General features: G+C 70.8%; 56 protein-coding genes, 1 tRNA gene, 7 pseudogenes and 1 riboswitch (2 of these 65 running past the window's edge). Of the genes and pseudogenes, 22 read left to right on the top strand and 42 right to left on the bottom strand.

Going from position 1 to position 54531, the window contains the following annotated elements:
- Window positions 1-98 carry the final stretch of a hypothetical protein gene (locus tag ACIQU4_RS19480; RefSeq protein WP_403731899.1) on the top strand. Its footprint begins 517 nt before the window's first position, so 98 of the gene's 615 nt are visible here — the last part of the coding sequence; the start codon falls outside the window, past its left edge; the stop codon is at window positions 96-98.
- Window positions 99-164: 66 nt separating this feature from the next.
- Here ACIQU4_RS19480 and pip read toward each other — a convergent pair whose 3' ends face one another.
- Together pip and ACIQU4_RS19470 are read right to left on the bottom strand one after the other, a co-directional pair.
- Window positions 165-1127, bottom strand: a complete 963-nt coding sequence (gene pip / locus ACIQU4_RS19475; protein WP_403731896.1) for a prolyl aminopeptidase — start codon at window positions 1125-1127, stop codon at window positions 165-167.
- A 104-nt stretch (window positions 1128-1231) separates the two neighbouring features.
- Window positions 1232-1858 (bottom strand): DJ-1/PfpI family protein, encoded by a 627-nt coding sequence (locus ACIQU4_RS19470; RefSeq protein WP_403731893.1) that lies wholly within the window; start codon window positions 1856-1858, stop codon window positions 1232-1234.
- Window positions 1859-1928: 70 nt separating this feature from the next.
- Between ACIQU4_RS19470 and ACIQU4_RS19465 the strand changes: the two genes are divergently transcribed.
- Window positions 1929-2927 carry a DJ-1/PfpI family protein gene (locus ACIQU4_RS19465; protein ID WP_403731890.1) on the top strand — a complete coding sequence of 333 codons (999 nt, stop codon included), beginning with the start codon at window positions 1929-1931 and terminating at the stop codon, window positions 2925-2927.
- A 16-nt stretch (window positions 2928-2943) separates the two neighbouring features.
- Here the strand turns inward: ACIQU4_RS19465 and ACIQU4_RS19460 are convergent, their stop codons facing one another.
- The 8 genes and pseudogenes from ACIQU4_RS19460 to ACIQU4_RS19425 all read right to left on the bottom strand — a co-directional run bounded on the left by ACIQU4_RS19460 (window position 2944) and on the right by ACIQU4_RS19425 (window position 8114).
- Complete coding sequence (locus tag ACIQU4_RS19460) at window positions 2944-3228, bottom strand: hypothetical protein (RefSeq protein WP_403731888.1); 285 nt, start codon at window positions 3226-3228, stop codon at window positions 2944-2946.
- Window positions 3229-3356: 128 nt separating this feature from the next.
- Complete coding sequence (locus ACIQU4_RS19455; RefSeq protein ID WP_403731885.1) at window positions 3357-4469, bottom strand: DUF5954 family protein; 1113 nt, start codon at window positions 4467-4469, stop codon at window positions 3357-3359.
- A gap of 142 nt (window positions 4470-4611) precedes the next feature.
- A complete protein-coding gene (locus ACIQU4_RS19450) occupies window positions 4612-5004 on the bottom strand; it encodes a universal stress protein (protein ID WP_403732124.1) in 393 nt (130 codons plus the stop codon).
- A gap of 373 nt (window positions 5005-5377) precedes the next feature.
- Window positions 5378-5581, bottom strand: a pseudogene (locus ACIQU4_RS19445) (helix-turn-helix domain-containing protein); the annotation flags it as partial.
- A 102-nt stretch (window positions 5582-5683) separates the two neighbouring features.
- Window positions 5684-6250 carry a GNAT family N-acetyltransferase gene (locus tag ACIQU4_RS19440; RefSeq protein WP_403731883.1) on the bottom strand — a complete coding sequence of 189 codons (567 nt, stop codon included), beginning with the start codon at window positions 6248-6250 and terminating at the stop codon, window positions 5684-5686.
- Between the two features lie 196 nt (window positions 6251-6446).
- On the bottom strand, window positions 6447-6896 hold the full coding sequence (locus ACIQU4_RS19435; RefSeq protein WP_403731880.1) for a hypothetical protein: 450 nt from the start codon (window positions 6894-6896) through the stop codon (window positions 6447-6449).
- A complete protein-coding gene (locus tag ACIQU4_RS19430; RefSeq protein ID WP_403731877.1) occupies window positions 6883-7335 on the bottom strand; it encodes an Ohr family peroxiredoxin in 453 nt (150 codons plus the stop codon). The genes ACIQU4_RS19435 and ACIQU4_RS19430 overlap by 14 nt, the downstream gene beginning before the upstream one ends.
- 75 nt (window positions 7336-7410) lie before the next feature.
- Window positions 7411-7474: riboswitch (guanidine-III (ykkC-III) riboswitch) on the bottom strand.
- Between the two features lie 97 nt (window positions 7475-7571).
- Entirely contained in the window at window positions 7572-8114 is a 543-nt protein-coding gene (locus ACIQU4_RS19425) for a TetR/AcrR family transcriptional regulator (RefSeq protein WP_403732121.1), read from the bottom strand.
- Between the two features lie 271 nt (window positions 8115-8385).
- Between ACIQU4_RS19425 and ACIQU4_RS19420 the strand changes: the two genes are divergently transcribed.
- Together ACIQU4_RS19420 and ACIQU4_RS19415 are read left to right on the top strand one after the other, a co-directional pair.
- Window positions 8386-9396, top strand: a complete 1011-nt coding sequence (locus ACIQU4_RS19420) for a zinc-binding dehydrogenase (protein ID WP_403731874.1) — start codon at window positions 8386-8388, stop codon at window positions 9394-9396.
- 174 nt (window positions 9397-9570) lie between these two features.
- Window positions 9571-10506, top strand: a complete 936-nt coding sequence (locus ACIQU4_RS19415) for an alpha/beta hydrolase (RefSeq protein WP_403731871.1) — start codon at window positions 9571-9573, stop codon at window positions 10504-10506.
- A gap of 26 nt (window positions 10507-10532) precedes the next feature.
- On the opposite strand, the gene ACIQU4_RS19410 is transcribed toward ACIQU4_RS19415, so the two are convergent.
- The 4 genes from ACIQU4_RS19410 to ACIQU4_RS19395 form a co-directional block, all read right to left on the bottom strand.
- Window positions 10533-11738: a cytochrome P450 gene (locus ACIQU4_RS19410; protein WP_403731870.1), complete on the bottom strand. Its 1206-nt coding sequence runs from the start codon at window positions 11736-11738 to the stop codon at window positions 10533-10535.
- Window positions 11738-12304 (bottom strand): cupin domain-containing protein, encoded by a 567-nt coding sequence (locus tag ACIQU4_RS19405; RefSeq protein WP_403731867.1) that lies wholly within the window; start codon window positions 12302-12304, stop codon window positions 11738-11740. The genes ACIQU4_RS19410 and ACIQU4_RS19405 overlap by 1 nt, the downstream gene beginning before the upstream one ends.
- 20 nt (window positions 12305-12324) lie before the next feature.
- Window positions 12325-13377, bottom strand: a complete 1053-nt coding sequence (locus tag ACIQU4_RS19400) for a type III polyketide synthase (protein ID WP_403731864.1) — start codon at window positions 13375-13377, stop codon at window positions 12325-12327.
- A 164-nt stretch (window positions 13378-13541) separates the two neighbouring features.
- The gene (locus ACIQU4_RS19395) at window positions 13542-14144 is read right to left on the bottom strand and encodes a CGNR zinc finger domain-containing protein (RefSeq protein WP_403731861.1); all 603 of its coding nucleotides are present in this window, start codon (window positions 14142-14144) and stop codon (window positions 13542-13544) included.
- 112 nt (window positions 14145-14256) lie between these two features.
- Between ACIQU4_RS19395 and ACIQU4_RS19390 the strand changes: the two genes are divergently transcribed.
- Window positions 14257-15048 carry an MBL fold metallo-hydrolase gene (locus ACIQU4_RS19390; RefSeq protein ID WP_403731859.1) on the top strand — a complete coding sequence of 264 codons (792 nt, stop codon included), beginning with the start codon at window positions 14257-14259 and terminating at the stop codon, window positions 15046-15048.
- 72 nt (window positions 15049-15120) lie between these two features.
- On the opposite strand, the gene ACIQU4_RS19385 is transcribed toward ACIQU4_RS19390, so the two are convergent.
- The 5 genes from ACIQU4_RS19385 to ACIQU4_RS19365 all read right to left on the bottom strand — a co-directional run bounded on the left by ACIQU4_RS19385 (window position 15121) and on the right by ACIQU4_RS19365 (window position 20861).
- Window positions 15121-16719, bottom strand: coding sequence for an NAD(P)/FAD-dependent oxidoreductase (locus tag ACIQU4_RS19385; protein ID WP_403731856.1), 1599 nt, complete (start codon window positions 16717-16719; stop codon window positions 15121-15123).
- Between the two features lie 138 nt (window positions 16720-16857).
- Window positions 16858-17397 carry an EF-hand domain-containing protein gene (locus tag ACIQU4_RS19380; protein ID WP_403731854.1) on the bottom strand — a complete coding sequence of 180 codons (540 nt, stop codon included), beginning with the start codon at window positions 17395-17397 and terminating at the stop codon, window positions 16858-16860.
- 229 nt (window positions 17398-17626) lie between these two features.
- Complete coding sequence (gene pntB / locus ACIQU4_RS19375) at window positions 17627-19084, bottom strand: Re/Si-specific NAD(P)(+) transhydrogenase subunit beta (protein WP_403731850.1); 1458 nt, start codon at window positions 19082-19084, stop codon at window positions 17627-17629.
- A gap of 6 nt (window positions 19085-19090) precedes the next feature.
- Window positions 19091-20632 (bottom strand): Re/Si-specific NAD(P)(+) transhydrogenase subunit alpha, encoded by a 1542-nt coding sequence (locus ACIQU4_RS19370; RefSeq protein ID WP_403731847.1) that lies wholly within the window; start codon window positions 20630-20632, stop codon window positions 19091-19093.
- A gap of 4 nt (window positions 20633-20636) precedes the next feature.
- A complete protein-coding gene (locus tag ACIQU4_RS19365; protein ID WP_403731845.1) occupies window positions 20637-20861 on the bottom strand; it encodes an acyl-CoA dehydrogenase family protein in 225 nt (74 codons plus the stop codon).
- A gap of 85 nt (window positions 20862-20946) precedes the next feature.
- Here ACIQU4_RS19365 and ACIQU4_RS19360 point away from each other — a divergent pair, with 85 nt between their 5' ends.
- The 3 genes from ACIQU4_RS19360 (at window position 20947) to ACIQU4_RS19350 (ending at window position 22983) form a co-directional block, all read left to right on the top strand.
- Window positions 20947-21276 carry a PadR family transcriptional regulator gene (locus ACIQU4_RS19360; protein WP_403731842.1) on the top strand — a complete coding sequence of 110 codons (330 nt, stop codon included), beginning with the start codon at window positions 20947-20949 and terminating at the stop codon, window positions 21274-21276.
- 2 nt (window positions 21277-21278) lie between these two features.
- Entirely contained in the window at window positions 21279-21668 is a 390-nt protein-coding gene (locus ACIQU4_RS19355; RefSeq protein WP_403731839.1) for a DUF1048 domain-containing protein, read from the top strand.
- Window positions 21669-21747: 79 nt separating this feature from the next.
- Complete coding sequence (locus tag ACIQU4_RS19350) at window positions 21748-22983, top strand: serine hydrolase domain-containing protein (protein ID WP_403731836.1); 1236 nt, start codon at window positions 21748-21750, stop codon at window positions 22981-22983.
- A 56-nt stretch (window positions 22984-23039) separates the two neighbouring features.
- On the opposite strand, the gene ACIQU4_RS19345 is transcribed toward ACIQU4_RS19350, so the two are convergent.
- Entirely contained in the window at window positions 23040-23645 is a 606-nt protein-coding gene (locus ACIQU4_RS19345) for a TIGR03086 family metal-binding protein (protein WP_403731833.1), read from the bottom strand.
- Between the two features lie 290 nt (window positions 23646-23935).
- On the opposite strand from ACIQU4_RS19345, the gene ACIQU4_RS19340 reads away from it, so the two are divergent.
- Window positions 23936-24493, top strand: a complete 558-nt coding sequence (locus tag ACIQU4_RS19340) for a hypothetical protein (protein ID WP_403731830.1) — start codon at window positions 23936-23938, stop codon at window positions 24491-24493.
- Window positions 24494-24628: 135 nt separating this feature from the next.
- Here ACIQU4_RS19340 and ACIQU4_RS19335 read toward each other — a convergent pair whose 3' ends face one another.
- Window positions 24629-27079: a SpoIIE family protein phosphatase gene (locus ACIQU4_RS19335; RefSeq protein ID WP_403731827.1), complete on the bottom strand. Its 2451-nt coding sequence runs from the start codon at window positions 27077-27079 to the stop codon at window positions 24629-24631.
- A gap of 315 nt (window positions 27080-27394) precedes the next feature.
- Here ACIQU4_RS19335 and ACIQU4_RS19330 point away from each other — a divergent pair, with 315 nt between their 5' ends.
- Window positions 27395-27799: a hypothetical protein gene (locus tag ACIQU4_RS19330; protein WP_403731824.1), complete on the top strand. Its 405-nt coding sequence runs from the start codon at window positions 27395-27397 to the stop codon at window positions 27797-27799.
- A 46-nt stretch (window positions 27800-27845) separates the two neighbouring features.
- On the opposite strand, the gene ACIQU4_RS19325 is transcribed toward ACIQU4_RS19330, so the two are convergent.
- Window positions 27846-28190: a hypothetical protein gene (locus ACIQU4_RS19325; protein WP_403731821.1), complete on the bottom strand. Its 345-nt coding sequence runs from the start codon at window positions 28188-28190 to the stop codon at window positions 27846-27848.
- Window positions 28191-28208: 18 nt separating this feature from the next.
- A complete protein-coding gene (locus tag ACIQU4_RS19320) occupies window positions 28209-28385 on the bottom strand; it encodes a hypothetical protein (RefSeq protein ID WP_403731818.1) in 177 nt (58 codons plus the stop codon).
- 652 nt (window positions 28386-29037) lie between these two features.
- Between ACIQU4_RS19320 and ACIQU4_RS19315 the strand changes: the two genes are divergently transcribed.
- Window positions 29038-29172 (top strand): hypothetical protein, encoded by a 135-nt coding sequence (locus tag ACIQU4_RS19315; RefSeq protein ID WP_403731816.1) that lies wholly within the window; start codon window positions 29038-29040, stop codon window positions 29170-29172.
- Window positions 29157-29483, top strand: coding sequence for a hypothetical protein (locus tag ACIQU4_RS19310; protein ID WP_403731813.1), 327 nt, complete (start codon window positions 29157-29159; stop codon window positions 29481-29483). The genes ACIQU4_RS19315 and ACIQU4_RS19310 overlap by 16 nt, the downstream gene beginning before the upstream one ends.
- Here ACIQU4_RS19310 and ACIQU4_RS19305 read toward each other — a convergent pair.
- Together ACIQU4_RS19305 and ACIQU4_RS19300 are read right to left on the bottom strand one after the other, a co-directional pair.
- Complete coding sequence (locus ACIQU4_RS19305; RefSeq protein WP_403731810.1) at window positions 29447-30901, bottom strand: serine hydrolase domain-containing protein; 1455 nt, start codon at window positions 30899-30901, stop codon at window positions 29447-29449. The two genes, ACIQU4_RS19310 and ACIQU4_RS19305, sit on opposite strands and share 37 nt — an antisense overlap.
- Window positions 30902-31037: 136 nt before the next feature.
- Entirely contained in the window at window positions 31038-31748 is a 711-nt protein-coding gene (locus ACIQU4_RS19300; protein WP_403731807.1) for a hypothetical protein, read from the bottom strand.
- Window positions 31749-31851: 103 nt separating this feature from the next.
- Between ACIQU4_RS19300 and ACIQU4_RS19295 the strand changes: the two genes are divergently transcribed.
- Together ACIQU4_RS19295 and ACIQU4_RS19290 are read left to right on the top strand one after the other, a co-directional pair.
- Window positions 31852-32487, top strand: coding sequence for a TetR/AcrR family transcriptional regulator (locus ACIQU4_RS19295; protein ID WP_403731804.1), 636 nt, complete (start codon window positions 31852-31854; stop codon window positions 32485-32487).
- Window positions 32488-32745: 258 nt separating this feature from the next.
- Complete coding sequence (locus ACIQU4_RS19290) at window positions 32746-33471, top strand: SDR family NAD(P)-dependent oxidoreductase (protein ID WP_403731801.1); 726 nt, start codon at window positions 32746-32748, stop codon at window positions 33469-33471.
- 46 nt (window positions 33472-33517) lie between these two features.
- Here ACIQU4_RS19290 and thpD read toward each other — a convergent pair.
- The 3 pseudogenes from thpD to ACIQU4_RS19275 all read right to left on the bottom strand — a co-directional run.
- Window positions 33518-34372: pseudogene (gene thpD, locus ACIQU4_RS19285) on the bottom strand (ectoine hydroxylase); the annotation flags it as partial.
- Window positions 34366-34527 (bottom strand): annotated as a pseudogene (locus tag ACIQU4_RS19280) (ectoine synthase); the annotation flags it as partial. The pseudogenes thpD and ACIQU4_RS19280, both read right to left, overlap by 7 nt.
- Window positions 34528-34715: 188 nt before the next feature.
- Window positions 34716-36801: pseudogene (locus ACIQU4_RS19275) on the bottom strand (Orn/Lys/Arg decarboxylase N-terminal domain-containing protein); the annotation flags it as partial.
- A 391-nt stretch (window positions 36802-37192) separates the two neighbouring features.
- Here ACIQU4_RS19275 and ACIQU4_RS19270 point away from each other — a divergent pair.
- Window positions 37193-37765: a hypothetical protein gene (locus tag ACIQU4_RS19270; RefSeq protein WP_403731798.1), complete on the top strand. Its 573-nt coding sequence runs from the start codon at window positions 37193-37195 to the stop codon at window positions 37763-37765.
- 6 nt (window positions 37766-37771) lie between these two features.
- Here ACIQU4_RS19270 and ACIQU4_RS19265 read toward each other — a convergent pair whose 3' ends face one another.
- The 7 genes and pseudogenes from ACIQU4_RS19265 to ACIQU4_RS19235 all read right to left on the bottom strand — a co-directional run bounded on the left by ACIQU4_RS19265 (window position 37772) and on the right by ACIQU4_RS19235 (window position 44055).
- The gene (locus tag ACIQU4_RS19265) at window positions 37772-38473 is read right to left on the bottom strand and encodes a hypothetical protein (RefSeq protein ID WP_403731795.1); all 702 of its coding nucleotides are present in this window, start codon (window positions 38471-38473) and stop codon (window positions 37772-37774) included.
- A 62-nt stretch (window positions 38474-38535) separates the two neighbouring features.
- Window positions 38536-39618: a PP2C family protein-serine/threonine phosphatase gene (locus tag ACIQU4_RS19260; protein WP_403732119.1), complete on the bottom strand. Its 1083-nt coding sequence runs from the start codon at window positions 39616-39618 to the stop codon at window positions 38536-38538.
- Window positions 39619-39839: 221 nt separating this feature from the next.
- The gene (locus tag ACIQU4_RS19255; protein WP_403731792.1) at window positions 39840-40514 is read right to left on the bottom strand and encodes a hypothetical protein; all 675 of its coding nucleotides are present in this window, start codon (window positions 40512-40514) and stop codon (window positions 39840-39842) included.
- A complete protein-coding gene (locus ACIQU4_RS19250) occupies window positions 40511-41806 on the bottom strand; it encodes an IPT/TIG domain-containing protein (protein ID WP_403731790.1) in 1296 nt (431 codons plus the stop codon). The genes ACIQU4_RS19255 and ACIQU4_RS19250 overlap by 4 nt, the downstream gene beginning before the upstream one ends.
- Before the next feature lie 183 nt (window positions 41807-41989).
- Window positions 41990-42217: pseudogene (locus ACIQU4_RS19245) on the bottom strand (transposase family protein); the annotation flags it as partial.
- 399 nt (window positions 42218-42616) lie between these two features.
- Entirely contained in the window at window positions 42617-43447 is an 831-nt protein-coding gene (locus tag ACIQU4_RS19240; protein ID WP_403731787.1) for a DUF5995 family protein, read from the bottom strand.
- Window positions 43448-43470: 23 nt separating this feature from the next.
- A complete protein-coding gene (locus ACIQU4_RS19235) occupies window positions 43471-44055 on the bottom strand; it encodes a hypothetical protein (protein ID WP_403731785.1) in 585 nt (194 codons plus the stop codon).
- A gap of 76 nt (window positions 44056-44131) precedes the next feature.
- On the opposite strand from ACIQU4_RS19235, the gene ACIQU4_RS19230 reads away from it, so the two are divergent.
- Complete coding sequence (locus tag ACIQU4_RS19230; protein ID WP_403731783.1) at window positions 44132-44410, top strand: hypothetical protein; 279 nt, start codon at window positions 44132-44134, stop codon at window positions 44408-44410.
- 46 nt (window positions 44411-44456) lie between these two features.
- Here the strand turns inward: ACIQU4_RS19230 and ACIQU4_RS19225 are convergent.
- Window positions 44457-46289: pseudogene (locus ACIQU4_RS19225) on the bottom strand (glycoside hydrolase family 15 protein).
- Window positions 46290-46528: 239 nt separating this feature from the next.
- Between ACIQU4_RS19225 and ACIQU4_RS19220 the strand changes: the two are divergent.
- Window positions 46529-47086, top strand: coding sequence for a TetR family transcriptional regulator C-terminal domain-containing protein (locus ACIQU4_RS19220; protein ID WP_403731780.1), 558 nt, complete (start codon window positions 46529-46531; stop codon window positions 47084-47086).
- A gap of 10 nt (window positions 47087-47096) precedes the next feature.
- On the opposite strand, the gene ACIQU4_RS19215 is transcribed toward ACIQU4_RS19220, so the two are convergent.
- Window positions 47097-48119, bottom strand: coding sequence for an alcohol dehydrogenase (locus ACIQU4_RS19215; protein WP_403731777.1), 1023 nt, complete (start codon window positions 48117-48119; stop codon window positions 47097-47099).
- Between the two features lie 267 nt (window positions 48120-48386).
- On the opposite strand from ACIQU4_RS19215, the gene ACIQU4_RS19210 reads away from it, so the two are divergent.
- A complete protein-coding gene (locus ACIQU4_RS19210) occupies window positions 48387-49082 on the top strand; it encodes a ribosome-inactivating family protein (RefSeq protein WP_403731774.1) in 696 nt (231 codons plus the stop codon).
- 480 nt (window positions 49083-49562) lie between these two features.
- Here the strand turns inward: ACIQU4_RS19210 and ACIQU4_RS19205 are convergent, their stop codons facing one another.
- Window positions 49563-49910 carry a hypothetical protein gene (locus ACIQU4_RS19205; RefSeq protein ID WP_403731771.1) on the bottom strand — a complete coding sequence of 116 codons (348 nt, stop codon included), beginning with the start codon at window positions 49908-49910 and terminating at the stop codon, window positions 49563-49565.
- A gap of 113 nt (window positions 49911-50023) precedes the next feature.
- Window positions 50024-51160: a hypothetical protein gene (locus tag ACIQU4_RS19200; RefSeq protein WP_403731768.1), complete on the bottom strand. Its 1137-nt coding sequence runs from the start codon at window positions 51158-51160 to the stop codon at window positions 50024-50026.
- 408 nt (window positions 51161-51568) lie between these two features.
- Here ACIQU4_RS19200 and ACIQU4_RS19195 point away from each other — a divergent pair, with 408 nt between their 5' ends.
- Window positions 51569-51853: a hypothetical protein gene (locus ACIQU4_RS19195; RefSeq protein ID WP_403731765.1), complete on the top strand. Its 285-nt coding sequence runs from the start codon at window positions 51569-51571 to the stop codon at window positions 51851-51853.
- A gap of 84 nt (window positions 51854-51937) precedes the next feature.
- Here the strand turns inward: ACIQU4_RS19195 and ACIQU4_RS19190 are convergent, their stop codons facing one another.
- Window positions 51938-52351: a hypothetical protein gene (locus ACIQU4_RS19190; protein ID WP_403731762.1), complete on the bottom strand. Its 414-nt coding sequence runs from the start codon at window positions 52349-52351 to the stop codon at window positions 51938-51940.
- Window positions 52352-52556: 205 nt separating this feature from the next.
- Between ACIQU4_RS19190 and ACIQU4_RS19185 the strand changes: the two genes are divergently transcribed.
- Together ACIQU4_RS19185 and ACIQU4_RS19180 are read left to right on the top strand one after the other, a co-directional pair.
- Window positions 52557-52862, top strand: coding sequence for a hypothetical protein (locus ACIQU4_RS19185; RefSeq protein ID WP_403731759.1), 306 nt, complete (start codon window positions 52557-52559; stop codon window positions 52860-52862).
- 167 nt (window positions 52863-53029) lie between these two features.
- Window positions 53030-53103: transfer RNA gene (locus ACIQU4_RS19180), tRNA-Met, on the top strand.
- Between the two features lie 142 nt (window positions 53104-53245).
- On the opposite strand, the gene ACIQU4_RS19175 is transcribed toward ACIQU4_RS19180, so the two are convergent.
- On the bottom strand, window positions 53246-53719 hold the full coding sequence (locus ACIQU4_RS19175) for a helix-turn-helix domain-containing protein (protein ID WP_403732116.1): 474 nt from the start codon (window positions 53717-53719) through the stop codon (window positions 53246-53248).
- Window positions 53702-53842: pseudogene (locus tag ACIQU4_RS19170) on the bottom strand (AraC family transcriptional regulator ligand-binding domain-containing protein); the annotation flags it as partial. The gene ACIQU4_RS19175 and the pseudogene ACIQU4_RS19170, both read right to left, overlap by 18 nt.
- 495 nt (window positions 53843-54337) lie before the next feature.
- Between ACIQU4_RS19170 and ACIQU4_RS19165 the strand changes: the two are divergent.
- On the top strand, window positions 54338-54531 hold the 5' end (the start) of the coding sequence (locus tag ACIQU4_RS19165; protein WP_403731756.1) for a sialidase family protein. 1279 nt of this gene lie beyond the right edge of the window; 194 of the gene's 1473 nt are visible here — the first part of the coding sequence; it begins with the start codon at window positions 54338-54340; its stop codon lies beyond the right edge, outside the window.

The raw sequence follows: 54531 nt of genomic DNA, 5'->3' as shown, positions 1-54531 counted from the left end.
ACTGGAAGGTGTGCACGCAGGAGCCGAAGGCCGGCGTGGCGCTAACCGGCCAGCCCGTCGCCTTCACTGTCGCCAAGACCGAGGAGACATGCCCCTGATTTCCGGAACCTCGGGCCGGCAGGCCGCTGCGCTCGCCGCCTCAGGCTGAGACGGACCACCTGGTCTCATCTCTGGTGGGCGAATCGGTCGAGGGCCTGGAGTACGTGGGCGCGTGTCGTGTTGCTGCCCAGGTGACCGGCATTGGCGACGACAGTCAGTTCCGCGTCGGGCCAGGCCCGGGCGAGTTCCCACGCGGTGTCGAGCGGTCCGCCCATGTCGAGCCTGCCGTGGACCAGCACCCCCGGGATACCGGCCAGGCGATGTGCATCGCGCAGCAGGGCGCCCTCCTCCAGCCATGCGCCGTGGGAGAAGTAGTGCGAGCAGATGCGGACCAGGGCCAGTTGCGCGGATGCGGGGCGGTCGCCGTACGGGTTGGAGGCGCCGTTCGTTTCCCCGGACAGGACCGCGTCCTCCCAGCGACACCAGTCTGCGGTCGCCTTCTCCCGTACCGCGGCGTCCGGGTGTTCCGTGAGGCGCGCGTAGGCCGCGACGACGTCACCGTCTCGCGGTGTGCCCGGGGCTCCGGCGAGGAAGCGTTCCCACTGCTCGGGGAAGTACCGGCCGACCCCGCGGTAGAGCCAGTCGATCTCGGAGCGTCGCGTGGTGGTCACGGCGGCGATGACGATCTCCGACACCTGCTGGGGGTGTGCCTGGGCGTAGGCCAGGATCAGTGTGGAGCCCCACGAGCCGCCGTACAGCAGCCAGCGGTCCACACCCAGGTGCTCACGTAGCCGCTCCATGTCGGCGATCAGGTGCTGGGTGGTGTTGTGCCGCATGTCGGTCGTGGGGTCGCTCGCGTGCGGTGAGCTGCGGCCGCAGCCGCGCTGGTCGAACAGGACCACCCGGTACCGGTCCGGGTCGAAGTACCGGCGCGCCTCGGTCCCGCATCCGGATCCCGGACCGCCGTGAACGACGAGTGCCGGCTTGCCGTCGGGGTTGCCGCAGGCCTCCCAGTACACGAGGTTGCCGTCGCCGACGTCGAGCATCCCCGTCTCGTACGGCTCGATCGGCGGGTACAGCTCATCCATTTCCAGACCTCCTGAGAACCGGATGCAACAGGGACAAGGCCTTGTAGTAGACAACACGGCGGGCTGACCCCGGCTCGCTGCCTGCCGATTGGGTCCGGGCCGCCTCACTGGCTCCAGACGTATTCCATCTGGCGGGCCGTGCTGTGGGCGAGTTCGGCACCGTAGAGGCGCCCGACGATGTAGAGGCTGGCATCGATGCCCGCGCTGATTCCTGCGGAGGTGACGATGTCACCGTCGTCGACCCACCGCACGTCACGGCGCACCCGGATGTCCGGCCAGCGCGCGGCCAGTTCGTCCTGGTCCTCCCAGTGGGTCGTGGCCGGGCGGCCGTTCAGAGCGCCGGTGGCGGCGAGCAGGAAGGCACCGGTGCAGATGCTGAAGGTCAGCGCGGAGGTCTTGTGGCGCCGGGCCAGCCAGTCGATGACCTGCGCGTCCTCCTCGACGGCCGTGGTGACCCCGCCCGGGATCACCAGGACGTCGAAGGGCGGGTCCTCGTCGAGCGTGTGGTCCGGCACGACCCTCAGTCCGCCCCGGGCGCGGACCGGCCGGGCGGCCGCCGCGACCGTGACGACGCGCAGCAGGGGCTCGTCGGCGGCGGTACGGGCCAGTCGGCCGGCCGTGCTGAAGACCTCGAAGGGGCCTCCCATGTCGAGGACTTCGACCTCGTCGAAGACGAGCATGCCGAAGGTGAGCGGAGCGAGGGTGAGCGGGGCGAGGGTGTCAGGGTTCATGGCACCAGGCTCCGGGTGTACGGGCTGCGGTGACAGTGACGTAAACGGCGGGCACCGCTAGGATCCCGTCATGCGTCATCACCAGGTCACCTGCCTCGCCTTCGACGGGATGGCGCCGTTCGAGCTCGCCACCGTCGCCGAGGTCTTCGCGGTCCCACGGCCGGAGCTGGACGTGGACGGCTGGTACCGGTTCGAGCTGTGTGCCGAGACACCCGGACCGCACCGGGTCGTCGGCGGCTTCGACATCGTGGTGCACCACCCCCTGGACCGGCTCCGGCTTGCCGACACCGTCATCGTCCCGGGAGTGGCGGACGTACGCCATGAGGTCTCTCCCGCGGTTCTGGACGCGCTGCGCGCCGCGTACGCGCGAGGGGCGCGGGTGATGTCGATCTGCAGCGGGGCGTTCGCCCTGGCCGCCGCGGGTCTGCTGGACGGCAGGGAGGCGACCACGCACTGGCGGCACGCCGGGCTGCTCCAGGCGCGCCATCCGCAGGTCAGGGTCAACGCCTCCGTGCTCTACATCGACGACGGCTCGGTCATCACGGCGGCCGGCACCGCCGCAGGCATCGACGCCTGCCTGCACCTCGTGCGCAAGGACCACGGCTCCGCCGTCGCCGCCCGCGTGGCGCGCCGTATGGTCGTGGCGGCGCACCGCGAGGGCGGCCAGGCCCAGTTCGCGGAGCATCCCGTGGTGGGCGAGGCCCTCGCGGACGACCCCATCGGCAGTGCCATGAGCCATGCCCTGGACAACCTCCACCGGCGTCTCGCCGTCGTCGAACTGGCCGGCGTCGCACACCTGTCGGTACGGCAGTTCGAACGCCGCTTCGTCGACACGACCGGTCTGCCGCCCGGACGCTGGCTCACGGACCAGCGGATCCGGGCCGGCGCCGTACTGCTGGAATCCGCGGACCATCCGGTCGACGTGGTAGCCGGCCGGGTGGGCCTGACGGTCGCCGGCTTCCGCCACCACTTCCGGAAGACGATGGGCGTCAGCCCCTCGACCTACCGGAGCCAGTTCCGGCAGGCACCGGGCCGGACCGTCCGCCCCGAGCCGAAGAGGTCGCGGTAGAAGCGTGAAGCGCGGCTCAGAACCGGTACAGCTCGTTCCTGGCGGCGTCCAGGACCAGGACCAGACGGCCGTTGGGCCGGACCACCAACTGGTCCGGGTAGCAGTCCAGTTCGACGGGCTCATCGGGCGCGGTGGTTCCCGACCACGGCCGTACCGCGTCCGCCTCGCCCACCGTCACCACCGTGACCTTGGCGCCCGGCTCCAGCCACTCGCTCCAGCAGTACGGTTCGAGGACGAGCTCCAGCGGGTTCTGCCCGCCGTTGGTGACCGGGAGCCGGGCGACCGGAGCCGCCGGTCCCAAGGCTCCGGCGGTGTGAGCACCACCGGAGCCACCTCCTCGGCCGACGGGGCGCGTTCCCCGTCCGCGACGGCGCTCTCGTGCGCCGCCGGACCCCGTTCCCCCAGACGTCTCCAGAACATCCGGGGAGACTACCCGCCGGCCTCCGGGGTACAGCTGTCGGGCAGGACCCGGCCGTCCTCGTCGAGAGGGGGATGGAGCCGTGTGGGTTCCTGGGTGTTGACGTCGGACGGGCGCGGGCCCTCGGGGCCGTCGGGGCCCCAGCGCACCAGGCGGCGGGTGCGGGCGATCTCGTACGCGCTGCCCTGGAATTCCAGCCGGTTGACGCGGCTGCCGGCCCGGAGCGTGTCCGCGGCCGCGGCGTACTCGGTCAGCTCCGCGGCTGCCGGTCCGGCAAAGGCCGCGCCGGCGGCGGCCAGGGTGCGGGCGTCGGCGTGCATGTCGGCGTCGTACGGGATGAGGCCGCGCATCCGGGGCCACATCCACGTCAGGGAGAAGTCCAGCGCCTTGCGGGCGGCGTGCGCGCTCGCGTGTGGGCCGTTGACCGGTGTCCAGCCGCCCGCCGACCGCTCGACGATCGTGAACGACGGCGGCAGCAGGAGTACGTCCGGATGGCTGTCCAGTGCCCGCTGCGAATCGGAGCGTACGTCCTTGGGGAACCGGCCGCCGGAGTAGGACAGGCCGCGCAGCGCCAGCTGTTCGATCGCCTGGGCCGGGGTGACCGGAGCGTCGGGGTCCAGTACCAGGTCGTCGTCGACGTCCGGGCCCGTGTTGCCGTGGGACCAGTCCGGGACGGGTGGTTCCGGATCGGTCGGGCGCGGCCCTTCGATGCCGTCCGGGCCCGTGACGGCGTACTCCTCGGCGCGCACGATCCGGTACCGGCTCCCGGCCACCGCGACTTCGTCGACCCGTTCGCTCTCCAGGCGGGCGACCGCCGCGAGCAGGGCGCGGCGCTCCGCCCTGTCGTACGCATCATCCTTCGCGCGGAACCACAACAGGGAGTTCAGGCCGTCGCGGGCCTGCTGCGGGCAGCCGTCGGTCACGGCGCTCGCCACCCGCCAGCGGTGCTCGTCCCCGGCGCCCTGCACCGCCACCCCGAACACCGGGCCGCGTACGACCACGTCGCCCGCACGGGCATTGGCATCGGCCGCATCGGCTTCCGCCGCGGCCTCCACCGGCTCCACGGGCACCCGTACCACCATCGGCCGCGATCCGGCCGACCGCCCCACATCCCCACGGTCCATGCCCCCATCCTGCCGATCAGTGCACGCCCGCGCCCCGGATTCGCCGATTCCGCCCCATTGGGTGGCCGCATGTGGCAGGGTGCGGGCGCCCTGCGGTGATCGCGAGGTGAGTGACGTGATGGTGGCATGGCACTGGCCATCCCTACCGGGGGTGCGGCGGCGGCGGGGGCGGGACGGTGTCGGGTGCCGTCTCGGGCCAGACCAGCAGGACGGGGCACGGCGCGTGGTCGACGATGAAACGGCCGGCGGGTCCGAGGCTGCGGGGTCCGAGGTGCGCGCGGTCGCCGTCACGGGCGAGGATCAGCAGGTCGGAATCCGCGGCGGCGGCGACGATTTCCCGCTCGGCACGGCCGGTGCGCTCCCGCCGGGTGCACGGGCGGTCCAGCCGCCGCGCGGCGATCGCCTCGATGAGCTTGGCGATCGCTTCGGCCCGCCGGCCGAGCAGTCCCAGACACTCGCCGACGCGGGCCGGCGCGATCGGCCGGGTGAACGCCGCCACGCTCGGTGTCACCCCCGACCCCGCGTCGTTCAGCAGGGTCCACAAGTCGAGGTACCGCTCCAGGGCCTCGGAGTGGTGCCCGGCGTCGCGTTGGCAGGTGGCGAGGGAGCCGAGACACTGGCAGTACGCGTCCATGTCGCCGATGGCCTTGAGTATCTCCGCCGCCAGGGTCTCCGACGCGACGGCCTCGTCGAGCCGTCCGAGCCTGCGAAGCGCGCCTCCCGCGTGGTGGTGGGCGGAGGCGAGGTGCGCCGTGGAGCCACTGCGCGTGGCGAGGTCCATCGCCTCGGTGGCGTACCGCAGCGCGGCCTCCGGGTCGTCTCGCGGACGGGAGTTCACACAGACCGGTCGGACGGGTCCAGTGATCCCGCAGACGGCCGTCGCGTGCCAACTCGACGAGCTGTCTGCGGTCGCCCTCTTCCAGCGCGAGTGCGTCTGCCAGGGCGGCGACGGTGCGGTGCTGAGGCCCCTTGCTGCGTCCCCGCTCCATGTCCGACAGGGTGCGGGCACTGACGCCGGACGCTTCGGCGAGTTGCTCCAGCGTCAGGCGTGCCGCGTGCCGATGGCGGCGCAGCAATTCCGCGAAGCTGGGCGAGGCAGTGATGCGGAGCACTCCTTCTGCGCTGCACCAACGTGATCCGCCGCGGACGGCCGCAAGGTTACTCGGTGGACCGGGAAGATCCGGGAGTCATGGGCTGCAAGCCCCGCCCGGTCATCACCCGCGGTCGAGGCCCTCCCACTCCTTGCGCAGCATGGCGTACACGAGGTCGTCGCGCCATGCCCCCTTGAAGAACTCCGTACCGATGAAACGGGCCTCCGGGCGCATGCCCAGGCGTTCGAGGAGTCCGGCGGAGGCGGTGTTGTCCGCGTGGCAGCGGCCGATCACCCGGTGCAGCCCCAGTACGTCGAATCCCAGACCCAGAACGGCGAGCGCGGCCTCGGTGGCGAAGCCCTTGCCCTGCCGGGCGGGGTGGAAGACACAGCCGAGCTCGCCCTGGCGGTGTTCCGCGCTGAGCAGGACCAGCTCGATCTGCCCGACGACCGTCCCCGTGCCCGGTTCGACGACCGCCAGGCTGAGGCAGTCCCCGTCCGCGGCCAGCTCGGTCTCCCGGGCCATCTGCTCCACCGCCACCCGGACCTCCTCCGGCCCGCGCGGCTCCCACCGCATGAAGCGGGCGACGTCGGGCCGGCGCTGGTAGTCGCAGACGTCCCCGGCGTCCTCGGGCCGGAACGGACGGAGCGTCAGCCGGGCGGTGGCGATGGGCGATTCGATGCGCAGCACCGGGCGAACGTACCCCGGCCGCTCCGCCGCCCGGTCGGCCGGTACCCGTGCCGGGCACGGGATCCGAACTGCACGCGCCGCCTGCCTCCGGCCCGAGCATCGGTCCGGACCTTGACCCGGACCCGACGCGGACCCGCGAGAATTGCCTCGTATCGCAGATCGGCTCTCGGCAGGCAGGTCACAGCCGTCACAGCCGTCACAGCCGCCAGTACGTACCCGCACGGGAATCCACGTGCACCACGTGCCGGCCGACGCGCACCACGTGGTGCCCCGGGCCGGACCAGGAGCCGGCGGCCCCGTCGGCGCCGGGCAGCGGGTCCCAGATCTCCAGGAAGGTACTGCCGTCCGGGTTGGTGCCCCACTCGACGAGATGGTCACCCTCCCACCGGAAGGCGCCGACGTCTTCGCCGGGCTCGCCCGTGAGGTGGTGGAAGTGCACCCGGGAACCGTCGAAGGACGTCGTTCCCGCGAAGCCCCGGCTGTCGGCGTAGTACGGGCCGGCCTGCAGCCACACCGCTTCACGTTCCGCGAGGAGGGGTCCGCCGTTGCGGCTGATACCGCGCCGCAGCCAGGCGCCGTGCTCGGGCACCGGCACGCCGGGGCGGTCCGGGAAGCGGACCTCCGCCCCCGGCTCAGGCAAGGTCATCGGAGGCCGGGTCGTCCACGGCCAGAAGCGTCAGCGGTACGTTGCCGCGCACTGCCTGCGAGTAGGGGCAGACCGCGTCCGCCCGGTGCAGCAGGGGCTGGAGGTCGGCAGCCCGCCACCCCGGCAGGCTTACGGTGAGGGCCACCGCGAGGCCGTAGCCCGCGGGCGTGTCCGTGGTGCCGAGCTGCACCTCGCAGGCGACGCGCGCGGCCGAGGCGTCCGCTCCGAACTCGGCGGTGACCTCCGCGAGCGCCGAGGTGAAGCAGGCTGCGAAACCGGCCGCGAACAGCTGCTCGGGGTTGGTGGTGCCGGGCACCTTCTTGCGCGGCGGGGCGAGGCGGACGTCCAGCCGCCCGTCGTCCGTACGGACGGATCCGGTACGGCCCCCGGCGGCATGCGCGGTCGTCCGGTACAGGCTGCGGGTGAGTGGCACGGTCATGGGGTTCGGCCCATCTTGCTCGACGAGGAGGCTGCCCGGGTGCGGACAGCGTATGGCGCTGCTCGTGCAGCACCTCGCGCGTCGTCGTGCGTAACCGGGTACGGCGCATCTCGTCCGGGGCCGTGAATCCGACCGCCCGACAAGCTAGCAACGGAGGCGGCCGATTGGGGCCCGCCCCACGGTGACGTTCCTCACCCGCTCCCGGCCTCGCGGGGATCCGGAGGATCGGGGACAGGTCATCGAGCCGACGGACAGGAGCCGTCGAGGACGAGGTCGACCAGACGTACGGCCAGGGCTTCTTCGAGGGGTTCGCCGGTGAGGAGGACCCTGGCGAGGAGGGGGCCCGTGATGGCTTCCACGACGAGGTGCGGGTCGGTGTCGGCGGCCAGTTCGCCGCGGTCGATGCCGCGCTGGACCAGCGTTTCGGCGCGTTCGAGGCGGGCCTGCCAGTACGCGCGCCGTCCCTCCTCCAATGCGCCTTCCTCGCGGATCGTTCCCAGGAGCAGCAGCGCGGCGCCGGCGGGTGTGGCGAAGAAGCGGGTCAGCGCCGTGAACAGCTCGTACAGGTCCTCGCGGACGGCGCCGGTGTCGGGTGTGGGCAGGGCCTGCTCGGTACGCGTGGCGAGCGCGTCGAAGATGAGGTTCTCGCGGGTTTTCCAGCGCCGGTACACCGAGGTCTCGTGGACGCCTGCCGCGCGGGCGACGGAGGCGACGGTGGTGGCCGCCAGCCCCTGAGAGGTGAGCAGGTCGACCGTGGCGGCCAGGACGGCCTGCCGCATGCGTTCCCCGCGCCGCCTCAGCGGCGGTGCTTGCCGCCCGCCCGGCTCCTTGTCGATCGTCACCCGGCCACACTATCGCAAGTCTCCTTGCGATATGAAGCGGTCGGCGTTACGTTGGAAAGCAAGTCGACTTGCGTTAGCTCGTCGGCCGGCTCCTGAGCAGACCCGCCGGGCCCCGCCACGCCTCGCCTCGCAAGCCCCCAGGCGTCGCCTCGCCGGCCCGACACGGCCCAGCCCGTCCATGCCACAGACCGGAAGTGGATCACCCGCAATGGAACTCATGCGTGCCGCGCGCCTGCACATCCCCTCGCGCACCCTGACCGTCGAAGAGGTCCCCGTGCCCGCCCCCGGACCCGGGCAGGTGCTGGTCAAAGTGGAGGCCGCGGGCGTCTGCCTGTCCGACGTGCACCTCATCGACGGCACACTCACCCCCGCCCACCTGCCGGGCGACACCGTCACCCTGGGACACGAGGTCGCCGGCATCATCGTCGAGCGCGGACCGAACGTCACGGACTGGCCCGCGGGCCGACGTGTCGTCCTGCAGGCGGGTGAGGTGCGCGACGGCCGGGTCCTGACGCGTGGTGTCGACTACGACGGCGGCTGGGCCGCGTACGCACTCGCCTCCGTCGACACCCTCGTCACCCTGCCCGACTCGATCCCCTTCGAGCAGGGCGCGATCATCCCGGACGCCGTCTCCACTCCCTGGGGTGCCATCACGACGACCGCAGACATACGCGCAGGCCAGGCAGTCGGCGTGTGGGGCATCGGAGGTCTCGGCGTCCACGCCGTCCAGCTGCTGCGCACCATCGGCGCCTACCCGATCGTCGCCGTGGACCCCGCCCCGGCCGCCCGCCGCCGCGCACTCGACTTCGGCGCCGACCTCGCGCTGGACCCTGCCGACCCCAGCCTGGTCGACCGGATCCTGGCCACCACCGGTGGCCGCGGACTCGAGGCCGCATTCGACCTCGCCGGAGTCGCCGCGGTACGAGAGCAGGCCCTGAGCGTGCTCGGGCCGAAGGGGCGGCTGGTCCTGGCCGGCCTGACCGACCAGCCGCTGACTGTCACCGACGGCACCCGCTTCAGTTATCTCCAGCACCAGATCCTCGGCCACTACGGATCAGCGGAGGACGCCGTGGCGCAGCTGATAGCCCTGGCCGGAGGCGGCAGGCTGGATTTCTCCCGCTCCATCACCGACGTACTCCTGCTGTCCGACGCGGCCAAAGCCGTCGAGCGCCTGCGCAGCAAGCAAGGCGATCCCATCCGCCTCATCCTGCGCCCCTGAGCCCGTCACCCAGCCGCTTCGCCCGTCAGGCGCGCACCCCCACCCGACCGCGTGCGATGCACGAGAACGGGTACGCCGTGTTCCCTCACCGGCGCACCGCCCACACGCACCGCCCACACGCACCGCCCACACGCACCGCCCACACGCACCGCCCACGTACGAAAGGCCCCCGCCATGCCCGTGGACCCGGCCCTCGCGGCCCTGCTCGATCAGCTCAACGGCACGCCCGCCCCACGCATCCTCGACACCGACCCGAACGTGTTGCGCGACGCGAACCGGCAACTGGGCGCCGGCACGGCCGCGGCGGAGCCGATCCCGGTCGGCTCGGTGGAGGACAGCACGGTCCCCGGCCCCGCCGGGAACATCCCCGTCCGCGTCTACCGGCCGGCGGCAGACGGCCCCGTGCCCACCGTGGTGTTCTTCCACGGCGGCGGCTGGCTCACCGGTGACCTCGACACGCACGACGACGTCACCCGCCGGCTGTGCCGCGACGTGGAGGCCGTGGTCGTCGCCGTCGACTACCGCCTGGCCCCCGAGCACCCCTTCCCGGCCGCCTACGACGACTGCCTCGCCGCGGCCCGCCACATCGCCGACCACATCGACGACTACGGTGCCCGCCCCTACCGGCTCGCCCTGGCCGGAGACAGCGCCGGCGGAAACCTGGCCGCCGCGGTCGCCCTCGCCTTCCGCGACGAACACCGGCCGCTGGCAGCCCAACTCCTCGCCTACCCCGCCACCGACTTCGACGGCGACTATCCCTCCCGCACCCAGAACGCCACCGGATACGTCCTGCGCCACCAGGACGTCCTCGACCTGCAACACCTCTACGCCGGCGACGACCCCGCCGTACGCGCCTCAGCCCCCGTCTCCCCGCTGCGCGCGGACAGTCACGCCGGCCTCGCCCCCGCGGTCATCGGCACCGCCCAGTACGACCCCCTGCGCGACGAGGGCAACGCCTACGCCGCCGCCCTCACCAAAGCGGGGGTGGACGTCTTCGCCCGCACGTACGACGGGCTGATCCACGCCTTCCTCAACCTCTTCCACATCTCCCCGGCAGCCGACGCGGCCGTCACCGAACTGAATGCCCAGCTCAAGAAGCGGCTCGCCTGATCCTCGAAAGAGCCCAAGGAGATCTCCTACCAGGTGACCGGCAGGGCCACCGGTCCGCGGATGAGGACGTCCTTCTGCCAGGCAACGTGGCCCGGATCGATGGCCAGCCGCAGGTCGGGGAGGCGTGTGATGAGGGTGGTCAGCAGCAGTTCGGCTTCCATGCGGGCCAGCGAGGGTGCCACACAGTGGTGGGGGCCGTAGCCGAAGGCCAGGTGGGGCGGGCCTTTGCGGTCGATGTCGATCCGGTGTGGCGCGGGGTAGCACCGTTCGTCCCAGTTCGCCGCCACGTACGAGACGTAGACGGCCTCGCCGCGCCGGATCAGGACGCCTCCCACTTCGACGTCCTCGGTGGCGATGCGGGCCTGTCCCACGCCGTGCTTGTGGGGGATCCAGCGCAGCAGTTCCTCCACGGCCGCTGGTACGGCGTGCGGGTCGGACCGCAGCCGGCGCATCAGGCTGTCGTCGGTCAGTAGGAGGTAGACCATGTTGGAGGTGTGGTTGCGTACCGCGTGCCAGCCGTTGATCCCCATCAGCGTGGCCAGGGCGAGGAGTTCTTCTTCCTCGATCCTTCCGCTTTCGACTGCGGCTCCCAGCTCGCTGATGAGGTCGTCCTGCGGTTGGAGCCGGCGTGCACGGGCCAGTTCACGAAAGCAGGCGCGTGCTTCTTCCTTGGCCTGCCGGGCGCGCTCGACTCCCGCTTCGTCTTTCGCCCGGGTCAGGATGGTGTCCGCCCACGTGCGCAGGCGCGGCCGGTCGGCCTCCGGCACACCCAGCACAGTGCCGATGACATGCATGGGGAAGGGGGAGGTCACGTGCTGGACGAGGTCGGCGGGCGGTCCGGCCGCGACCATCGCGTCGATGTGTTCGTCGAGTACGGCCTGGGTGCGAGGGCGCAGGGCTGCCAGGCCGAAGCGATTGAACGCCGAGGAGACCACGGAGCGGACGCGCGTGTGGTCGGGCGGGTCGACGAAGCTGACCGCGCGGTCCAGCGGAACGAGGTACCTGTTCATGCTGGGCAACGGCCGGCCGACGATGTCGCGACTGAACCGGCGATCGGAGGTGACGAACCGGACGGCGTCGTGCCGTGTCGCCAGCCAGCACTCGCCGGGGGCTCCGTGCGGCAGTCGGATCCGGATGACCGGTCCGGCCTGCAGCGCCTCGCGGAGAAACGGGTCGAAGTCGAGGGCAGCCAAGTCCGACGCCTCGTACAAGGGGGTGGTGCCGTCGTGCATCACTGGCTCCTCTCCGGCTCGTCATGGCGCAGCGGGGTGAGCTGCTCGATGTCGTAGCGCCGGCGCAGTGCGGCGATGGCCCCGTGGTCCACGGGGCCGCCGCGGGAAAGGATCTCCAGGAGTTCCTCGAAATAGCGCTCGTGGTCCGGGGGCGGGGAGGACTGGAAGAACATCCGGGCCGGGACGCCGGTGGGGTTGGCGAAGGCGTGCGGACAGCCGGGCGGGACCAGGATGACCGTCCCGGGCGTGGCGCGGACCACCCGTTCACCCTTCGGCGACCGCCATCCCCGCCAACCGTCCGGGGTGCGCACAAGCGGCTCGAAGGCGAGAACGTCGAGTTCACCCTCAAGGACGTAGAACAGCTCTTCGCTGCGCGCGTGGACGTGCGCACCGACGTCGAAGCCCGGTGGCACGAGCACCTCGAAGCTCGACGCGAGGCGCGACTGCGCGCCGGTCACCTTGAACGTCACGTGCTGGGCGGCGGCACGAAGGGTACGGCCTTCGCCGGGGGGCACGATCAGACCGGCCTCCGCCGTTGGGGTGGCGGTGGGGGAGCAGCCGGTCATCGGGCTTCCTTCTGCAAGGGTCACGGCGTACGGCTCCAGCGGCCCAGTGCCATCTCGGCCGTGATGCCGGGGCCGAACCCGGCGAGAAGGCCACGCGCCTGGTCGGCGGCGCCCCCCTCGTCGAACAGTCGGCGTAACGCGTCCAGTACGACGGCGCTCGCGATGTTCCCGTACTCGGTGAGCGTGGCCCGGCTGTGGCGGAACGCCTCCGGCTTGACGTGGAGGAACGTGCCCAGGTCGTCGAGGATCCGCGGCCCACCGGCATGCACGATGTAGAAGTCGAGGTCTGCGACATCCCAGCCGTGCCCGTCGGCGAGGCTGCGCAGTGCAGGGGCGAGCGGTTCCATGGTGCCGGGCACACGCTTGTCCAGCAGGAAGTGGAAGCCGGTGGCCCGTACGTCGTACGCGATCCAGTCCTCCGTCCCCGGGACGAGGTACGAGCCGTTGCGCTCCAGGCGGATACCGTGGCCACCCGTCCCGCGGACGACCGCGGCGGCCACCCCGTCGCCGAACAGACCATTGGACAGTAGCGACCCGATGCCGATGTCGGTGGGCTGGTAGCACAGTGAGCAGAACTCGCATGCCACGATCAGCGCGTTCGCCTCCGGATAGGCCGTGCAGAAGTCATGCGCACGGTTGATCGCGGCCCCACCCGCCGCGCAGCCCAGCTGAGCGATCGGCAACTGCCGTGTAGTGGAGGGGAATCCCATCGTATTGATCAGCCAGGCCGTGAGCGAAGGCATCATGAACCCGGTGCAGGACACGTAGATGATCACATCGATCTCCGCGGCCGTCAGCTCGCCGTCCTCCAGCGCGCGCCGGACGACCAGCGGTACACGGGCCTTCGCCTCCGCCGCATACAACCTGTTGCGCTCCCCGAAGCCCGGGTGCGCGAGGGTCTCACCGACCGGCTGAACGAGATGCCGGGTCCGCACCCCGGTGTTTTCGATCAGACGTAACGCGAGGCCCAGTTGGGGGTGGCCGGCATGGCGCGAGCGTGCGAGCTCGAGCGTCTCCTCCATGGTGATGACGTATTCCGGAACCGACACGGCCGGCCGACACAACGTCGCCATACAACACCCTTACCCCACCGGCACGAGAGCGCCTTCGTTGACCCGGACGCCTCCTTAACGATCAACATTCGTGCTGGTCACCCATTTGCACCGGCGGGTCGTATAAGCGGGCCGGGCCGCCGCGTGAGCCGGTCCCGCTTCGATCCGGCACGGCGCCGGGTGGGTCAGTCCGTCCTGGTCTGGGTGCGGCGGGCGTAGGCGCGGGCCGCGCGGGCGCGATCGCCGCAGCGGGTGGAGCACCAGTGGCGGCGGCCGTGGCGAAGGAGGTAGCGGCTACAGGGGATGGAGCCGCAGGCCGTGAGGCGCTCGGCGTCGGGTCCGGTGAGCAGGTCGGCCGCGTTCGCCGCGAGGACGGCGAGGGCGTGCTCGACGATCTGGGTGACGGGGTGGGCTGCCTCGCGGTGCAGGCCGCGGTCCGGGTCCCACTGGAGCAGGGAGGCGGCGGGGGCCCGCGTGAGGGCGTCGTTGACGGCGGCCAGGGCGGTGGCGGGGGCGGGCAGCCCGGCGACGTGGGCGGCGAGCAGGGCGCGGACCTGCTCGCGCAGGGTGCGCAGCCGGGTGGCGCACATCTCGATCAGGCCGGTGTCGGCCGGGGCGAGACCCCGGTCGACGAGCCACTGTTCAGCGGCGCCGGGGGTGGCGAGGAGATCGACGGAGTGCCCGCCGGGGAGGGTGACGGCGCTGTTGGCGAGGTCGAGAGCGGGGTACTGCTCGGCGCCCGGCGCCGGCGGCGGTTCGGCGGTCGCGATCTCTTCCATGGCCCTCATGGTACAACCCCGCTCTTTCCATGATGCTCACGTTAGATCTTGCTTTTATCCGTGAGAACCGCCTACCGTGACTCACGGATAAACCACTGCCTATCCGTGAGGTGCATGTTCCGTGACTGCCACCAGCGCCACCCCCGAACCGTTCTCCGTCCGTGTCTTCGGCGGCCCTACCGCCCTTTTCGAGTACGGCGGCCTGCGGTTCCTGACCGACCCGACCTTCGACGCTCCCGGCGACTACCAGGTGCCCGGAGGTCCGCTCCTGGTCAAGACCGCCCCTTCCGCCGGCGCCCCCGATGACCTGGGCCGCATCGACGTCGTCCTGCTCTCCCACGACCAGCACGCCGACAACCTCGACACCTCCGGCCGGGCCCTGCTCGCCGACGTCCCCCTCACCCTCACCACCCCCGGCGGCGGACAGCGCCTGGGAGGCAACGCCAAGGGCCTGGCCGACTGGGAGTCCATCGAGCTGGACCGCCCCGGCGGGGGCACCGTCACCGTCACCGGCGTGCCCGCCATCCACGGCCCCGGACCGCGCGAAGAGATCGAGCCGATCGCCGGGCAGGTCGTCGGCTTCGTCCTGACCGGCGAGGGACTGCCCACCGTCTACGTCAGCGGCGACAACGCCTCCCTAGGCCTCGTCAAGGAGATCGCCGCGCGCTTCGCCCCCATGGACACCGCCGTCCTCTTCGCCGGCGCTCCCCGCTTCCCCGTCCTCTTCAACGGCGAACCGGTCGTCCTGGACAGCGCCCAGGCAGCCGAAGCCGCCGAGATCCTCGGCGCCCGCCGGGTCGTCCCCGTCCACTACGACAGCTGGGCCCACTTCACCGAAGGCGTTGACCAGCTGGTCGCGGCCTTCGCCGCAGCCGGCCTCGCCGACCGCCTGGACCTGGGCCACCGGGACTGACCGGCCCCGGGCCGGAGGCCGCGCGTCCCGGGTCGCAGACCCGACCCGGAGCTCGGTCCCGGCCGTGACCGGTCAGAATCCGCAGGGCGTTCGCGCGTCCTGGAAGCGCTCCGGGTGCCGCCGCCGGTACTCGACCAGGGACTGGGCCACTGCGGCTCCTTCGCCCACGGCGGCGCCGACCCGCTTGACCGATCCGCACCGTACGTCGCCCACGGCGAACACACCGGGCCGGCTGGTCTCCATCGGCAGCGTGGCCGGGCCGGCTCCGCCGCTGCCGGTCAGGACGTACCCGCGGTCGTCGAGCTTCAGGGTGCCGCCGAGCCACTCGGTCGACGGGCGGCCGCCGATCAGGACGTACAGGCAGTGCGCGGCGACGGTTCGCTCGTCGCCCTGGCGGTCCCGCAGCCTGAGTCCGTTGAGCGTGGACCCGCCGAGGCAGCCGGCCACTTCGGTGCCCAGCAGGACCTTCAGGCCCGGGGTCCGCTCGATGCGCTGCACCAGGTAGCTCGACATGGACGCACTGAGGTCCGTGCCCCGGACCAGCAAGGTGACGGAGCGGGCGTAGCGCGCGAAGTGGAGGGCGGCCTGTCCGGCGGAATTGCCCGCGCCCACCATGTACACGTCCTCCCCGGCCGTCGACGGGGCGTCGGACAGACAAGACCCGTAATACACGCCGGAGTTGAGGAGGCGGTCGACCCCGGGAGCCGTCAGCCGGTTCCAGTCCACGCCCGTGGCGACCACCACCGCGGCCGCGGTCACCGAGGCCGTCTCATCGGTGCCGGCCTTGACGAACTCGACGGTATGGCCGCCCGTGCCGATCGGGGTCACCCGACTGGCCACCCGGGTGGGCTGCCACTCGACGCGGGCCCTGCGCGCCTGTTGCAAGGCGCGCTGGGCCAGGTCACCACCCGTCAGCCCGACCGGAAATCCGAGGTAGTTCTCGATCCGCGAGGTCGATCCCGCCTGCCCGCCGGGCGCGTCGTCCTCGATGACGACCACGCTCATGCCCTCCGCGGCGGCGTACACCGCCGCGGACAGGCCCCCGGGGCCACCGCCGATCACCGCGACGTCGTAGTGGTCCTGCTCGGCCGGCCGGATGAGGCCGAGCCGCTCGGCCAACTCGCTGATCGAGGGGTCCACCATCTCGGTGCCGTCGCCGAGCCGGACGGTCACCGGGGCCTCCCGGACGTCCTCGTCGGGCAGCCACCGGAAGAGCACGCCGCTGCGGCCGAGGAAGTCGCGTACCGCGTACGCGGCGGGGGAGAAGCGGCTGCCGCGCACCTCGGCGGTGGACAGATCCCCCTGGCAGTCGGCATTCCACGTGCACAGGGAGTCGTCGAGCGCGTCCCGAAGGTGCTCGGCCGGGCTCTCGTCGCCCCGGACCGCCCCGGAACGGGCGCCGGGCACGGAGTCGGAGTGCCCGGCCAGCGACAGCCAGCGCACGCCGGGATGCGCGGCACCGGGGCCGGGGGCCTCATCGGCGAGCACGGCTGCGACGGGTACCTTCCGGTCGGCCAGCGACGCCAGCGCCCGGACCACCTCCGCCGGTCCTCCGACCTGCAGCACACGGAACGACGTCCGGTACCAGCTCTGCACCAGCTCGGCCGTCTCGTGCCGGCGGAGCGGATCGGAGTCGGAGAGAACGATCACCGGCAGTGCGGCATCGGCCATCAAGAGGTCCTCCAGGTAGGTCTCGGGGGATCGGCTTCCCTCCGAGGTCAACGAGCGGGGGCGCGATACGCATCGGCTCACGAAGGGCCACTGCGGGCGCGCGGGGCAGAGGGGGCGCGCGGGTCCCCTCTGCGCTGCTCAGAGACGGCCGAAGAACTGGTTTCCGCGTGCCGAATGCTTCTCGCTCGTGTAGTACTCCTTCATCGCGGAGCTGATCTCGTCACGGCTCAACTGCCCGTCACCGTCGACGTCCAGCTGGTTGAAGGCCTCGTCGAAGGTCTCCCGGGGCAGGCGGAACATGCCGTGCAGCAGAGAGGTGTACTCCTCGCGCGTCAGCATGCCGTCGCCATCGCGGTCACCGAGCTCGGTCCAGGCGTTGCTCATGTTCCGGATCCGTTCCCAGATCCTGTTCTGGTCCGTGACGATCCGTGCTCGGAACGCCGCCCGGAACTCCTGCCGGTCGACCGCTCCGTCGTCGTTCTTGTCCATCTTGTGGAAGACGGTGTCCCAGAGGTCCGCCAGCGAATTCCGGAGTCCGGCCACAGCGTCCGGGGCGTAGCCGAGTGACTCGGCGAGCCTGTCCGAGAGGCCGATGACGTCCGACTTCTGAAGCCGCCCGTCGCGGTCCGAGTCGAATACGTCGAACGCCCGCTCCAGCTTGATGTCCAGAAGGCTCACAGCACCATCCATTCGCTCCGCGTAGTCACACCATCACGGTGTGAGGCGGGGCTCAGGAAACCACACGCCCCGGCCTTCGCGCATGGAAAGACCGGGGCGACTGGGCCTTCCGGGTGACGGCCTGTCGCCCCGGCCCTCGGCACGGTGACGAACCCCGCCGTCGCGGAGGCTTCCGACCCGTCCCACAGGACGGGCCGGTCCGGAGCGAAGGCGGGGTTCTCCTGCCCGGCTACCGCGACGCCGCAACCGCGGCGGGCGAGCGGCGCGACGGGGTGTCGGACCCGAGCGCCCCGAGGATGTCCTCCATCCTCTGCTTGGCGTCGCCGAAGAGCATCTGGGTGTTGTCACGGTAGAAGAGGGGGTTGGGAACGCCCGCGTATCCGGTTGCCATCGAGCGCTTGAAGACGACGACGTTCTCCGCTTCCCACACCCGCAGGACCGGCATACCGGCGATCGGGCTGGCGGGGTCTTCGGCGGCAGCCGGGTTGACGGTGTCGTTGGCGCCGATGACGAGCACGACCGTGGTGCCGGAGAGTTCGTCATTGATCTCGTCCATTTCCAGGACGATGTCGTACGGTACTTTCGCCTCCGCCAGCAGCACGTTCATGTGCCCCGGCAGCCGCCCGGCCACGGGGTGGATCCCGAAGCGCACGTCCACCCCTCGCTCGCGCAGCTTGCGGGTCAGCTCGGCGACCGGGTACTGGGCCTGCGCGACGGCCATTCCGTAGCCCGGAGCGATCACGACGGACGAGGCGTTCGCGAGCAGTTCGGCGGTGGCTTCGGCGGTGATCTCCTGGTGCTCACCGAGGTCGGTGTCGTCGCTCGCGGCGGCCTCGACACCGAAGCCGCCCGCGATCACGGAGATGAACGAGCGGTTCATCGCCTGGCACATGATGTAGGAGAGGTACGCGCCGGAGGAGCCGACCAGCGCTCCGGTGACGATGAGCAGGTTGTTGTTCAGCAGGAACCCGGACGCTGCCGCGGCCCAGCCGGAGTAACTGTTGAGCATCGACACCACGACCGGCATGTCGCCGCCGCCGATCGAGGCGACCAGGTGCACACCGAGGGCGAGCGCCACCGCGGTGACCGCGATGAGCAGACCGAGGCTCGGGCTGATGACGAAGAAGACGGTCAGGGCCGCGAACGCGACGAGGGCCCCGAGGTTGATCAGGTTCTTGCCGGGCAGCACCAGCGGGCTGGACTTGATGCGTGCCGACAGCTTCAGGTAGGCGATGATCGATCCGCTGAAGGTGACGGCGCCGATGAATATCCCGATGAACACTTCGGCGTGGTGGATGCCGAGCAGGTCCTGAGCCACCGCGACATGCCCGGGACCCTCCGCCTCGACCTCGAAGTAGCCGTTCCAGCCGACGAGTACGGCGGCCAGCCCGACGAAGCTGTGCAGGAGGGCGATGAGCTCGGGCATACCGGTCATCTCGACGACCCGGGCACGCCAGATTCCGATACCCGCGCCGATCAGCACGGCGACGACGAGCAGGGTCAGCCCCGTCGCGGCGATGCTGCGCGAGGCCAGGCCGATGGTGGCGGCGAGGGCGATCGCCATTCCGGAGGTGCCGAACACGAGCCCCGAACGGGAACTTTCGTGCCGTGAGAGCCCGGCGAGGCTGAGGATGAACAGGAGTGCGGCGACGATGTAGGCGGCCTGCGCGGCCGTGGCGGCAGTCATGTGGGTTCAGCCTCTCGAGAACATGGCGAGCATGCGGCGGGTGACCGCGAATCCGCCGAAAATGTTGATGCTGGCCAGCAGGATCGCGGCGAACGACAGCACGGTGATCGTGGTGTCCGCACGGCCGATCTGCAGGAGGGCGCCCACGACGACGATTCCGGAGATGGCGTTCGTGACCGACATGAGTGGCGTGTGCAGGGCGTGGTGGACCTTGCCGATGACGTAGTAGCCGATGACGATCGCGAGGACGAAGACGGTGAAGTTGCCGATCAGCTGGGACGGGGAGAACGCGGTCAGCAGGAAGAGCCCGGCCATTCCGGTACCGGCGAGCGCGTACTTCGCCGCCGCGGACATGGGCTTCTTGGCAGGTGCGACCGGCTTCACGGCCACCGGTGCCTGCGCCACCGGAGCGGCGGACACCTGTACGGGTGGCGGCGGCCAGGTCGTCTCGCCGTCACGGACCACGGTCATGGACCGCTGTACGACGTCTTCGAAGTCGATCCGGTGCTGGCCGTCCTTGGCCGGCGTGAGCAGCTTCATCAGGTTGACGAGGTTCGTGCCGTACAGCTGCGATGCCTGGGCCGGCAGACGGCTGGGCAGGTCGGTGTAACCGATGATCGTGACACCGTTCTCGGTGACGACCACCTCTCCCGCGACCGTGCCGGCGACGTTCCCGCCCTGCGCCGCGGCCATGTCGACGATCACGCTGCCGGGCCGCATGCTCGCGACGTCCTGCGCGGTGAGCAGCTTCGGCGCCGGGCGTCCGGGGATGAGCGCGGTGGTGATGACGATGTCGACGTCGGCGGCCTGCTCGCTGTAGATTTCCGCGGCCCGACGGTCGTACTCCTCCGAGGTCGCCTTGGCGTACCCGTCGGTGCCGGCCGCCTGCTCCACCTCGACGCCGAGGAACTCGCCGCCGAGCGAACGGACCTGCTCCGCCACCTCCGGCCGCGGATCGGTCGCGCGAACGATCGCTCCCAGGCTGCTGGCGGCGCCGATGGCGGCGAGTCCCGCCACGCCGGCGCCCGCGACGAGCACCTTCGCCGGCGGAACCTTTCCGGCCGCGGTCACCTGGCCGGTGAAGAACCGGCCGAACACGTGTGCCGCCTCGATGACCGCGCGGTAGCCGGCGATGTTGGCCATGGAGCTGAGCACGTCCAAGGACTGGGCCCGCGAGATCCGCGGGACGGCGTCCATGGCGAGCACCGTGATCGGACGCTGCGCGAGCTCCTCGATCAGGTCGGGGTTGTGCGCCGGGCCGATCAGGCTGACCAGCGTCGCCCCGTCGCCCAGACTCCGGATCTCCTCGCCGGACGGTGCGTTGACCTTCAGTACGACGTCGGCGCTCCAGGCGTCACCGACCTTCGCGCTCTGCGCCACGTACGCGTCGTCGGAGAAGCCGGAGGCCGTACCCGCTCCCGACTCGACGACGACCTCGTAGCCCAGCGCGACCAACTGGCGCACAGTCGCCGGCGTGGCCGCCACGCGCGTCTCTCCCGGGCTTGTCTCGGCTGCGACACCGATCCGCTGCGGTGCGGCATGACCCATGGTTCTACCTCCCTTGTGATTGAACGTGAATGTGGAACGGAGCCGACAGTGGCCGCAGTCCGAGGTCGCGGCCGATCAGTGACTTCATGACCTCGTTCGAGCCCGCCCAGATCTTGGCCACGCGGGCACTGATCCGGGCACGTGAGACCCGGTACTCCGTCATGTATCCGTGCCCGCCGAGGATCTGGACGCAGAAGTCGATGACCTCGTTGTGCACCTGCGCGCTCACTATTCCGTCTTGCTGAGTACCGGTAGTCAGCGTTACGGTGTACCAGTACTCAGCAACGCTGAATAGTTCACGGGGGAGGTGTTCCATGACCAAGCTTGAGACGGAGATGCTCAAGGGCACGCTGGAGGGCGTCATCCTCGCGTCCCTGTCCGGCCGGCCCGCCTACGGCTACGAGATCACGGCGCGGCTGCGAGAGCAGGGTTTCTCCGACATCGCCGAAGGGACCGTCTACGCGCTGCTCCTCAGGATCGAGAAGCGCGGTCTCGTCGACGTGGAGAAGGTCCCCTCCGAGATGGGGCCGCCGCGCAAGGTGCACTCCCTCAACGCGCAGGGACGGGAGTACCTCGAAGAGTTCTGGAGGGCATGGAGCTTCCTCACGGAACGACTGGAACAGCTCCGCGAAGGGGGTAAGTGACCATGTCCGAGGGTGAGAAGACCGGCTTCATCGCGAAGATGATCGGGCCCAAGAAGCGCTGGAGGGCGTACAAGGCGCGCGTCAAGGAGCTTCCCGAGGGCTACCGCACGGCGGTCGAAGCGATCGAGCGGTACCTGATGCACTTCGTGCCGACCGACGGCGACAGCAACGCGGCGATGTTCGAAGACCTCGCCGACCTGTTCGAGCAGGCGGTGGCGGACGGAACGCCGATCCGCGCGATTGTCGGAGAGGACCCGGTGGAGTTCGTCGACACCTTCGCCCAGAACTACTCCGAGGGTGGCTACGTCCCCGCCCGCGCCCGGAAGCGGCTGACCGACGACATCGAGCGTGCAGCCGGCAACGAAACCGGAAAGGACGACACGGCGGTCTGAACACGCGTCAGCACATCCCCCTCTCGCCGCATGCCCGCGGCACCGTCGAGACCGGCCAATGCGTCCAAGGAGATTCACCATGGGAAACGGCAACAACGGCTTATCCGAAGCAGGGCTGCGCCGCCTGCGCGAGGTACTGGAACGGCATGTGGAGTCCAAGAAGATCCCCGGACTCGTCGCCCTGGTCGGCCGGGGCGAGGAGACCCACGTCGAAGCGATCGGGACGATGCGCCATGACGGCGGCGCACCGATGCGCCGGGACACCATCTTCCGGATGGCCTCGACGACCAAGCCGGTCGCGGTCGCCGCGACGATGGTCCTGCTGGACGAGTGCCGGCTGAGGCTTGACGACCCGGTAGACCAGTGGCTGCCGGAACTGGCCGACCGGCGGGTGCTCAAGCGGCCCGACAGCCCGCTGGACGACACCGTCCCGGCGCGGCGTCCGATCACCGTGCGGGACCTGCTCACCTCCACCTGCGGGCTCGGGCTGGACACGACGGCGATGGGCTCCCCGATGATGAGCGCCTACGTCGAGCGGAAGGTCTACGGCGAGAACGGGTGGATGCTGCCGGCAGTCGAGCCGGACGAGTGGATGCGCCGCCTGGGCGCGCTTCCGCTGATGCACCAGCCCGGAGAGCGGTGGCTGTACAACGTTAGCGACGACCTGCTCGGGGTGCTGGTGGCCAGGGTCACCGGCCGGTCGTTCGAGGCGTTCCTGCGCGAGCGCGTCTTCGATCCGCTGGGGATGAAGGACACCGGGTTCCACGTGCCCGCCGACAAGATCCACCGGCTGCCGCCCCTGTACGCCCCCGATCCGCAGACCGGAGAGTTCCACGTGGAGGACCCGGCCGAGGGCGGGCACCACAGCAAGCCCCCGGCGTTCCAGTCCGGCGGCGGCGGACTCGACTCCACCGTCGACGACTACCACGCCTACTTCCGAATGCTGCTCAACCACGGGAAGCACGGCACCGAGCGGATCCTGTCCCGGCCGGCCGTCGAGCTGATGACCACCAACCGTCTCACGCCCGAGCAGACCGCCGACCTTCAGGCCTGGGCGCGCAGCGTCGTCCATCTGTCACACGGTCAGGGGCAGACCGGCGGCTGGGGCTTCGGGATGACGGTGCGCACCTACCGAGGTGACTACGCGCCCATCGGCCAGTTCGGCTGGGACGGCGGAGCCGGCACCACGACCTACGCCGACCCGGACAACCGGCTCGTCGGCATCCTTCTCACCCAGACCGGGATGTCCACCCCGGACTCGGCACGGGCCATGCAGGACTTCTGGACCACCCTCTACCAGGCGATCGACGACTGACCCGCCTACCCGGTCGAGGTCGGTCCGGCAGAAGACCTCGGCCAGGCTCCGCCCTTCTACGCCTTCACGGTCTGCGGTGTCCAGTTCGGATCGCGGCCGCTCAGCCCGACTGCCCGGTCGAGCAGCGGGGCGTCGTCCCGTACGGGTACGACGGCTCCGAAGGCGCCCCCGCCGCGTCCCTCGTCCTCGGCGGCTTGCAGCAGGAACGCATGCGAGGCGCGCAGCGCCGCGTGGTCGGGTGTGTACTTCTGGCCGGTGGCCCTGGCCAGGTCCCAGCCGTGGATGACCAGTTCGTCGGCAGCGACCGTAACCGCGATTTCGGCGGGGAGGTCCACGCCTCCCGCGCGGGTCATACCGGTCCAGGCGGCCGGCTTCCTCCAGGCTTCGGCCAGTTCGCCGAGGGCCCGGGGCAGTTCCTCGCGCCAGTCGGCGGGCAGGGAGGGGGTGGTGGAGCCGGGGGGAGTGTCCGTCGTGGGGCCCAGGTCCTTGCGGGCGGCGTCGCGGAATGCGACGGCGAGGCCGGTGAGGTGGCCCAGCAGGTCGCGGACCGTGTAGCCGGGGCAGGGCGTCCGGTCGGCGAGCGCCGCGTCAGGGACGTCCGTCGCGAGCCGGGCTACGAGCCGGGCCTGTGGTCCGAGGTCGACAGCCGTCGTGTCGGTCATCTGCCGCTCCCTCCGAGTGCTGGGCCTGAACGGTAGACCGGTGATGAAGCCGGGACTCATCGCCACACGGGCCCGAGATTTCACGTAAGCACAACGGCGTACAGTGCCCGCGCTGCGGCTTCGGCAGCACGGGGCTGACGATCCGACGCTCCTGCGCACAGTCGTCCAAAATTGCAGGCGCTCTCGCGCTCGCGGTGGGGATCGCGGTCGGGCACCTCGCAGACAGGCGCGGCGCAAGGGGGGTTTACGCCGCCACCCTCGTCGTCCAGGCGCCGGCCACGGCAGGCTTCATGCTGGCAGAGAGCTTCTGGCCGTTCGTGATCGCGGTGTGTGCGGCCACTGCGGCGAAAGGGGCCGGGCTGGCCGCGCGCAGCCCGATCATCCGGTACCACGGAGGAGACCGGCCGCAGGAGTTCCGCGCCTATCTGCGCGCCGTGACCAACATCGGCATCTCCCTGGGCGCAGTGCCGGCGGGATGGGCCGTACAGGTCGGCACCCACCATGCCTACCAACTCCTCGTCATCGGGAACGCGGTCGCCTTCGCCGCCTCCGCGGCCATCGTCCAGCCGCAGCATCGACACCACGCAGCCGGCGCCCTCGCCTACCGCCGGTACCTGGGCGTCTTCGGCCTCGGCGCCGGCTTGGCCGAGGCCATCGGGCCCGCGCTGCTCATCTCCCTGTGCATTACGTGGGGCCGCCCCGGCTGGTACGTCGTGGGAGCACTGTTCGCCCTGACAGGCCTGGCCGCCCCGCTCGCCGTCCGCCGGGCCGAGCACCAGCGGCACGGAAGGCGGCCGCGGCCCGAGAGTGCGGAGAAGCAGGTAGCCGCGCGAGGTTCTGCCTGCTGACCGCCGCACCCGAGCACCCGATTCTCGCCGCCACCGAGGCCCTGCTCGACGGCCTGGGCTCGCGGGTGAGCCGGCCGCTGCCGCGCACTGCACTCCGGCTCCCGATCCTCGCCCGCGCAACCTCAAGCAGCGCCGCTACGCCGGCTGGGCGAGACGCTCGCGCGGTGCCAGCGGAACCTCGGCCCACACCTGCTTGCCGCTGCTGAGCGGTACCGAACCCCACGACGCCGTCGTCGCCTCGACGATGAGGATCCCGCGGCCGCCTGTCGCCGACCAGTCCACGTCCGTGGGTTTGACCGGGCTGCGGGGCGAGGCGTCGTTCACGGCGATCCGCAGCCGGTCCGCGGTCAGCGTCAGATCCAGCTGCACCTCTCCCTGCGTATAGGCGATCGCATTGGTGACCAGCTCGGAGACCACCAGCAGGGCGACATCGAGTTCCTCCTCCACACCCCACGAACGCAGCGCGCGTGCGGCGAAACGGCGAGCGTGCTGCACGGCGTTGGGGAGCCGCCAGACGGTCCAGTTCGTCCGCATGGGCCGGACGATGGTGCCGTCGTAGCGCAAGAGCAGCAGCGCCACGTCGTCGTCCCGCCGATTGACGCCCGAGAGCAGTTCGTCGGCCACCAACCCCGGGTCGGCCGGGTCCGCCGTGGCCAGCACGTCGCACACCCGGCGCATCCCGTCCTCCAGAAGGAGGTTGGACGACTCGACCATGCCGTCCGTCAGCAGGGCCAGCAAGGTCCCCGGGACCAGGCCGACTTCCGTCATGGGGAATTCGGCGTCCGTGACCACTCCCAGTGGCGGTCCTCCCTCGACCGTGAACTCGTCGGTGCTGCCGTCCGGGTAGCGCAGGATCGGCTGCAAGTGGCCGGCGCGGACGAACCAGGCGATGCCCTCCTCCATGTCCAGGTCCACGTACAGACAGGTGGCGAACAGGTCGGTCTCCATGCCGACGAGCAGCCGGTTGGCCCGGGCGATGACCACGTCGGGCGGATGGCGCTCCACCGCGTAGGCCCTCACGGCCGTCCGTATCTGGCCCATGATGGTCGCGGCTCCGGCGCTGTGCCCCTGAACATCGCCGATGACGAGCGCCACGTGGCCGTCGTTGAGCGGGATGACGTCGTACCAGTCGCCGCCCACTTCGAGCCCCACCGTCGCCGGCAGATACCGGGCGACGGCCATCCCGCCGGGCAGCGAAGGCAGTTTTCGCGGCAGCAGGCTGCGCTGGAGCATCGTGGCGAGTTCATGGCCGGCGTCCAGCGCGTGGGCGCGCATCAGTGCCTGCCCCACCAGCCCCGCGGTGGCGGTCAGCAGCGACCGCTCCTCCGGCCCGAACCGGTGCTCACCGTCCCATCCCACGAGGCAGACCCCGACCATCCGGCCGTCCGCCGGCAGCGGCAGGACGGCGAGGCCGCCGGGCCCGATCCCCGCCAGCGCGGGTTCGAGGTCCGCACCCGGCGGCCATAGGCTCACATGGCCCTCCCGAAGGGCGTTGTGCAGCGTGGGCAGGTCGTGCATCGAGGCATCCGGCCACTCCGATCGCCATTCCGAACGCCACATACCCGGCCAGGCGCGCGGCTCGGGAGGGTCGAGGACGGTGAACACGAGCCGGTCGGCCTCCACCTCCGCGACCGCCACCCGGCTCGCGTCCAGTGGGCCGCGCAGGGAGTTGACGACGATCTGGCTGACGTCCCTGATGGTCGTCGCGCCGGCCAGCTTGGTGGACAGCCGCTGCACGATGGAGACTTCGTCGGCACTCGGGCGCAGGTAGGAGGCGTCGGCCACCACGCCGAGGACCCGCACGGGTGTGCCGTCGTCGTCCGTCATCACCCGGCACCGCAGGCCCAGCCAGCGCAGTTCGCCTCCCGGCCTGCGGATGCGGAACGCCAGCTGCTGCGGATCCGTCGTCAGTCTGTCCGGCTCCAGGATGGCCATCAGCGCAGGGATGTCGTCCGGCACGGCACTCGCGAGCAGCATCTCCACGTTGCCGTCGAACTGGTCGGGAGGGATGCCGAGCAGCTCCAGTACGCGCGCGTGCGCCTCCATGCGGCCGGAGTCGAGGTCGAGGATGAACGCGCCGCCCCGGAGCGGCACCAACGTGTGTCCCAGTACGGGGCGCCGGGCCGTGCGCCCGGGTGCGTGGGCGGCCACCGATTCGAGTCCGGCGGCGACCTGGTCGGCGTACAGCTCCAGCAGGCTCCGGCGGTCGCTGCTGAACCCGTCGGGGACCTCGCCGGCGACGATCAGGCATCCCAGCTCCTGGGCGCCGTGCCCGAGCGGCAGGGCGCCGAGCGAGAGTCTGGCCGGCGATGCCCTCATGGAGTCGTCCCGTACCCGGCCGGGGAAGTGGTGCGGGTCCTCCTCGACGTATGCGGCGAGTGCCTTCGGGGTCAGCCACAGCGGGCGGCCCGAGCGGTGGGCCTCGGCGGCCGGGGAGTGCCCGTCGACGGAGAGGACCGCGGGCAGTCCGTACAGCATGGAGCGGTTTCCGGTCATTTCGGCCAGATGGAGTTCCTTGCGGCCTTCGGCGAGCACGTAGACAGCGGCCAGCTCGGCCCCGCAGAACGCAAAGCGCTGCCTGGTCACGGTCTGTAATGCCCTCCTATGCGGGCAGCCACGGTCGACCGCCCTCCCTCCATGCTGTCGCGCCTTGCACCATCGGCGCGAGTCAGGAGCGGACAGAGCTGCGGGCGTGGTCGGATTCCGGTCCTTCCTGCCGGTCGCCGGCGGGTACCCCCAGGACGAGGTCACCGACTGGGGTACGTAGTGTTCACTTGAGCGGCACACGGATCCGGATGCGCCCCCGCCTCCGTGCAGCCAAGGATGTGTCCCCGCCTCGCCACCGGGATTGCGGCGACGCACGTGCCGTATGAACGCCTTCCCCGACCTGGACGGGCACCGATGACCGTTTCCGATCCCGCCGGCTCTCCCGTCCGGCGCCACCGCGCTCTTCTCGTGCCGCTGCTGGCTGCCGCCTCCGCCGGACTGCTGGCCGCCCGTACCGCCTTCGACTCCGACACCTTCCGGCACTGCCACTACCTGGGCCCCTCCACGCGGATGTACGTCACTTCGTGGGCCGGCGTCGCCTGTGGCTTGGGCGCCCTGCTGCTGTACGCCGTCTGGGGCCGTGCTGCGCAGCGCTCCGCGCCGACCGGCGAAGCGGCCTGGCAGCGGTGGCTCGCGGGGGCGTCCGCGCTCCTCACCGTGCCGGTGGTGGTGCTGCTCGTCATGTCGGCCTACTGGCTCTACGTGCCGGATCCGAGTGGCGGCTACGACTGCTCGGGCCTCCACCCGCTCATCCCGTAGGCAGCGGACCGGCTCGGGGTGGGTCGAACGAGGCCCCCGCGGCGATTCAGGGAAAGGAATGGCCCGTGAGCGCCGGGGCACGCTCAACGTGATCCGACGTGTGGGGAGTCTGCGCAGTCCAGCCTCCAGCCTCCAGCCTCCAGCGGTGCAGCCGGTCGCCGTCGAGCAGTGCCACCTGCTCCCCGGTGTCGGGGTCGTACGCCGCCGGCTCGTCGCGGCCATCGGCAGGGAACAAGTGCTCGGCATACCGCTGGGTCAGCACGCGGGAGCCCGGGCGGAATCCCGCCGGCGCGTGCATCCACGTGCCGCCGAGGATCCGGAGCTCACCGGCGCGCGGCTCCGCCCACCGGGTCGACCAGCTCTGCCAGGCGGTCCAGCAGGACACCACCACGGCGCCGCCGTCCGGACATCAGGACGGCACCGCGGCCGACGCCGGCGAACGGAGCTGCCGCCGGCCGAGCACCTCGCCGGTCGCCGCGTCCAGGAGCAGCAGGTCGTCCCAGGTGTAATTGCGGTCCGGCTCCAGGTCGTACACCAGGGCGGCCTTTGCCCTGTCGGGTTCCAGCACCGGCACGACGCCGCTCACCAGCCGTCCGTCCGGGCTGACGGCCGGGGTGGAGTGCGCCCGGGGCGGCGCCGTGCCACGGGGCGCGGGGGAGCTCCCGGCGTGCTTCGCCGTCGGAGCCCAGGGCCCGCACCGATGCCACCCCGGCCACCGCGAACCCGCCGTCGGGCATGGGGACCGCGCGCTCCTGGTCCTCCTTCGTCCGCAGGGCGGCGATCTCCACCCGGCTCACGATGCCGGCCCGCGCGCGGCCCCCTTCAGCAGGGCCGGGAAGGCCAGGGCGGCGGTGAGGGGGCGCTCCCGCGCGCGGTCGCAGCGTAGACCTGGCGACGCGGGGTGTCGTCCGGGTGCAGAGGAACGAGCGCGAGGTCGGCCCGCGCGGAGGAGGCGGCGAGCGCCGGGGATCAGGGTGACGCCGAGCCCGGCTGCGACGAAGCCCTGCTAGGCGATCCAGTCGGCTGCGACGAAGCCCGTCCGCCGCCCGCGATCCACTCCTCGTCGGCCGGTTCGGCCAGCCGCACGCCGGTCCGCCCTGCCGGCTGGTGGCCGCGCGGCAGGGCGACGTACATCCGCTCGTTGAGCAGGTGGTGCGGGGTGCAGCCCTGCGGCGACCGGTGCGGGGGTCACCGACACGTCCGCCGGTGCCGTCCGTGGCGCGGACCTCGTCGTCACGATGCCGGCTGATCCGGCGGCCCTGCGGGCCGTCTCCGACGGCATTCTGTCGCCGGCCGGCGCGGCCGGCGCCGCACTCAAGCTGCTGCTGATCACGCGGTGGTCGCCGGAGTCGGCGTGGTGGCAGAGGCCCTGAGGCTGGGTCACGCCCTGGGGCTGCCGGAGGAGCTGGTCCGCACCGAACTGGCCCGCGGACCACTGGCGGGCGCGGTGGCCCGTACGTACGCCGAGGCCTCCCACTTCCCGGTGGCCTTGGCTGCGAAGGACGTGGCCCCGGCCACCACCTGCCACGCCCCGCTCCCGATCCTGGAGGCGGTGCACGCCACGCTCACCGCCCGACCGGAGCTCGCGGACCGCGAGGGCGGCCACCGTCCGCCGGTCGCCCCTGCTCCGGCCGGCGTCCCCGGGTTCTACGCGACCTTGGGACCGCAGCGCATGCCGATGTAGACGCAGCCCGTGCCGTCGGGCAGGGTGGAGAAGATCACCGGCATGTAGTCCTCGCTGAATGCCGCGCCCACCCCGGTGCCGGCGAAGACCGTCTCCGTCACCGGCAGCAGATCGATCTGAAGGGGTTCGGAGAAGTCCTTCATGCCGTCGACGAATTCGTACAGCGCGCGGCCCGCGCCGTCCCGCTCGGTCACGGTGATGACCACGCCCTCGCGCCGGTAGGTGCCGACCAGCGGTGCGAAATCGACCGCGGGCGGCTGGGCCGGCGGGGCGAAGGGCTCCGGCATGGTCACCCCGGCGAGTTCGGCGAGGAGTTCGCGGTAGAGCGCGGCGTACACCTCGCGTGCGCCACCGCCGTTGGTGAGCAGCGCGACCGCGACGCCCGCCGACGGCACCACGCGCAGGTAGCCGTACTGCCCGATGGACGCGCCGTCGTGCCCGTAGCCGGGGATGCCGTTCCAGTCGTACAGGGTCCAGCCCAGGCCCCAGCCGTCCGAGCTGACCGTCCACTTGTCGGGGCAGTCCACCACCCGGTCCTGCATCAGTGCGACCGTCTCCCCGGAGAGCACGCGCGTGCCGTCCTCGGCCACGCCCCCGGCCAGGTGCATCCGCGCGAACCGGGCGAGGTCTCCGGCGGTGGCGATGACCCTGCCGTAGGGGCCCGCCGAGCGCGGCATCATGTCCCATTCCGGTGCCGGGTCCGGGTCCTGGCCCGGCTCACCCAGGTGTCCCATCGCCGCTCGGAACCGCAGCGCCTCCTCGGGCAGCGTCATGGTGTGGGTGAGTCCGAGCGGGGTCAGGAGCAGGTCCCTCAGCGCCTCGTCCCAGACCTTGCCGGTCACCACCTCGATGATCCGGCCGAGCACGTTGTAGCCGACGCTGCTGTAGGAGATCGCGGAGCCGGGCGGGCAGTCGAGCGCCACGCCCTTCGCGGCCTCGACGTACTTGGCGAGGCAGTCGTCGCCGCGCCCGCTGTCGTGGGTGAAGTCGCAGGTGAGACCGCCGGTGTGGCTGAGCAGCCGGCGCGTGGTGATCGCCCTGGTCGCGTCGGGGTCGGCGACCGAGAACTCCGGCAGTACGTCGACGACCGGGGCATCCAGGTCCAGTTCCCCTGATTCGGCGAGTTGCATGATCAGGGTGGCGGTGTAGACCTTGGCTATCGAGCCCATCTGGAAGACCGAGTCGGTCGTCACCTCCACGCCGGTTCCGCGGTGGAGCACGCCGCTGGCCAGTTCGTGAACGGTCCCGTCGACGAGGAGCGCGAGGGATGCGCCCGGGACGTGGTGCTTGGCGCGCAGCGCGTCGAGGCGGGCCTGCCAGTGGTCGAGGTCCAGTTTCCGGCCCGCGGAATCCCGGGACCCCCATGCGCCCGTGGCGTTCCAGTTGCCCCGATCGCCCCAGCTCACGTTCTTCGGCATGTCTGCTCCCATCCGATGTGTACGACGTTCCTTCGTTGACAACACCCGGCTGCGGCCGCCTGTTCTGGGGCCCGAGGTCGGCAACGCCCCCGGACGGCGTGGTGCCCCAGGGCTTCTTTGCCACCCGCAAGGGGTTTCAGGCGGCCGGGCGACCCGTCTGCTGGAAGGCCGGGTCGGGGCGGAGTGCGGAGGGCCGGGCGAGGAGGCAGGTGAGGGCACCCAGGAGGAATCCGTACACGGACACCAGGCCGTGGCCGTTGGACTGGGCGAACCAAATGGCCAGGCCGAGTACGGGAACGCCTGCGGCCAGCAGGGCTTCCTTGCCCCGCGCCCTGCCCCGGTCGGTCCGGATGACGCGCACGAGCAGGGCCGAGGCCAGGGTCGCGCCGAGGAAGTAGGTGGCACCCGAACTGCCCGCGAAGTTGCGCGGGTCGGTGCTGTGGTGCCCACCTGCGCCGACCAGGCCGTCGATGTGCTCGGGCAGGAGGATCCCCGCGAGGAACAGGCCCAGAGTGAGCGGGGCGCCCCAGAACCAGTCGGCCAGCGCGGCGATGACCGCGAGCGTGGCGATGTTCCAGGCCCCGCCGAACAGCCCGCCGTTCTGCATGAACACCGAGGTGACGACCCGCCACCAGCCGGACCTGGCCGGGTCGCTGCCGAAGGTGTCCATCGCACCGGCCCAGCACAGCTGGAGCGCCACCCCGGTCAGCGCGAGCCCGGTCAGGGCCACCGCTGCCCAGGGGACGCGCCGCCCGCGCAGGGTGTCCTCGCCCAGCAGGGCCAGTCCGCCCTTGAACATCAAAACCATCAATGCCGCCGTGGTCACGTTGAACACCAGCGCGCCCATCGTCACCACCCCCCTTCAGTCCCCGTGGCTTCCATCAGGGACGACAATAACCCGCGATGGGCTAAATTCAAACAGTGTTAGAAAATGGAGGTAGGCTGCTCCCGTGAAGCTGACAGTGGAGAGGATCATCGACGCCGGCATGGCGGTGTTCGCCGAAACCGGCTACCACGGACTGTCCATGAGGCGCGTAGCGCAGCGACTCGACGCCCAGGCGGGGAGCCTGTACTACCACGTTCCCAACAAGGGCGCCCTGGTCCAGCTCATGGCGGACCGTGTCGCCCGGCAGGCCTACGACGCGGGCACGACCGCCCTCGATCAGCTGGGCCCCGGGGCGGACTGGCGGCAACGGATCGAGGTCCAGCTCGTGACGCTCCGCCACAGCATCCGCCGCCATGCCGGCGGCGCGGTCATGCTCGCCGACAGCCCGAAAGTCCTCAGCCCCGGCGCGTTGTCCTTGATGGAGCGGCTGCTGGAGACCCTGCGCGAGGCAGGGGTACCCGCCGCGCACCGCGGTGTCGCCGCGGACACACTGCTCAGCCATGTCACGGGTTTCGTCCTCCAGGAGCAGAGCCAGTCGCCCGCCGGGGGAGTCAGCGCCGACGACGCGACTGCCTTGCGGGAGCGCTACCCCATGACCGTCGCCGAGGCCGGCACCCTCACGGAGGACGAGAAGTTCACCCGCAGTGTGCGGCTCCTGTGCGCGGGCGTCGAAACGCTCGTCGAGCCGACCCGGAGGTAGGTGAGCGCGGCACCGGCGGACCGCACGGGTGTACGTCGGCGGCGCGGCCGATCGCGTCCGGACGGCAGTGGACCCACAGGTCCGAACCGCACCCGGGTGACGGCCGTCCGGGCGACCGCGTCGGGCGGCTTGAAGATCTTCGGATCTCCGGGGGGCTTGAAGCAGATGCCGCGGGGGAGTGGCTCACACCTCTCTTTCGGCCTGCAGGCCGTACGGTCGAGGTGTGGACAACCGTCGCGTGCGAAGGGAGGGGCGAAGGTGAGCCGGATTCTGGTGACGGGGTCCACGGAGGGTCTTGGCCGGGCCGCGGCGGAATCGCTGCTGCTCGAGGGACACGATGTCGTGCTGCACGCACGGAACCGGCAGCGCGCGGAGGACGTCCGGGAACTGGTCGACCGCGGAGCGGACCTCGTCGTGGGCGACTTCACCGAGCGGGACGCCGTACGGCGCATCGCCGCCGAGCTGAACGGCACGAGGCCGCTCGACGCGGTCATCCACAACGTCGGCGTGTACCGGGGCCCGGACGTCATGCCGGTCAACATCATCGCGCCGTACCTGCTCACGGCCCTGCTCCGCGGTCCGCGCCGGCTGGTGTATCTGAGCAGCGGCTCGCACTTCGACGGGCGCCCCTCGCTTGCCGGCGTCGACTGGCAGGGGAACGGCCCGGGGTCGTACGCCGACAGCAAGCTGTTCGTCACCACGCTCGCCGCCGCGGTGGCACGTCTGCGTCCCGGCGTGCTGAGCAACGCCGTGGATCCGGGGTGGGTGCCGACCAGAATGGGCGGGCCCCATGCGCCGGACGATCTTGAGCTCGGACACCGCACGCAGGAGTGGCTCGCCGTCGACGATGATCCCGGGGCCCTGACGAGCGGCGGGTACTGGTACCACCGCCGGCGGCGCGAGCCGCACCCTGCCGTCCACGACGAGGCGTTCCAGGACCGGCTCGTGCAGACGCTGACCGAGGAGACGGACACCGCACTCTGACCGATGCGCACGTGTCCGCGGCGCGATCGGCCTCGTTGCCTCTCCCCTAGAGTGTCGTGCCGCCGACAGGCATGAAATCGCGGGCCGCGATGAACCCGGGCCGGCGGGCGGATGCGGCGAAGGGCTCCAGCGGGGTGTTGTCGATGCTGTTGAAGACGACGAAGACGTTGCTGCGCGGCCAGGGGGTGATGTTGTCGCTGGAGCCGTGCATGCAGTTGCTGTCGAACCAGGTCGCGGATCCCGCCCGGCCGGTGAACAGCCGGATGCCGTGCTGCTCGGCCAGCTGGGCCAGCCCGGTGTCGGATGGGGTGCCGGCTTCCTGCATCCGCAGGGACGTCTTGTAGTTGTCCTTCGGCGTCGCGCCGGCGCAGCCGATGAAGGTGCGGTGCGAGCCGGGCATGATCATGAGGCTGCCGTTGGTGTCGTGGTTGTCGGTCAGGGCGATCGACACGGACACCGCTCGCATGCGGGGCAGGCCGTCCTCGGCGTGCCACGTCTCGAAGTCCGAGTGCCAGTAGAAGCCGCTGCCCCGGTAGCCGGGCTTGACGTTGATACGGCTCTGGTGGACGTACACCTCGGAGCCGAGCAGCGAGCGGGCGCGGTCGACGAGGCGTGGATCGTGCACGAGGCCGGCGAACATGCTGCTGATCTTGTGGATCTCGAAGATGCTGCGGACCTCGTCCGAGGCCGGCTCGGTCACGACGCGCTCGTCGCCGCGCAGCTCGGGGTCGGCCGCCAGCCGCCGCATCTCGCTGCGGAAGGCTTTCACTTCGGCCGGGGTGATCAGTGCGTCGACGCACCGGAACCCGTCGCGCTCGTACGCCGCCAGATCCGGCCCGCTCCAGGGGCCGCCCGCCCCCGAGGTGTTCCCCGGCGCGCACCACACCACCGGGTCCAAGCGCTCGCCGTCTCGGTACCGGCGAACATCACGGTCTCGTGCAGGGAGAACCCGACGCGCTCGCGCGCAAGGACGATCCGCTTGCTGTGCCAGGTTCCCGATGCCGAGCGGACGTGCCGGTCGGTGTCATCGAGATCGTTGAAGGATCGAACAATCACGACGCATTCCCCTTCCGTGAGGGTGGCGTTCACGCGCGTGCCTCCGGGTCCGGTCGCCGGATCGCCGCACGGCGTACACCCGGACCAGCGTGGATTCCTCCTGCCCCGGTGGCCCGCCGGGATCCGCCGATCGGGTGACTCGCAATCTTGCGGTGGCGGGCTCGCTGCAGGCGTGTTGTGCGGGTGTTGTCGGCGCCTACGCATTCGATCAGGTAGTCGCCGTTCTCGGGGTCGACGCTCACTCCGTGGGCCTCGCTGTGGAAGCCCGGGAAGGTGCGGTCGAAGGACTCCAGGGCGCGCAGGTACCGGATCAGCGGCCCGTCGGGGGCGCCGGTGGACTCTCCGGGCATCAGGACGGGGATCCCCGGCGGAGTCACGGTCACCATCGCCGCTGCCACCCGCCCTGCCGCCTCCGTCAGCCGTACGCGCTCGGTACCGCCCCGGATGAGCAGCTGGTAGCAGTGGCGCGGGGGCGCGACCGGCTCGGGGAGGTCGTGGAACGCCGCATCGAGGGCGTCGATCAGCTCGGCGCGGGTGAGGTGCTCGTGCATCTGCCGGCACAGGCCGCTGAGGGTGGTGCGGCCGTACCGGCGCGGGAACTGGCGGACCAGTTCCGGCAGGACCCGGTCCAGCGGGGCGTCCGCGTCGTACAGGGCCTTGAAGTCCATGAGGGCGTCCATCAGGGTGCCCCATTTGCCCTTGGTGATGCCCATGGAGAACAGGATCAGAGTCGTGTAGCTGTCCGTCTTCTCGACGACGATCCCGCGCGCCTCCAAGTACGCGGTGAGGATCCGTGCGGGGATGCCCCGGGTGCCGGTCTCGCCGGTGGCGGTGACTCCGGGGCAGGTGAGCGTCACCTTGACCGGGTCCAGCAGGCAGTGGCCCTCGCTCAGCCCGGCAAAGCCGTGCCGCTCGGCGCCCGGCTCCAGGTGCCAGCACGACGGCTCGCGGCTCAGGAGCGAGGGCCGCGCGTCGGCGAACGCGATGCGCTCCCCGGTCGCCGGGTCGGTGACCGACTCGGGCTGCCACACACCGAAGAACCAGTCGGGCCGGTCCCCTGAGGCGGCGATGCGGCGCCCGGTGCGGACCACGGCCTGACGGAATCGGATCGCCTCGGTGACCGCCTCGTCGATCAGCCACCGTCCCTGCGGGCCGTCCATCATCGCTGCGGCCACGTCCAGGGAGGCGATCGCCGGATACAGCGGTGAGGTGGTGCCGTGCATCATGAACGCCTCGTTGAGCCGCTCGTGCTCGACGGGGGCCGCGGCGCCGACCGGACGTGGACCATCGCGCACTGGGAGAGGGCGGCCAGCAACTTGTGCGTGGACTGGGTCGCGAAGACCGTGGGCCGGCCCGGCCCGCCTTCCTCATCGCCATCGCCGTCGTCGGGGAAGGTGTCCGGTCCGACGGCCATGCCGTAGCGGCCCGCGTACAGCGGATGGAAGGGGGCGTACGCGAACCAGGCCTCGTCGAAGCGCAGGCGCGGCGTGCTCGGTGCCAAGGCGCGGGCCGTCGCGACGGTGTCGTAACACAGTCCGTCATACGTGGAGTTGGTCACCACCGCGTACTGGGCCTCGGGAGAGAGCGCCCCGGCGGTGAGAGGGTTCGCGGCGATCCTGCGCGACACCGCCGCCGGGTCGGTCACGGCGGGCGGCAGGGCCCGGCGAGCCCGTAGCCGTTGCGGGTCGGCACCAGATAGACGGGGCGCGCCCCGGAGATCACCAGCCCGTGCAGCACCGACTTGGGGCAGTTGCGGTCCACGAGTGCGATCTCGTCGGTCGTCACGCTGTAGTGGCCGACCATCCGGTCCGCGGTGGAGTCCCCGTGCAGGACGAAGTAGGTGCGGTCCGCGCCGAAGACCCGGGCGGCGTTGCGTTCGGCCTCGCCGATCGGGCCGTTGTGCTCGAAGAGCGACCCGAGCTCCCCGACCGAGATCGACAGGTCGGTACGGAAGAGCCGCTCCCCGTAGTAGTCGAAGAACGCGCGCCCGGCCGGGGACTTGAGGAAGGCGACCCCGCCGGAGTGGGCAGGCGTGTGCCAGGAGTACTCGTGGGAGTCCTCGAAGCGCCGCAGGGCCTTGAAGAACGGCGGTAGCAGGTCACGGTGGTAGCCGCGGGCCGCCGTCGCGACGCGGCCCGCGATGAACGAGGGAGTGTCTTCCAGCGCCCAGATGTGGCCGACCACCGTCTCCGAGACCCACAGCGGCAGCCGCTCCAGGTCCTGATCGGAGTCGTCCGACATCACCAGGAAGACCGGGAGGTCCTTGAACCGCCGGGTACGGCAGCCCGTACCGCGCCACAGTGTTCAGGCCCCGCCGCCGCTCGCGCCGATCATCGACGGGGCTTCACCTGCAGGTGGGCGTGGCGCGGGCGAAGGCCGGTCCGCGGAACACGGAAAGGCGTGGTTGCCGTCGTCGCCTTGCTGCCAGGTGGGCAATCCGCCGTCGGACCCCGCTTGCGCAGCGAGATGGGCGGCGCCCCGGGTGAAGTGTTCGGGCCGGGCGGCGGCCGTCAGCGCTACGTCGGCCCGGCTGCCGCGGCAGCGGTCGCGGCTGCCGCGCGGGCCTCCGGTCGACACCCCGTGAAGGGTGGGGGAGCATGAACACGAGGGCCGCCTGTCATGTGCCCCTCCCCCCTCCCGCTCGACCTCCGATGGGAGCACCCTCATGTACCGACGCACCCGACGCGCCGTGGTCACGTCCCTGCTCGTCTCCTCGGTCGTATGCGGTGGCGCCGTTGCCCTCGCACCGGCCGCCGGCGCTGCGGCCCCGGCCGCCAGCTGTACGGTCACGCCGGGGCCGAACGATACGTACGTCACGATCACCGGCGAGGGGTTCACGGCGCCCCGCAAGCTCAACGACGGCGAGTCCACCGTGGACCTGGCGATAGGCCCGGACGGAACCTTCCGAGTGCAGCGCTTCCAGAAGAACGTCGACTACACGGTCCTCGCGGTCAATGAGGACCAGAACTTCATCTTCGTGAACTGCAAGAGGGTGGGCTCGGCGGCGACACCGAAGCCCCAGAACCCGCAGAACACGCCCTCGCTCCAGCCGGGGTCCCGGCGGGACATCGCCCAGGGCAGCGCGGCCGGCATCAAGGCGGGCGCCGCGGCGGCGAAGAAGAGCTGCGCGACCAAGCCGGTGGCGGACAAGTCCGGCCAGCAGCACAGCGACGCCTACTGGAACGCCTGGACCCAGGCGGCCAACCGCGCCTTCAACCGGGTCTGCAAGGGAGGTTGAGCCGCTTCACCCCGAGCCGCGGGGCCGGCCGGTCCGCCCAGGAGGGCGGCCGCCCGGCCCCGCGGCAGCGGTTTGGGCGTACCGGCCGTGACCACCTTCCCGAAAAACTTCGCGCGCATCAGGCCATGCACGCGCCGGTATGACCTCGACGATCACGGCCGTGCCGACAGCAGGTCGAGCTTCGTGCATCGTGATCACGTCTCCGCACTTCAGATGTCTCCACCGTTCGGGGCTCAGGGGCGCCAGCCGGACATCGGCGGTTTCTCCCGGGCCGAGCTCCTCGGCGAACTCCACCCATAGCCTTGCGATGCTCATGTCTGGCTCTCCGCCAGCGGTGCGGCGCCCGATGTCCCACAGCGGCCTGAGCCGACCGTCCCCGGAAAAGGCGCTCCGGCGTCCACCCTCCTCAGGTCCCAGCAGGCTCAGCGTTGCCCGGACAGTGCCGTGCCGGACCTCCCACCCCCGCCACTGACACCAGCGGCAGCTGCGGTCGAGCATCATCTGCCGAGAGGCCTCGGCCAGAAGCTCCCAGAACTCCACGGACGCGGGGCAAGAATCACCGATCTCGATGAGAATGCCGAGCGCCATCTCCCACTCCTGGCGCGCGATGTCCTCGCGGGCATCCCCGACCGTCACGCCGTTCTCTGCGGTGGCGTCCTCGGGCAAGAGGTCGACGGCCCGCCGAATGAGTGTGAATGCGTCATCCATGTGCTGCATTGTCCCCGGCCCCAGGCCCTTCCTCTGTTCGATCGAGACGTACCGGGACTCGCTCAGGGCTCACGCAGGCGTACGGCGAGGGCGGCGATGTCGTCGTCAAGGCGTCCTCTGCTGTAGCGGAGGAGGTCGCGGTGAAGGGCCGTGAGCAGTTCGCGGGGCGGTGTTGGGGGCAGTCGACGCATCCAGGCTGCCAGCGGGAAGAACTCGCCGTTGCGGGCGCGTGCCTCGGTGATCCCGTCGGTATAGAGGAGCAGCAAGTCGCCGGGGGCGAAGTCGAAGGTGTCGACGTTGTAGTGATCGCCGATCAGGTCCGCGAGGCTGAGCAGGGGCGAGGGGGTGGCGGACTCGAGGACACGGAGCTCGCTGCGGTTCAGGAGCATCGGTGGGGGGTGTCCGCAGTTGAGGATGTCGATACGTCTGCCCTCGTGCGGGATCTCGACGAGAAGGGCGGTGGCGAACCGCTCCATCGGCCCGTCGGGTGGATAGGCGGCGTTGTAGCGGCTGCTGCTGGCGTCCAGCCTGCGTGCGACGTTGACGATGTCGGACTCGCCGTAGGCCGCCTCCCGGAACGCGTTGACGATCGCCGCGGCCGCCCCCACTGCCGGCAGGCCCTTGCCGCGTACGTCACCGATGAGCAGCCTGACCCCGTACGGCGTGTCGACCACCTCGTAGAAGTCCCCGCCGATGCGGGCCTCTGCCGCGGCCGCGAGGTACAGCGACTCGATCTCGATGTTCCTGAAGCGGCGTGGCATAGGGCTCAGCACCACCTGCTGCGCCGCGTCGGCGACGAGCCGTACTTGGAAGAGGGTGCGCTCCCGCTGGAGCCGGACATGGCTTCCGTACGCGGCGGCCACGGTGACCGCGATGATCCCTGCGGCCGTCCACCACGTTCCCAGATCGGGGAAGACCAGGCCGAGGCCGATCATCAGAAGGAGGCAGACCGTCCCGAGCAGGACGGTGGGGAGGACCGGCCACATGGCGGCGGCCAGGGCCGGCGCCGCGGGCAGGAGGCGGCTGAAGGCCATCTCCGGCGGAGTGGCGTAGGCCAGGCTGGCGATCACGACGGTCAGAACGACCGGCGACAGCCGCACAAGCCTCCACCGGCCATAGCGCCGAGGGAGCCGCGGCCGTTCCATCTCGATCACATTTCTCAGAATATCTGCGTAATGGGGGCCCAGCGCTCTGACGTATGGAGTCGGCTGCCTGCCTGCCTGCCTGCCTGCCTGCCTGCCTGCTTGCCTGGCTACCCCGGACCGGTCGCGGCCTGCGATGCCCGGCGGCGCAGCCACCCCTCCATCCATAATCGAACGTGTGAACGATGAACTCCGGCTCGGCGGCGACGGCGGCAGTCCGGGGTCTACCTGCGCCCCCACTGGACCGGTGGCAGCGGCGGCGGGGGCGGACCGGGCGGCGGGGGCGGTGCCGCGGGCGGGTCCGGCGGCCGATGCGGCAGCAGGTCGATCGGCTTGCGCAGGCGCAGCCTGGCGGGGAGGTCCAGCCGCCCCTCGCGCGACGCGACCACGATGTCCCGTACCGCCAGCTTGGCCTCCACCGCGCACTGTCCGCTGCGGGCGGCGACGAGCAGGCCGTCGCGGACGACCCCGACGAGCCCGCTGATCCGGAAGAGCACGGTGAGGTTCACGGCGACGGTGGCGGCCTGGGCACCGTCCACGAGGAGGTCCACCGACGGGTGGTGCGCGGAGCTGATGGTGTGGGTGGCCAGGGCGACGACCTCCTCGCTGCCGGGGGACCGGCGCGTGCGAAGCGCCGCCTCCTTGAGGACCTTGTACTTGGACCAGCCCGAAGCCACCAGGGAGACGAGGTCGAGGTCCAGGAAGCCGTTGATGACGCCGGCCAGCTCGCGCCCCACGGCCCGGTCGGCCGCGGTGGTCAGGCCGTGCCCGCCCGGGAGGAGGCCCGTCACCGCACCATGGGCCTGCAGGGAGTCGGCGAGTGCTTCGGGGTTCTGCCCCTGGGGGCCGAGCAGCAGGTCCCGGACGGTGAGGGGCTCGACGACGGGAGCCGTGGTCATGGGCCTTCCTCCTTCAGTGTCTGGTCACCCGGGTCCGGGTGTGGTTCCAGCCGTACGGAGCGGGTGGGCGGGCCGGTCTCGGAGGGCTCGGCCACGTCCGTCGCCGCAGGGGCGGGGCGCAGCCGGGAGCTGACGTGCTCGTGGACCCAGCGCGGCCCGCGGTGGCGGTGGCTGAGGAACGCGGATCCCGCGAGGGCCAGCAGGGCCGCTCCGAGCAGGCTCGAACCGACGACCAGGCCGACGGGGACCGCGACGGGGGTGGGGTCGGGGGTCGGATCCGGGGTCGGCGTGGGCGGAGTCGGAGTCGGAGTCGTCGGGGAGGGGGTGACCGGGCCGCTGCCGGTCACCGTGAACGCCGCCTCGGCGCCCACACCGGGGTCATCCGTGCACTCGGCCCGTACGGTGTATGAGGCCTTGCCCGTATCGGGCGTCACGTCGAACCCGGTGTCGAAGGAGCCGTCCTCGGCGGGAGCCACCGTGTCCCACTCTTCCCCCTCCCACGACAGGGCCACCTCCGGGCAGTTGAAACCCGAACCGGATACGGCCACGGACCCGCCGCCGAACGGCAACGAGGGGGGATCGAGCGTCACCTCCGGCTGCGGCCCGGGCGCAGCGGTCACCGTGAACCGCTGCTCGGCGGAGACCTGCTCGTACCCGACGCAGGTTGCGGTGACCGTGTGATCCGTGGCGTCTGCGTCGGAGGGAACGGCGAACTCGGCCGTGAACGCGTCGCCGTCCACCGTGACCTCTGCGGGCGTGACATCCGGGAGGGGGGTGCCGTCCCACGACAGCGTGACCGTACGGGCCTGGCCGTCGTCCGCGGTACAGCCGTCGAACCCGGAGCCGGTCACGGTGACCGACGTCTGTACGGCGCCCTCGGCCGGCTCCAATGCCAGGATCGTCGGCCCGGGCTCGGGGGTCACTTGGAAGTCGGCGGTGGCTTTGAGCTTCGAGTTGACCGTGCAGAGAGCGGTGACCTCGTAGCTGGCCGGATTGGCATCGGAGGGAACCGTGACGTCGGTATCGAACTCACCGGCGGCGTCGGCCGTGACGACGCTCGGGTTGCCGCTGCCTTCCCAGGTGATGTGGATCTCGGCCGCCTCGGCAGGGCGGGGCTCGGGCACCAGGCCGGTCTTCGTGCAACGGCTGAACCCGCTGCCGTGGACCCCCACCCGGCTCCCCGGCGGGCCCTGGGACGGATCGAGCGTGATGGACTCTGCTGCCGCGGCCTGAACCGGCGAGGTGGCAGCAGGAGCAGCAACGGGCACGCCCCACGCGAACGCCGTGCTCAACAGCACCGCGGTAAGCGAGCGGCCGGCCCATAGGACAAAGGGAAGCATGGCCCTCCGTGAGCTGCTTCCCATTCTCCTCCGTCTGCATGCAGCTGCAGCTGCAGCTGCAGCTGCGCCGTGGAGCGGAGGTGGTTGTCGACTGAGGAATCCACAGGAATCTTGCCGATGACACAGTGGGCGTTTTCAGCGCTGTCTCTCCAGGGTGAGGATGGCGGCGGCAATTGACGTGAGGCGGCTCGGGCTGCACCGGGCCCGGTGGAAGATCCGCCCAGGACTTCAGTGGCGCGATACTTCGTTCGACAGGCGCCCGCGCTGCCGACAGGCTCGGTTGACCGTCCGCTGGGTGGGGGTGAGTTCCCCGAGGGGCGGGCGTCTGAGCGGGGTGGTCACCCAGGGGCCGGCGCCGATGCAAGGGCTATCCCGTAACTCCGAAGACCGCTTGCCGGTGTCCGGTTCGCTCATCGGATCGTTACTGAGAGTAGTCTGGTGTGTCGTTGCCTGATGCTCGGTGGACACGCATCGAGCCGTTGCTGCCGGACCGGACACCGAAGCGGGGTAGGCGGTGGCGTGATCACCGCGCCCAGGCCGACGCCGAAGGCGATCTCGACTGGGTCGTCGGGGTCGACTCCACGATCGTGCGGCCTCTTCAGCATGCCGCCGCCCGGGGCCCGTCAAAAGCCGGAGGCGGTGGCTTGGCCTCCTGCGGCCTTGGGGCTGCCAGCGCGTTCGAGGCCGGCGCGCAGGGCTTCCATGAGGTTGACGACGCCGGTCGGCTTGGCAGCGGGCCCGGTCCGTACAGGCTTCGGCTTTCTACGCGATGGGCGTACTCGCCGCGGGCCAGTGCCGCCGTTCGGGAATCAACCTGCGCAGGATCCACAAGCCGGCGCGCAGCTTCCAGTCTCCGGGAGAGCGGATTTCGGAGATGAGCACGCCGGTGCTCCTGCCGATCGACCGCGACGCTTCCTCGGTCGCATCCGGGTCCAAGAGTCTGTCGCAGTTGAACCAGGCCAAGCCCCGTGCGACCCGGATCCCGTAATTGCTCAACAGTTCGTCGCTACGGGTGAACAGCCTGTCCAAAGAGCTGAGCCCATGAATGTACCTGGACGAAAGGTCGTCCTGGACCCTGTCGATACAGGACCCCAGCACGTCGTTCATGCGGTGGAAGTCCGCGATGTGGCTGCGGTCGCCCGTGGACGTCGCCATGCGCCGCAATGCCCCCGGCAAGTCGTACGAAATGTGCGCCATCATGGAAAAGAGCACGTCTTCCAGCGTGTACGAGCGCCGGATACTCGAAGCGGCGAAGGCATCTCGCCATGGTTGAGGGATGGAGTCCGGCAGATCACTGGGCCGGACTTCGTCCGCGGAGCCACCGGGTCGTCCTGGCAGCCATGCGTCGATGCTGTCCATCGCGGCGAAGTAGGCCGACGCGAGCGTCTCGCACAGCTCGGCGACCCACGGCGGGTCGTTGAACGCGGGGGTGCCTGTATCCAGGGCTGTGGCGAGCGTCGTCGTGAGGCGGTAGTAGGTGTAGGCGAACGCGGCCCGGCGATCGTGTGTGGTGTCGTACTGCCTGACCCGGTCGGCAAGCAATCCGGCGACCAGGGTGACCTTTTCGGCGGGGAGCACGGACTCGGCGGTCATCGGGAGTATGTTCCTGGCGCCCGCTAAGCCGGCTCGCTGATTCGACGGGTTTCCTCGGTCGCCCTGCCCCAGTCGCACACCAATTCCGCGAAGAGGCTCTGGCGGTCGGGTGCGACCTGATAGTCCGCTGTCCAAGGGGTTTCGAGCAACGGCATGTGGTAGGTCGCGGCCATGCCTTCGTCGCGAATTTCCGCAGAGTAGGTGAAGGTCCGCGTGAGCAGGCCCGGCACAGGGCCGAGCCTCTCGTTCGCGCGGACAGTGACTCCGGTCCCGTTGCTGTCCAGTACGTACTGCTCTTCCAAGAGGTACAGGGTCACGCCGAACTTGGACATCCTGACCACATTGTCGGCCTGGCCGAACTCGCCCTCGTCCGGCTTCGCCACGATCGTCGAACTCTGCCGTGGCGCACCGGTGAGCAGCTCGATGGTGTGCATGGCGGTCGCGAGCAGCTTGTTCGTCAATCCGATGCGGCTGCGCATGAGACGACGCCAGGAAGTGACGCGGAAGGTGGCTTTTCCAAGCCAGGTGCCGGTCCCGATGTCGAAGTAATAGACGCGGTTGGGCGCGGTCGTGCGGTGTCGAGGGATGCCCTCGGGCTCCATTGTCACAGTGCGTAGCATATCATCACGCCCTGTAAATGATGGCCAGGAACGTAAGGCCCACCACGGCCTGCCGGTCTACGACGTGCTCGCGGCGTTCCACATCGTCGCCCGCCGGCTGTGGGGCAGCCTGCGGGCGGTTGCGCAGGGGACGACGGCCGAGGACTCCGTGATCGAACTGGTCGCGCCACTGTGGCTGTGGATCGCGAACGCGGCGGCAGCGCGACGTCGTTCTTCGACGACGTCTGGCTGCGTGCCAGTCTCGTCGACGGTCGCGAACGGCTGCGCCCGTTGTTCACTCACGGGGTCCGATCCGCGGACCTTCGCCGGTCTCGTCCGCTCGGTCGTCGGAATCACCAGCTGACCCCAGATCGGGGAATCCACAGAAGTCTCACCGATCGAACTCCGGGTCAGCCGAGGGCCCGGTCGAGGTTGAACGCGGCGCTGATCAACGAGAGATGGGTGAAGGCCTGCGGGAAGTTGCCGAGTTGTTCGCCGGTCAGCCCGATCTCTTCGGCGTAGAGGCCGACGTGGTTCGCATAGGTGAGCATCTTCTCGAAGGCGAGCCGCGCCTCCTCCAGCCGTCCGGCGCGGGTGAGCGCCTCGACGTACCAGAAGGAGCAGATCGAGAAGGTGCCCTCGGCGCCCCTCAGGCCGTCCGGGCTGGCGTCGGGGTCGTAGCGGTAGACCAGAGAGTCGGACACCAGTTCCGCGGTGAGCGTGTCCAGGGTGGCGAGCCATTTGGGGTCGGTGGGTGAGATGAATTTGGCCATCGGCATCATCAGCACCGAGGCGTCGAGCACGATGTCGTCGAGGTGCTGGACGAACGCCCCTCGCTCGGGGGACCAGCCGCGTTGCATGATCTGCCGGTAGATCGCGTCACGGCTCTGCCGCCAGCGGGGGAGATCCGCGGGCAGGCCCCGCCGGTTCGCCATCCGGATGGCCCGCTCGATCGCGACCCAGCACATCAGCCGGGAGTACACGAAGTTCTTCCGTCCCCCGCGCGTTTCCCACACGCCGTCGTCGGGCTGGTCCCAGTGGTCGCAGAGCCAGTCCACCAGTACGCCGAGCTCCTCCCACCGGTCGCTGCTGATGGGCTGTCCCCACTTGTCGTACAGATATACGGAGTCGATGAGCGCTCCGTATATGTCCAGCTGCAGCTGCCCGGTCGCGGCGTTTCCCACCCGTACCGGGGCGGACCCCAAGTAGCCCTCCAGGTGGGGCAGTACCTGCTCGGGCAGCTCGGCGCGCCCGTCGATCCCGTACATGATCTGCAGTGGGCCTGCGGGACCGCTGCCCCGCATGATGCCCCGCTCGGACAAGAAGCGCATGAAGGCCTCGGCCTCGCCGGTGAAGCCCAGTCTGAGCATGGCGTACACGCAGAAGGCGGCGTCACGCACCCATACGAAACGGTAGTCCCAGTTGCGTTCGCCGCCGATCTGCTCGGGCAGGCTGGTCGTCGGGGCGGCCACGATCGCACCGGTCGGGGCGTACGTGAGCAGCTTCAGCACGAGCGCCGAGCGGTGCACCATCTCCCGCCACCGTCCGTGGTAGCGCGAGCCGGCCAGCCAGCCGCGCCAGAACCGGACCGTCGTCTCGAACTGCCGCTCGGCTTCGGCCTGGGGGCAGGCCTGCGGGATGACGTCGTCGACGATCGGGTCGAGGGCGAACACCGCCGACTCGCCCTCGAGGAGCTTGAAGCGGGACCGTGCGTCGAGGCCGTCGCACTCCAGCGGCGCGGTGGCGGTCAGCGCCTACGACAGGTCCCCGGAACGGAAGACCACGGTGTGGCTGCCCTGCGCCTGCGCGGAGTGCGGATCGGCGCCGTACCCGAAGCGGGGGGCCACCTGCGCCGTGAAGGGAAGCGATCCCCGTACGCAGATCACCCGTCGGATCAGCCGGTGCGGGGCCGGCGCGCCCGAGTCGTCGGTGATCGGCATGAAGTCCTGGACCTCGGCCACCCCGTCGGAGGCGAAGAACCGCGTGATGAGAACGTTCGTGTCGGGAAAGTAGAACTGCCGGGTCCGCGTCGGGACGTCGGCGGCGAGTTCGAACGATCCGCCCCGGTCCGCGTCCAGAATGGAGGCGAACACGCTCGGTGAGTCGAAGCGCGGGCAGCAGTACCAGTCGATGGTGCCGTTCGTACCTACGAGCGCCGCACTGTGAAGATCACCGATGAGGCCGTGTTCTGCGATCGGCAGATAGGGCGAGAGGCCTGTTCGTCCGAATCCGGCGTTCACGATCCCGGCCTCCCTACGACGGCAGGGCGCATAGTGCGTACACGTGATGGTAGATCTTCACGGCCGCGGCTGCCATTGCGTCCGGCGGTGCCGCCGCGCCCTCCTTCGCATGCGGCGCGGCACTCTCGCGCAGCGCCACGTCGGCCCCGGAGGCGGAGAAGCGTCGCGTGCTAAGGTTTTTGTGATCTAAAATGGTTGGTCATATTGTGATTGAAGGGGTGCTCCCGGTGGGCAGAAGGAGCATGCGCGAGGAGATCGTCGAGGCGGCGGTCGAACGGTTCCATGCCCGCGGGTTCAACGGGGCGGGCGTCAAGGACATCACCGACGGCGCCGGGGTCCCGAAGGGGTCGTTCTACAACCACTTCGAGAGCAAGGAAGCGCTGGCCGTGGTGGCCCTGGAGCGGTACGGCGAGAGCCGCCGGCTCCACGAGCTCACCGATGCGTCCGTCGATCCGGTGCTGCGGCTGCGCCAGCACTTCGAATTCCTCCGCGATGAGAACACCAGCCGGAACTTCACCCGCGGCTGCCTCATCGGAGGCCTCGGCACGGAGATGGCCGATCACAGCGACCTCATCCGCGAGGCGGTACGAACCGGCCTGGAGAGCTGGGAGCAGGCGCTCGCGGCCCCGATCGCCGAGGCCCAGGAGTCGGGCCGGGTGACGGCCACCACGGACGCGCGGACGCTCGCCCGGTTCATTCTGAACGCCTGGGAGGGGACGCTCATCTCCACCCGGTCCGACCGTTCGGAAGACTCGTACGAGGTGTTCTTCGGCGCAGTGTTCGGCACGCTGCTCGCCTGATGCCACTGCCTTATGGCCGGACCGCCACATCCAGCACGACACGGAAACGGGCTTCGCCGGACATCATGCGCTCGTAGGCCTGGGGAGCCTGGGCGAGCGGCATGACTTCGGTCATGGGACGGACATCCCGGTCCGCGGCGAACCGGAGGTTGTCCTCGTTTTCGATGGAGCTGCCGGTCAGGCTTCCGCTGATCGTCCTGGTGCCGAAGATCAGGTCACTGGTCTGCACCTGGATCGGATCGGGGGCGGCCCCGAGGACCACCATGCGGCCGCGCGGCGCCAGTCCGGAGACCAGCGGCGACATCGAGGCGCCGCTCGCGGCGGTCGCGACGATCGCGGCCGCCCCGCCGAGCCGCCGCAGCGCCTCGCCGGCGTCCTCGGCCGAACTGTCGATGTAGTGGTCGGCGCCGAGCCGCTCTGCCAGCTCCGCCTTGTCGGTGCCCCGGGCGATCGCGGCGACGCGGAACCCGAGCCTGTTCGCGTACTGCACGCCCAGGTGCCCGAGACCGCCGATCCCCTGCACGGCCACCAGCGCGCCGGGGGCGCCGGCGGCCTGCCGTAGCGCGCTGAAGACCGTCAGTCCCGCGCACAGGAGCGGCGCCGCGTCGATCGTGCTCAGCTTCTCCGGGATCCGTACGAGGCCGCTGGCCCTGGCGACCAGCACTTCCGCGTAGCCTCCGTCGATGTCACTGCCGGTCTGAGGCTGATCCTCGCAGTTGACGAAGTCGCCGCGCCGGCAGAAGTCGCACACTCCGCAGTGGCCGTTCAGGTAACCCACGCCCACGCGCTCGCCGACCCGCCACGTCGTCACCCCTGGGCCGACCGCGTCGATCACGCCGACGACCTCGTGCCCGGGAACCATCGGCCTGGACGGGTCGGGCCGCATCCCCTCGACGGCCAGGACATCGGAGTGGCAGACCCCGCAGGCCTCGACCCGCAGGCGCACGTGCCCCAGCGGTGGCTCCGGCGTCTCGCGCTCCACCCACTCGAACTTCCGTGACCCGGTGACCTCGAACGCTCGGTATGTGGACATGTCATTCCCTCGCGTGTGCGGAATGGGCGGCCAAAATGACCGGTCGTCTCGCTTCCATAATGATCGGTCGTCCTGAACTCCGTCAAGCGGGCGGGGCCCTGGGTGCGGACGCAGGTGCAGGTCGGCGGGACAGACCGTGAAGCACCGCGTCACCTGCTCCTCGGAGCGCCGGGATCGCCGATTTCTTAGCATCAGGGGCCAACTATTCGCTCGGCCTCCACCAGGACGACTACAAAGGACCGAACCGATCCGAACCCTGCGATGGGGATGATTTCGAAGGCGGTGGATGCGCATGCATGCGTGCAACACGATCGAACCGATCGCGGTCAGATTAATTCAGGGAAGGCCGAGTTCCGGCAATCTGCCCTGATGTGGGCGGCCATGCTGAAACCTTTGTGGTTTTCTCCGATGCGCGCATCGGTGGACGAGTATCGGCTCCTGACGTCGACGATCCGGTCGAGGGCAGAGAATGCTCAGGGTTTTTTCGGCGGGGCCTCGCGCAGGCCGGGGGAGATGACCTACCTGCCCCTGCGCATTCAGCTGCGGGGTTTGTCCATTGAGCTCTACATCGAGCTCCACCTGGAGAATGCGGGCATGCGCATCGCCGGATTCCGCAATACTTTCGAGAACGGACAGGCCCCGCCGGAATCATGCGTCCGCCACGTGCGGGACTCCAGCGCACCGCCGGGGATCCGCCGAACCGCAGTCCTGCCGTTCGGCGGCAGCCGCTCCGACCTGGAGACGGCCGCCGCCGTGCGGCGCTCGGGGATCTTCCTCGGGCGCCGGTCCCTGGGCAACGCGGTTGTCTGGCTGCACCAGAACCGCGATCCGAAGTGCACCGCGCACGGAATGCTCGTGCTCTCGGAGATGATCTGTGAGGCCGCCCGATACCCCGCCCTGGCCGATGCGATGTCGCGTATCTGGATGATCGGCGGACGGCTGTCGGCCGCGGCACCCGCCTGAAGTCTCTTACCCGGCACCAATCCGCCACCCCCGCTCGGCTGCCCTGGGCCTGGCGGCGACGGTTTCGTGGTCGTAGGCGAGGGGCGGACCGACCGCGGTGGTCGCGAAGGCGGCGTTGAGGAAGTCCCTGCGACGGCCAAATGAAAGGAGTTCCCAGGCCTTCATCGGGCGCCCGCATCCCCCGCGCCGCCGATTTCGGCGAGGGTGCGAGCGGCCCATGCGCGGGAGCCGGCGCCGAGGGCGGTGTCCGCTGCCAGGGCGGCAAGCAGGCCGACGGCGCGGTCGTTGTCGAGTGTGGCCAGGCCGCGAGCCGGGCAGCACTCGGGTAGCCGCGCAGTGGCGCCCCGGGTCCCTGCGGCAACGGTGGCGCGGCGTAGTACGCGACGACCTGGTCCGCATGACCGACCGCGATTCCCCCGAGGGAGGCCGTGACTGCGGTACGTGCGGTGACGTGGGGGGCTTGGAAGGCGCCGGGGCCGCTCAGCCCTGCGGCGGACCCGGCGGCCGAGGGCTGCCCTGCGTCACCGTTCCCATGTGCCGGGCCGCCGCGGAACCGTGGTCGGCCCGGATGCTCACGTTCCCGCCGACGGCCGCCGCGCCGCCGCTCGCCGACACCCTGGCGGAGACGGCCGGCCCGGCGATCAGGGTGCGCAGGGCCTCGGCGGCCACTTCACGGTCCGGGGCACTCAGGTTCTCCGGCGCCACCTCGAACCGCGCCTGCCACATGGCCTGCTGGGCGATCCTGAGGTGCTCCGCCTCGGTGTCTTCCGCGGCCCCGCGCCCCCATCCTCCGCACCGGCCTCGACGGCAGCGCCGCATCTCGGTCATCCACAGCGTCTTGGCCGAACGAGCCCACCGGCCGCCCGGCGCGTGTGGCGCCGGCGGGGCCGCGCGGACCGGCGGGCGAGCGCTTCGCCATGGCTGCTCGTCGAGGTCCGCGTCTACACGAGGTCCGGCTTCCAGATGATCCGGTCGGGGTAGACGTGCGCCGTGGGGGAGAGTTCGTACGAGCCTCCGTTCGACTCCTGCGCCACCACCCAGCCCACGGCCTGGTACGCGAAGGGCACCTTCTCCCGTGGGACGGCGCAGTGTTCGGGATCCGTGATGACGGTCTCCCCGGCCGGGATGTCCAGGGAATGGGAATCCGGCTGTTGCGGGCAGGGGTGGAACGCCGACAGTTGTGCGTACTCCAGGCGGAACTTGACCGTGGATGGTGCGCGGCCTTCGTTCGTGATCTTGAGGGCAAAGGAGATGCGTTCCGCTTCCACCCGCGCGCACACCCGCCAGGTGATCACTTCGGGGCCCTGGAAGGGGGAGCTGCACCGGCTGTCGTCCCCGAGAGTCCCCTTCTCCAGGTCCAGGGTCCTGGTCGCGTCCGCCTTTGCCGCCGGACCACCCGCAGCGGCCGAGTTCGCGGACGAGTGCCCAGGCCCGGAACCGGATCCCGCCCCGGAACGCCCTTCCTCGTCGGCCGGGAGCAGGAGAGCTGCCGTGGCGATCGCCGTTGCCGTGGCGGTGACGGCGAGCGCGCCGGCCAGAGCCTTCGCCCATGTCGGCTGATTGCGCCACGACGGCCGGCGCCGCTCAGGCTGCGGGCGCCGCGGCCCGTCAGGCGACGTGCCGCCCGTAGCGGCGATACGTACCGGAGAGGGGGAGGAGGAGAGAGGCTCCTCCGAGGTGATGACGGTCTCCGCATGTCCGAGCATGTGAGCCTGCGCTGCCACCCTCCACCCGTTCGGGTACCTGCGCTCCAACTCGGCCTGCACGAGGTCGATCCGCTCGCCGAGGCGCATCAGCCGCTGGGCGCGTGCGCCTTCCAGGCCCAGGGCCCGGACGATGTCGCGGGAGACGCCCCTGCCCGGCAGGCCCGCGCCGCCGCTGATGACGATCCTGCGGCCGCTCAGCCACTTGGAGACCCGGGACGGGGTCACCGTCCCCCGCATGGTCAGCTTGGTCATCCTGCGCGCGAGCTCCTGATGCTGAACGGCCGAGACGCGACAGGCCTCCCTCACCTCCCTCGCCCACTCGTCCAGCGCGTCCCCGAACGCGTCGATCAGTTCCTCGTTCGTACTTCCCACCCTGCAGATCCCTCTCTCCGCTTGCACGCCGACACCGTTTCGCACAGGTCGGAGAGGTGCAAGTTGCCCTGCAACATGCACCTGCCCCGACCCTGTGGCCTCCCGTACGCCGAGCCCGTCACTGTGATTCCGACGGCGCGGCCACCGCGCCTACTGACCCGCTCGACCGGTATCTCGTCCACCAACCGATACGTACGTACGACCACCACGAGAGGAACGACCCGCATGTGCCAGCGATGCAAGGGCGACGGCAAGTGCACCACCTGCGGCGGCTCCGGATTCCGGGGCTGGAGCGGGGCCAAGTGTGACAGCTGCAAGGGCAGCGGCGACTGCAAGGCGTGCGACGGTCGCGGCTGACCGCAGCGTTCCGCCTCACCCCCCGGACACGGTTCACAAGGAGGCTCATCGATGCCCGTGTGGTTGATCATCGCGGAGGAAACGGTCACGGAGAATGGGTCGGTAACGCACCGGCAGGTCACGGTCGTTCGCCCGGTCAGCGGAAGCAGGACCAGGGAGGAGGCGTTCGTCGATCTGTACAGGGCGGCCCGCAGCTACGTACCGGACTCCTTGAAGTCCACCGCCCGTGTGGTCGGGCGGGACGGCGACGGGTCCTTCTGGGTGCTGCCGAAGAACGCCAACGGCAGGGCCCACGCTTCCTGCAACATCCGGCTCATCGAGCAGATACGCCCCTGAGCAGTCAGTGCCGTCCCCTCGTGAGTCGGCATCGCCGAATGTCCGCCGACGGCCCGGACGGGGCAGCCCCACCGCCGAGTCCGGTCAGGGCATCTCGTCGGGGTCGCAGCTGGCCCGGCGCAGCCCGATCGTGCGCAGGGCCCGCATGAGGGCTTCGGAGTCTCCCTCACGCACGACGTGGACGGCGCCCTCGACCGCAAGGCCGGATACGGCACGGTGCACGCGGTCGGCGGCCGTCCGCAGCACCACCCCGCTCGGCGGGTCCAGGGAGCGCACCCCGTGGAACACGCTGAGGATGTCCGGGTCCGCGTCGAGGCCGTCGAGCCCGGCGGGCAGGGACAGGACGGTGATATCGGGCAGAAGGAGGCGGGCGTGCGCCAGAGCGACGACGGGGTCGTGGGCGTGCGACAAGACCCGGAAGTGCGGATTGCGCTGGACACCCGCGCGCAGAAGCTCCAGCTGCTCGCCGTCCGGCACGCCGACCACCAAAACCGTCATCACCTGCTCCATCCTGCGTTCCGGCACGCCGTGCCGCGACCCGGGACGCAGAGACCGATTCGGCCCTGTCCTGCCGTGCGGGGGGTGGGGTTGTACGGCTTTGACGACCCGGTTCCACCGGTTCGCCGTGACCGCTTCCGATCCGCCCGGGCCCGTGCCCGCGGGGGCTGCCGGCTGATCGCTCGCAGGCGGCCACACTGGAGCCATGACCGAGCACCGCTTCACCGTGGACCTGACCAGCGCCGGCACCGGCAGCACCGGCAGCACCGGCAACACCCCGAGCCGTACCCGCAAGCCCCAGTACCGCCACAGCCTCCGGTACGAGAACCCCGCAGGTGAAGCCTGGACCAGCCCGGAAGGGCACACACTGCGCACTCCCTCCGGTCTCACCGTCGTGACATGCTCCTGCGGCCTCGCCACCGAGGCGCTCCCGAGCGATGATGCGCGGCTCGTCTACGAGGAACACCGCAACACGATCCGCGACGAGACGATGCGCGGCAATCCCCTGTAGGACGACCCCGGGCCCGCCTCGCCTCGACCCCGCCATGAAGAGCAAGCCCTGGGTCCACGAAGACGAAATCGGCACCACCGAGCAGGCGCCCCCGGAGCGGCCGGCAGCACGCCGAGCGAAAACCGGTCGAGTACGGCCGGTCAGTGCCGTAGGGTGGGGTTCACCGACGCGGGGTGGAGCAGCTCGGTAGCTCGCTGGGCTCATAACCCAGAGGTCGCAGGTTCAAATCCTGTCCCCGCTACTGCTCAGAAGGGCCCGGATCCTCAAAGGATCCGGGCCCTTCTGCTGTACGGAGGAGCTTCGGCTTCGGCCCCGGATCCGGCCGCGGCGGAATCCGGCCACGGGAGGCGGCAGGCCGGGGTATCCGCCCGCGGTGACGTTCCTCACCCGCTGCCGGCCCCGTCCCGGTCGGGCGCCGCAGTCCGGTGCAGGCCTCGGTACGCCCCGGGAGGCGTGCCCTCCCACCGGGTGAAGGCACGGACCAGGGCCGTCGCGCCGCTCAGGCCGACGAGGGGGGCGATCCGGTCCAGCGGCAGGGGCGTGGTCTCCAGCAGCCGCCCGGCCCGGCCGTGGCGGGCGGTGTCGAGGAGCGCGCGCCATGACGTGCCCTCCGCGTGCAGGGCCCTGCGCAGGGTCCGGACGCTGAGGTCGAGCTCCTTGGCGGGGCCCTCGGGGCCCGCGCCCTCGAACGCGGCGTGCTCCAGCCACTGCCGCACGTGCTCGGCCACGGGCGCGGTCGCAGGCGCGGGCGCGGACAGCTGGTGCAAGAGCCGGTCGGCGCAGGCCCGGTGCAGGGCGTTGAGTGCCGGGTCGTAGAGGGAGCGGCGCCTGTCGAGGTCCTCGTTGGCGACCGTGATCGCGTTCTCCGGGGCGTCGAAGGTGACGGGGCAGCCGAGAACGCGGGCGTAGGGTTCTGCCGAGCCCGCACGGGGGCGGGCGAACGACACGGACAGGGGCGCCCAGTCGTCGCCGGCGATCCAGCGGGCCGCCCGCTACCGGCGCTACATCCCGTCCGTCTTCGACCACTTCGTATCCAACACGCCCGACTGCGAAGGCCCGTACACCCGGGAAGGTCTGCTCGGCTACGTCATGCCGGCAGCGGCGCCCTGGCGACCACCGGCCCCCCGCCCCGGGCCCGCTACACCGCGGCAGCGCCCACGGCAGACCTCCACGCGATCTCCCCCAGTGGCGGCACGACCACCGCACTCACCCACACGTCCACCGTCAGCGAAGTGCGTGAGCTGACGATCGTGGCGGGGCCGACCGGCACGGTGCACCGCCGGTCGCCCCGCCGTGCTCCTCGGCGACGCCGGCCAGGAATCCGCCGTCCGGCCCATCAAGGGCACCGGCCACGACACCGAAAAGGATCAGGCGGAGTCGTCCCACCCCCGCGTTCCGGTACGCCCCCGCGCCCCACGCCGCCCCTGTACCGGCTGTCCCGCACCCCGGCCGCCGAGGCCCGGAGGAGATCCCGCATGCGCGTCTTCCTGCCCTTGACCGCTGTTGCCACCGCCGCGCTCCTGTTCACCACGGTCACCAGTGCGACTCCCGCGGCAGCAGACCGGAGCCCCGATGGCGCACCACTGGTCAAGGTGTCCGGCCGCGACCCGTACGCGGACTGCACCATCGGCGCGATGTCCGCCGAAAGCGTCGTCTATCCGGGCACCGA

It is taken from the genome of Streptomyces sp. NPDC090741 (assembly GCF_044769045.1).
Lineage (GTDB): Bacteria > Actinomycetota > Actinomycetes > Streptomycetales > Streptomycetaceae > Streptomyces.
This window is presented reverse-complemented; position numbering and strand designations above follow the sequence as displayed.

Coding starts and splice junctions, on each gene's coding strand:
- ACIQU4_RS19270 (WP_403731798.1), top strand. CDS start 37,193: ATGTACCGACGCACCCGACGCGCCGTGGTCACGTCCCTGCTCGTCTCC.
- ACIQU4_RS19210 (WP_403731774.1), top strand. CDS start 48,387: ATGATTTCGAAGGCGGTGGATGCGCATGCATGCGTGCAACACGATCGA.
- ACIQU4_RS19455 (WP_403731885.1), bottom strand. CDS start 4,469: ATGGACCGTGGGGATGTGGGGCGGTCGGCCGGATCGCGGCCGATGGTG.
- ACIQU4_RS19265 (WP_403731795.1), bottom strand. CDS start 38,473: ATGGATGACGCATTCACACTCATTCGGCGGGCCGTCGACCTCTTGCCC.
- ACIQU4_RS19410 (WP_403731870.1), bottom strand. CDS start 11,738: ATGCACGACGGCACCACCCCCTTGTACGAGGCGTCGGACTTGGCTGCC.
- ACIQU4_RS19425 (WP_403732121.1), bottom strand. CDS start 8,114: ATGCGGCAGGCCGTCCTGGCCGCCACGGTCGACCTGCTCACCTCTCAG.
- ACIQU4_RS19420 (WP_403731874.1), top strand. CDS start 8,386: ATGGAACTCATGCGTGCCGCGCGCCTGCACATCCCCTCGCGCACCCTG.
- ACIQU4_RS19185 (WP_403731759.1), top strand. CDS start 52,557: ATGACCGAGCACCGCTTCACCGTGGACCTGACCAGCGCCGGCACCGGC.
- ACIQU4_RS19350 (WP_403731836.1), top strand. CDS start 21,748: ATGGGAAACGGCAACAACGGCTTATCCGAAGCAGGGCTGCGCCGCCTG.
- ACIQU4_RS19360 (WP_403731842.1), top strand. CDS start 20,947: ATGACCAAGCTTGAGACGGAGATGCTCAAGGGCACGCTGGAGGGCGTC.
- ACIQU4_RS19345 (WP_403731833.1), bottom strand. CDS start 23,645: ATGACCGACACGACGGCTGTCGACCTCGGACCACAGGCCCGGCTCGTA.
- ACIQU4_RS19330 (WP_403731824.1), top strand. CDS start 27,395: ATGACCGTTTCCGATCCCGCCGGCTCTCCCGTCCGGCGCCACCGCGCT.
- ACIQU4_RS19215 (WP_403731777.1), bottom strand. CDS start 48,119: ATGTCCACATACCGAGCGTTCGAGGTCACCGGGTCACGGAAGTTCGAG.
- pip (WP_403731896.1), bottom strand. CDS start 1,127: ATGGATGAGCTGTACCCGCCGATCGAGCCGTACGAGACGGGGATGCTC.
- ACIQU4_RS19400 (WP_403731864.1), bottom strand. CDS start 13,377: ATGGCGACGTTGTGTCGGCCGGCCGTGTCGGTTCCGGAATACGTCATC.
- ACIQU4_RS19205 (WP_403731771.1), bottom strand. CDS start 49,910: ATGACCGAGATGCGGCGCTGCCGTCGAGGCCGGTGCGGAGGATGGGGG.
- ACIQU4_RS19470 (WP_403731893.1), bottom strand. CDS start 1,858: ATGAACCCTGACACCCTCGCCCCGCTCACCCTCGCTCCGCTCACCTTC.
- ACIQU4_RS19305 (WP_403731810.1), bottom strand. CDS start 30,901: ATGCCGAAGAACGTGAGCTGGGGCGATCGGGGCAACTGGAACGCCACG.
- ACIQU4_RS19355 (WP_403731839.1), top strand. CDS start 21,279: ATGTCCGAGGGTGAGAAGACCGGCTTCATCGCGAAGATGATCGGGCCC.
- ACIQU4_RS19435 (WP_403731880.1), bottom strand. CDS start 6,896: ATGACCTTGCCTGAGCCGGGGGCGGAGGTCCGCTTCCCGGACCGCCCC.
- ACIQU4_RS19465 (WP_403731890.1), top strand. CDS start 1,929: ATGCGTCATCACCAGGTCACCTGCCTCGCCTTCGACGGGATGGCGCCG.
- ACIQU4_RS19190 (WP_403731762.1), bottom strand. CDS start 52,351: ATGACGGTTTTGGTGGTCGGCGTGCCGGACGGCGAGCAGCTGGAGCTT.
- ACIQU4_RS19260 (WP_403732119.1), bottom strand. CDS start 39,618: ATGGAACGGCCGCGGCTCCCTCGGCGCTATGGCCGGTGGAGGCTTGTG.
- ACIQU4_RS19255 (WP_403731792.1), bottom strand. CDS start 40,514: ATGACCACGGCTCCCGTCGTCGAGCCCCTCACCGTCCGGGACCTGCTG.
- ACIQU4_RS19195 (WP_403731765.1), top strand. CDS start 51,569: ATGCCCGTGTGGTTGATCATCGCGGAGGAAACGGTCACGGAGAATGGG.
- ACIQU4_RS19415 (WP_403731871.1), top strand. CDS start 9,571: ATGCCCGTGGACCCGGCCCTCGCGGCCCTGCTCGATCAGCTCAACGGC.
- ACIQU4_RS19240 (WP_403731787.1), bottom strand. CDS start 43,447: ATGACCGCCGAGTCCGTGCTCCCCGCCGAAAAGGTCACCCTGGTCGCC.
- ACIQU4_RS19340 (WP_403731830.1), top strand. CDS start 23,936: ATGCTGGCAGAGAGCTTCTGGCCGTTCGTGATCGCGGTGTGTGCGGCC.
- ACIQU4_RS19430 (WP_403731877.1), bottom strand. CDS start 7,335: ATGACCGTGCCACTCACCCGCAGCCTGTACCGGACGACCGCGCATGCC.
- ACIQU4_RS19220 (WP_403731780.1), top strand. CDS start 46,529: ATGCGCGAGGAGATCGTCGAGGCGGCGGTCGAACGGTTCCATGCCCGC.
- ACIQU4_RS19395 (WP_403731861.1), bottom strand. CDS start 14,144: ATGAGGGCCATGGAAGAGATCGCGACCGCCGAACCGCCGCCGGCGCCG.
- ACIQU4_RS19385 (WP_403731856.1), bottom strand. CDS start 16,719: ATGGCCGATGCCGCACTGCCGGTGATCGTTCTCTCCGACTCCGATCCG.
- ACIQU4_RS19300 (WP_403731807.1), bottom strand. CDS start 31,748: ATGGGCGCGCTGGTGTTCAACGTGACCACGGCGGCATTGATGGTTTTG.
- ACIQU4_RS19315 (WP_403731816.1), top strand. CDS start 29,038: ATGCCGGCTGATCCGGCGGCCCTGCGGGCCGTCTCCGACGGCATTCTG.
- ACIQU4_RS19370 (WP_403731847.1), bottom strand. CDS start 20,632: ATGGGTCATGCCGCACCGCAGCGGATCGGTGTCGCAGCCGAGACAAGC.
- ACIQU4_RS19405 (WP_403731867.1), bottom strand. CDS start 12,304: ATGACCGGCTGCTCCCCCACCGCCACCCCAACGGCGGAGGCCGGTCTG.
- pntB (WP_403731850.1), bottom strand. CDS start 19,084: ATGACTGCCGCCACGGCCGCGCAGGCCGCCTACATCGTCGCCGCACTC.